Here is a 57671-nt window from a genome sequence, read left to right as displayed (position 1 = left end):
CTCGGTCGCCTGCGGCTGAGACGCACGATCATCCTCGCCTTTCCCCACCGCCATCAGCGATTGGTGGCGATCAGGATCATCAATTCGATCGAGGAAGTGCTGGGTTACTATTTCGCGACGGCGACGATGATCTATGCGGGGCTCGGCGTCTCGATGACCGTGATCGCCTATCTCGGCGGATTGGCAGCGCCGATCCTGTGGGGCGTCTTCGCCTTCGTGTCGAGTTTCGTGCCCTTCCTCGGCATCACGCTGATGACCCTATCGGTGGCCGTTGCCGGCATTATCACGCATGACAGCCTGCTTCTGGCACTGGCACCAGCGGCCGTGTTCTTTTCCGTTCACCTGGTTGTCGAAAACCTGGTCTTTCCCGCTGTGATGGGCCGACAGTGGGAGATCAACCCGTTTATCGTGTTTATCGCGATCCTGTTCTGGACCTGGCTGTGGGGGGCCGTCGGCGCCATGCTGGCACTGCCGCTGTCGCTCATCCTGATGACCGTGCTGTCGGAACTGTTTCCCGAACGCAAGACGGTGCCGCGGCTGCCCGACTGAGGGCAACACGCTACCTGATCAATCGTAAAGGTAGAGGCGATCCCAGTCGCTGCGCGGGATCTTGTCGCCGATCTTGTAGTCGAAGGACAGGACGCTGAGGCCGTGATCGCCCGTACGGCATCGATATTTCAGCTTGTACCAATCGCCCGCACTGCGGAACACGGCGCCCGGCGCACGCAGGTCATCGCCATTTTCCTCGATATCGGCGCGGCTATAGGCGATCACCTTGTCCGGCTCGAACCCCTCGCCGGCCTTGGCGATACGGGCCATGGCTTCGATGTCGCAGCGCTGCTCGCGCCGCTCCTGCGGATCAAGCGCATTCAGTTGGCGCACGATACGGCCGTCGATGGCGTGAGCGGGCGAAACGAGGGCGCTCACGGTGGCAAGCATTGCGACCACGAAAGTGATGACTGTTTTCAACGATAACCTCATGACTTTGACCGGTATGGCGCCGACACTAGAAGACGATTTCGGCGCTTGCCAGCGACCAGAAGGGGAAATCGACCCCGCCCGACGGCACGCACAAGCGGCTTCATTCCGCGATCGCTGCCAGAAAAGCGTCGCCATAACGCTTGAACTTCGTTTCCCCGACGCCTGCGATGTTCAGCATGTCGCGGGCATCCGACGGGCACTCTCGGGCAAAGGCCACAAGCGTCGTATCCGGGAAGACCATGTAGGGAGCGATCCCCGCATCCTTGGCAATTTCCAGACGCAATTTGCGCAGTCGCTCGAACAGTACGGCTTCGACGTCCGAAAGACCGGCCCTGCTGTTCGTCGAACCGTTCGATGATCGGGCAGCCTTGCGGTCGGCGCGGGTCTTGTCCTTGCGGAAGATCACCTGGCGACGTTTCTTGAAAACATCGGCGGCACTTTCACGCAGCACCACCGCGCCAAAGTTGGCATGGTCGATGCCGATATGATCGAAGGCGAGCAACTGCCGGAACACCGACTGCCAGGTCTGGACCGAGTGCTCGCGCCCGGCGCCGAAGACCGGAAATTCCGTATGACCGAATTTTTCCGTCTTCTCCGTGACCTTACCAGTCAGTACGTCAATGAGATGGCCGGTTCCGAACCGTTCGCCCGTTCGATAGACCGCCGCCAGCGCCTTGATGGCCGCGTCCGTGCCATCCCATTGTTCGACCGGTTGGCGGCAGGTATCGCAGTGCCCGCAAGGCTGGCCGTACCGCTCGCCGAAATGCGACAGAATGGCCGTACGCCGACAGCCGGCCGTCTCGCATATGGCAAGGAGCGCGTTCAGCTTGGCCCGCTCGATGCGCTTGGTTTCCTCGGAGGAGTCCGCATTTTCCTCGATCATCCTGTGGCGCTGGACGATATCCTGCATGCTGTAGGTCATGAAGGTGGAGGATGGCAGGCCGTCACGGCCGGCGCGCCCCGTTTCCTGGTAATAACCTTCGACCGAGGCGGGCAGATCGAGATGAGCGACATAGCGGACATTCGGCTTGTTGATGCCCATGCCGAAAGCCACGGTGGCGACGAGACACAGCCCTTCCTCCATGCGGAACGCTTCCTGCACCTCGGCTTTCAAGGCCGGGTCCATGCGGGCGTGATAGTAGCGCGCCCGCACGCCCTGATCGTTCAGCCAGTTGCAGGTTTCTTCCACCTTGTTTCGCGATAGGCAGTACACGATCCCGCTCTCGCCTGCGAACTTGCCGATGAAATCCAGAAGCTGCGCGCGTCCGTTCGAGCGTTCGACAATTTCGTAATAGATATTCGGGCGATCGAAACTGTCGACAAAGACCTCGGCGTCACCCAGATCGAGGAGACGAATGATGTCTTCGCGCGTATGCGGATCGGCCGTTGCCGTCAGCGCGATGCGCGGCACGCCGGGAAAGAGTGTCTTCAGATTCCCGAGCGCCAGATAGTCCTTGCGGAAATTATTGCCCCATGTGCTCACGCAATGGCATTCGTCCACGCAGATCAGTGCCACCCGCGCCCGCCCAAGCATGGCCTGGAACGACGGCAGCACGATGCGTTCGGGCGTAACATAAAGCAGCTTGAGCTCGCCCGCATGCAACTGGCGTCGTACCTCGCCGTTCTGCTCGTCGGTCTGGGCCGAGGACAGGCAGGCCGCGGCGACACCGAGCGCCTTCAGATCTTCCACCTGATCATGCATCAGCGCTACGAGCGGCGAGACCACGATTGTCAGCCCCTGAAGGCAAAGCGCTGGGATCTGGAAGCACAGCGATTTGCCCTTGCCCGTGGGAAACAGGACAAGCGCATCGCGCCCTTGAAGGACGGCGCGGATCACGTCCTCTTGCTGGCCGCGAAAGGACTTGTAGCCCCAGACGGCTTCAAGCGCTTGGGCAGGATCGGAAAAAGGGCGTTGCATGGAACTCTCGTTCATGAATGTCGACGGGGGTGCCCATCCATCGGAAAGCGGCCTTATAACGAGCCTGACTCGTCGCCGCATATGGAATGTCCCTGATCTAACCCGACCGGCGCCGCGTTGCAAATCGCGGGCCTGAGAAAATCACGAAAAAACCCAGGGTTGCGCACCGTCCGCCAGTCGATATTAAATGCAGGCATTGATCCGCGGGGAGGAATGGGGATTGGTCGACACGCGAACCGATGTTGTGGTTGTCGGAGCAGGCCTCGCCGGGCTTGTCGCCGTTTGTGAACTGGTCCGGCGCGGTCGCAAGGTCATCCTGCTCGATCAGGAGCCGGAAAGCAGTCTGGGCGGACAGGCCTTCTGGTCACTGGGCGGGCTTTTCATGGTGGACACGCCCGAGCAGCGACGTCTGGGCATCCGCGACAGCCTCGATCTTGCCCGGCAGGATTGGCACGGGTCCGCAGGCTTCGACCGGCCGCAGGACCACTGGCCGCGACAATGGGCCGAAGCCTATCTGCAGTTTGCGGCTGGCGACATGCGGACCTGGCTGCATGGGCTCGGTCTGCGCTGGTTTCCGGTCGTCGGCTGGGCCGAGCGCGGTGGGGCGCTCGCGAGTGATCATGGCAATTCGGTGCCGCGTTTCCATCTGACCTGGGGTACAGGGCCGGGCGTATTGAAGCCTTTCGTCGAACGGGTGATTGCCGCGCAGGCCGACGGTCTGGTCGATATCAGATACAGGCACCGGGCGGATGGCCTTGCGCGCGAAGGCGGCCATATTCGCGGCGTGACTGGCGAAATTCTGGCGCCCAGCGATGTCGCGCGCGGCAAACCGTCATCTCGGGATGTCGTAGGGCGTTTCGAAATTCACGCCGAGTCCGTCATCATCGCCAGCGGCGGGATTGGCGGCAATGAGGACATGATCCGCCGCAACTGGCCCGTGGACCGGCTGGGCCCGCCGCCGAAAAAGATGGTGTGCGGGGTGCCCCGACACGTCGACGGGTTGATGATCGAACATGCTGGGGTAGCCGGCGCGCGGATCATCAATGCCGATCGTATGTGGCATTACACCGAGGGTATTGAGAACTGGGATCCAATCTGGCCGAACCACGGCATCCGCATTCTGCCGGGCCCCTCTTCCATGTGGTTCGATGCCGCCGGCAATCGCCTGCCGCTGCCCGCCCTGCCGGGCTACGATTCGCTTGGCACACTGAAGGAGCTGTGCAGGCGTGGGTTTTCCCATTCGTGGTTCGTCACCACCCAGCAGATGGTCCGGAAGGAATTTGCGCTGTCGGGATCTGAACAGAACCCCGACCTGACGGGCAGGAACATTCCGCTCCTGCTGAAAAGCCGGCTCGGTCGCGCAGCCACTCCGCCTCTCGAAGCATTCAAGGCGCGGGGATCCGATTTCGTGGTTGCCGACACGCTGGCGGCGCTCGTCGACGGCATGAACAGGATTGGAGAAAGCGCGATCGCGCTTGACCACCTGCAGGCGCAGATTGAGGCGCGGGATCGGGAATTGCGCAACCCGTTCGCCAAGGACCTGCAGATCGTCGCCTTGCGGCAAGCGCGACGCTATATCGGCGACCGGATGATGCGCACCGCCAAACCACACGCCATTCTCGACCCCAAGGCCGGCCCGCTGATTGCCGTGCGCCTGCATATTCTGACGCGCAAGACGCTGGGCGGACTGGAAACCGACATGGATGGCCGGGTGTTCGGACAGGAAGGCGATGCGGTCTCCGGCCTCTACGCCTGCGGTGAGGCAGCTGGGTTTGGTGGCGGCGGCTACCATGGCTATCGGGCTCTGGAAGGAACGTTTCTCGGCGGCTGCCTCTTTTCCGGAAGAGCCGCCGGCCGTTCCGCCTGAATGCGAAAGTCGCAGCGACCCGATCCGAACCGACCCGTTTGAAGCCGGGGCTGGATGGACGGCCCGACAAACAGGCGCAGATCATCCGACAGGATCACGAGATCAGCCGCCGGTGCGCGGAGGGCTTTGGCCGCTCACGCCCGCCTGCGGGAAGCCGGTTGCTCATCCGCCATTGCGGTTGCGCTGGCGCGGGACTTGGCATCTAACTGGTGGCGCGGTTGCTGCAAGCACCGCCGTAAGTCCGGCGCGTCGCGTCCCAAACGCGATGGCGCGGGCGCAATGTCAACTGAGCCTGAACGGCAACCGGTCACCGCGTCTTCAGACAGTGACGTACACGGTTTGCCGCAGACAGCACTGAGGAATGCACAGCCATGGGAGGCGGGGCATGTCTAGAAAGGTAATGGAATGACCAACACGTTTTTACTTCACCCGGACCGGCTTTTCCCCGATGCACCGGCGACCCGGGAGATCGCCCGTCATCTTTATACACATGTCGCAAACCTACCGATTGTCAGCCCGCATGGTCATACCGAACCATCCTGGTTTGCCGACAACCAGCCTTTCGGCGATCCGGCCAGCCTCTTCATCATCCCGGACCATTACGTCCACCGCATGCTTTACAGCCAGGGCATCCCGCTCGAAAGCCTGGGCATTCCGACGATCGACGGGACGGCGGTAGAAACCGACAAGCGCAAGATCTGGAGGATTTTCGCGCAAAATTTTCATCTTTTCCGCGGCACGCCATCCTGGATTTGGCTCGCTCATGCCTTTACCGAGGTGTTCGGCATCGACGAGCGCCTGACCGCCGAAAGCGCCGACCGTTATTACGACCACATTGCCGAAGCACTGGAACGGCCGGAATTCCTTCCGCGTGCTCTTTATGAGCGCTTCAATATCGAAGTCATTGCCACGACAGAAAGCCCGCTCGACGATTTGCGCCATCACCGCAAGCTTTCGCAGAGCGGCTGGAAGGGTCGCGTCGTGTCCGCGTTTCGCCCGGACCCGGTTGTCGATCCGGAATTTCCCAATTTCATAAAAAACCTCGAGGAACTGGGACGCATCACCGGCGCCGACGTCTCGACCTTCAGCGGCTATCTGGCTGCCTTGCAGAACCGTCGTCAATATTTCCGCGAGGTGGCGGGCGCCACGTCGACCGACCATGGACACGCAACCGCACGCACAGAAAACCTGTCCGAAGAGGACGCTGCGGCGCTTTACGGGAAGGTCATGTCCGGTCCCGTCTCGGCTGCCGATGCCGAAACCTTCCGGGGTCAGATGCTGACCGAAATGGCCAGAATGAGCGTCGAGGATGGTCTCGTCATGCAGATACATCCCGGTGCGTGGCGCGACCATAACCAGCGGATCTTTGCCCGTTTCGGCAAGGACAAGGGCGCAGACATTCCCAAGGCCACCGATTACGTCGGCAGTCTCAAGCCGCTGCTCGACCGGTTCGGCAACAATCCGCGCCTGACCGTCATTCTGTTCACGCTGGACGAGACCAGCTACGCGCGGGAACTGGCGCCGCTCGCCGGCCACTATCCTGCCCTGAAGCTCGGCCCGGCCTGGTGGTTCCACGACAGCCCCGAAGGCATCCGCCGGTATCGTGAGCAGGTGACCGAGACGGCCGGCTTCTACAATACCGTCGGTTTCAACGACGACACCCGGGCCTTCCTGTCGATCCCGGCCCGCCACGATGTCGCCCGTCGCATTGATTGCGGTTTCCTGGCGCGGCTGGTGGCGGAACATCGGCTGGACATCGACGATGCCCACGAATTGGCGTGGGAACTTGCCTACAATCTCGCAAAGACCGCCTACAAATTGTAAACGGCTGCACCCAGTCGGCTCTTGCTGCATATCTGCGCCACTGCGCGCGGATATGCCATCAGGGACGCTGGAAGAGGGCGTTTTCATTGGGCAAAGCGGAGGCTCGGTCATCGGGCCTCACGCTCGAACGCCGTAGACCCGCTCCTGCAGTCCGCTGCGAGAATGCCGGTGTTGCCGAACGGCCGGATCGCGGCGTAACATGACCGGAGCGACAATGAAGACGGGAGGCTTTTTTGATCGACAAGCACGAGATGGCAGGCACGATCACCCGGTCCGCCGTGACGACCCCCTGCGAGACGGCAGCCTGTCGGGAATCGGGCGAGGCCCTGCGATGAAGGCGGTTGTCATTCACCAGCAACATGATCTGCGGATCGAAGAGCGACCGGTCGGTGAACCGGGGCCCGGCGAGGTGCGGATCCGTTTGCGCGCAGGCGGCATTTGCGGCTCGGATCTGCACTATTACCACCATGGCGGCTTTGGTACGGTGCGTATCCGTGAACCCATGATCCTCGGTCATGAAGCCTCGGGCGAGATCAGCGCGATCGGTGATGGCGTTCCCGGGCTTGCAGTCGGCCAGCGCATCGCCATCAATCCCAGCCGACCCCAGGGCGATTGCGAATTCGTCCGGGAGGGTCAAAGACAGCATGCGATGGACATGCGGTTCAACGGTTCCGCCATGCGCTTTCCACATGTGCAGGGCCTTTTCCGCGAGGAGATCGTCATCGCTGCCGAGCAGGCGGTTCCGGTTTCGGCGGATACGCCGTTCGCGGAAGCGGCCTGCTGCGAACCTCTGGCCGTCTGCCTGCACGCCGTCGAACAGGCTGGGGCGCTTGTCGGAAAGCGGGTGCTTGTGACGGGCGCAGGCACGATCGGCTGCCTGACCATTCTGGCCGCCCGCCTTGCCGGAGCCGACGAAATCATTGCCACCGATATTTCCGATGCCGCTCTGGCGATTGCGCGCGCGGTCGGCGCCGACAAGGTCTTCAACGTCGCCAACGATCCGCAGGCGCTTGCACCTTACGCGCACGCAAAGGGGCAGATCCACGTCGCCTTCGAATGCTCGGGTAGCGGTCCCGTTCTGGCGAGCCTCCTGCCCCTTGTTCGCCCCCGCGGAACGATCGTGGCCGTGGGCATTGGCAATGACGTGACGCTGCCGATCGGCACCATTGTCACGAAAGAACTGGTGGTGCGCGGCAGCTTCCGCTTCGATGCGGAATTCGCTCTGGCCGCGAGACTGATTTCCGACCGACGGATCGATGTACGACCGCTGCTGAGCGCGCAGATCCCGATGGAACGTGCGGTGGAGGCTTTCGAACTTGCCAGCGACCGGACGAGATCGACGAAAGTGCACCTCACCTTCGATGGCGTCTCGCCCTAGGCGACACGCGTCGGAAAACGCGCCGTTCACTGACCGGCTTTTGAAAGCTGGCAGCCGGCCCGGCCGGCTGTGATGCGGGACTGGCTTTATTCCGCGCCGCCGCTTCCGGCTCTGGTCAACAGCGCTTCCATGCGCGCCTTTGCGCGCCCCGGCAGGGAAACACTCTTGTAGCTTTCCGGCAGGGGTGCATTGCCGACCTTGATCATCATCACCATGCCCATCCCCAGATGCGGCGAGCACTTGATAGCGTAGAAGCCTTCCGTATCGAACGTGGTCTCGAAACGGTCGCTGATCCTGCTCTTGAACCCCTTAGCGCCTTCCGGGATCATGCCGTCAATGGTAGCCGCGTTATGGCTCTTGTGGGTGGGAACGAAAACGACACGGTCCCCCGGAGCAATCTCCAGGTAATCGGGCTCGAACACCATCGGACCCTTGTCGCCGCGGTTAAGCATCTGCACCTCGAACGTGGCAGCCAAAGCCGCGCCGGCCGACACCGTGACCGCAAACAGGGTGAGCAAGAGAGCAAGGGTCTTCGTCATCGGTAGTTTCCTTTCTGCAAGCGAAGGACCTGATTTTCGGCGCCGGTTATAACGGTGCTTGTCCTGTCGGCGACGGTTCCGGTACTCCTGGTACGGAACCGGACATGGCAGAGACCATCCTCGTCTGGCGCGACGGTGGCCTCCACGCCGAATACGGCGCGGATCATCCCCGATGTGAGCACTTCGGCAGGACGGCCGATCGCCTTCAGCCGGCCGTGATCCATGATCGCGATACGATCGCAGAACATGGCGGCGTGGTTGAGGTCGTGCAGAGCCGCCACCACAGTCAGGCCCTGCCGCCTGACCAGATCAAGCAGATCGATCTGGTGGCCGATGTCGAGATGATTGGTCGGCTCGTCGAGCAGCAGGACCTGCGGCTGTTGCGCAAGGGCCCGGCCGATATGCAGGCGCTGCCGCTCACCCCCGGACAGGTGGTGCCAGTAACGTCCGGCCTTGTCGATCATGTCGACGTTTTCGAGCGCTGCATTGACGATCACGTCATCCTGCCGCGACCAGCCCGACAATGGACCGAGATAGGGTGTGCGCCCAAGCTCGACCGCCTGTCTTGCCGTGATCCGCTCGGCCGTTTCGGCCTGCTGCTCGACGAAGGCGAGCTTGCGTGCAACTTCCCGGCTGCCGATCGCGCGCAGCGGCAGGTCGTCCAGCAGGACCTGGCCGGAGAGCGGCTTGCGGATGCCGGCAAGCATGGACAGAAGCGTGCTTTTGCCCGACCCGTTCGGGCCAATAATGCCGAAAAACTCGCCGGAGAGGACCTCGAAGGAGACATCCTGGACGACGGCCAGATCTGCCGCTGACCAGCAGAGATTATGCGCCGACAGTTTCATGGCCGCGCCCCTTTCTGACCGAGGATGAAGGCAAAGGCCGGCGCGCCGAACAAAGCGGTGATAACCCCAATCGGCAGGACCTGGCCGGCGATGATGGTCCGCGACAGGATGTCGGCGACGATCATGAACACCGCGCCCACCAGCGCCGTCACCGGCAGCAGCCTCCCATGCCGGACGCCGACGATAAGACGTGCGGCATGCGGAATGACCAGGCCGATGAAGCCGATGGAGCCGACCAAGGACACCATGGTCGCGGTCATGGCGGCGGCTGTGCATATGAGCACGACCTGCACCCGCCGCACGTGAATGCCGAGCGACGCGGCCGCATGGTTTCCGAAGGCGAAGGCATCGAGCGCGCGGCAGTGCCAGAGACATATGAGAAGGCCGGCGATCGTCACCGGCAGCGCCAGGCCGACATCGGGCCAGCGAACGCCGGACAGGTTTCCGAGCAACCAGAACATGATGCCGCGCGCCTGTTCGGCGGTAGCGGACTTGGTTACCATGAAAGAGGTGAGCGCGTTGAACATCTGCGACCCTGCGACACCGGCAAGAATGATGGCACTGCTGCCGCTGCCGGCGCGCACCGCCAGAAGGCTGACCAGAACGAAGGCGGCAAGCGCACCGGCGAGCGCTCCCATGGGCATGGTCAGCATGCCCGCCCCGAAGCCAAGAAGGGCAACTGCCACCGCTCCGGTCGATGCGCCTGCAGAGATGCCGAGAATATAGGGATCGGCGAGCGGATTGCGCAGCAGCGATTGCAGCACGGCGCCCGCAAGCGCCAGCGAAGCGCCGCAACAGGCCGCTACGACGGCTCTCGCAAGACGATAGCTCCACACGATGCCCTCATCGAGCGGTTCGAGCGGATAACCGGCACCGAACATGCGGTTGGCGACTGTCTTTACCACCACGTCGAAGGGAATGGAGGTTTCGCCGATCGCTGCTCCGGCGATCAGCGCGCCGACAATCAATGCGCCGGCGAGGAGAAGAAGCGCCGCCAGCGCGGCGCCCCTTCCCCCAAACTGTGTTGCGATCCGTTTCACCGCAGGCGACTTATCTGGCAAGGCCGGCCGCGGCAATCGCGTCGGCCAGCTTTTCCAGCCCCTCGATCGTGCGGATGGTCGGGTTCATCGCCTGGGCATCCATTTCAAAGACATGGTTTTGCTGGACGGCCGGCATCAGGCTGGCGACCGGATCGTCCTTCAGGAAGACCCGCTTGACAGCGACGTCGTCGGCAGGGAACCGGCGGCGATCCATTTTGCCGGCAACGATGATCGTCGGATTGGCCTTGGCGATCGTTTCCCAACCAACCGTCGGCCATTCCTCATCGCTTTCGATCACGTTCTTAATGCCAAGCGCCGACATGATGTAACCCGGGGCGCCATGACGGCCGGCCACATAGGGGTCGATATCGAGTTCGGCGCTCGAGAACCAGAAAACCGCCGAAAGCTTGCCATTGGCAGACGCAATCTTCTTGCGCGCTGCGTCCTCGCGCTTCTTAAGGTCGACGACGAGCTCTTCACCGCGATCCTGGACGTTGTAGATCGCTGCCAGATCGCGGATTTCCTGATAGATCAGCTCCATCGAAAAGACGCCGGTGCGCACGCCATCGCCGCCGCCGGAATTATCCTTCCCGACGCAATCGGCGGGCGACGTATAGACCGGCACGCCCAGTTCGGCGAACTGGGCGGGCGTTCCGACCACGCCTTGTGGACCGATCTGCCACTGGAACTGCGTCGTCACCAGGTCCGGCTTGCGGCCTATCACCGCCTCGAAACTCGGATCATTGTCGGCCAGACGCTCGATCTTGGCATTGGTATCCTCGAAACCTTCCAGCACCGGGCTGACCCAGAGTGCGGTGCCAACCACCTTGTCCGACAGACCAAGCAAATAGAGCACTTCGGTGACGCTCTGGCCGACAGAAACCGTGCGCGACGGCGCCTGCTTGAAGGTCAGATCAAGGCCGCAATTCTTGATCATCAGCGGATATCGGGTTTCGGCAGCCGAAGCCGCCGTCCCGAGCGGCAGAACAGCAAGCGCCGAAGCAAACAGGCCGGCGATGAGCACCGGTCGTGCGAAATGAAACATGGTCTCTCCTTGAGGGGTGTGATCGATGACGGGCGAAAAGGCGTATCAGTACGCCCGACCCACGACAGCCGACATCGACGAGCAAGGGATTAAGACCATGGAGTGCGCGAACGCGCGTGGAAGCGTCATAACGTGATCCTCTTCCGGGCATCCCCGCCCGTAACGATAGCTCTGTCCTGACGGCAGGTCTCCTGGCTCACGAACATGTCGTCCATCTGCCTTCCCATGCCGATCACGACACAGTGGCCGATACCGTTGAGGCATCGCGAGGATGGACGGTAATCCGCTTACAGTTGCGGGGGCAGCCACGGCATTGATCCCTCTCGGGGTCGCACCGTGTTCCCTATTAATTCCATTGCTTTTGGCGCCGGAAACCGTCGAGACTGATTTAGCGGGCAGATAGGCCTGCCGTCAATGCAAATCGTCTACGTTATGTAATATCATTACGTCAAGACTGCACAGGTTCTTTCTTCAGTCGACGTGAATGGACGCCAGCATGGTCGAACGCGCCGTGTGCAAATGCTGACGGCACGCTTCGCGCGCCTGTACAGGATCGCCGCTTCTCAAACCTTCGATATAAGCGAGGTGCTCGGTTAAGGCGCGGCGATTGCGATCTGCCTCGTCTTTCTTGTTCCACTGGTAGTGATAATGGAAAATCACCGACATGACGCCCTGGATATTGCCGAGGAACCGGTTGGGGACGGCGCTGTCGACCAGCTTGTGGAAACGATGGTCGAGATGAGAAAACGCGCGGTGGCTGCGATCAAAATCGGAGAGAAGGGCATGGTGTTCCGCTTCGATCAGCGACAACTGGCTCCACAGCGGATCATCCTTATCCAGCGCGACGAACCGGTCGACGGCACGGAACTCGATCAGTTCACGCATGTCGAACAGCTCGGCCACGAAATCGACGGTCAGTCCCAGCGTGCGCCAGCGGCCGTTGCTCTGGCGCTCCAGGAGGCCGAAATGGCTGAATGTGTTGAGGCAATCGCGGATGGCCGAGGTCGAGACCGCGAATTGCCGAGCGAGATCCAGCCCGTTGATAACTTGGCCAGGACTACAATCGGGCCCAACCAGCCATGCCATGAACTTGCGCTCGACCATATCGGCGAGCGGCTCGAGATCGGCATCGGCAAGATAATCGGCGTCGCTTGGCAACCGCAATTGCCTTTTTGTCCGACCGTCTATGGCGACAATGCCGCGCGCGGCCACGGCCGCGAGAACGCCACGCACCGTGGTTCGGCTGACGCCCAGACAGGCGGCCAGGGCCGGCTCCGAGGGCAGGCAGGAGCCCGGCTCTCGATCCGAGAGCATGTCGAGCAGATGGTTGTAACTGCGCTTGAAAAGAGCGTTGGTTTTCATGGACACGCGCGCTTTGGATGGACAGTATCGCTACTGTTTTTTATGCGTGATTTTTTTATATAAAAAACAGATTGCTTGCAAGCCGGTTGTCTTTTATCCCAAAAGAACAGTTCATCGCATGTCACGGGAGAGGGAACATGCCATTTGCATTACGGTGCCGCGGGACATGCCGAACCTGCTGCCGGATCGCTTCTTTCGTCAGATGGAGCGGAGAAAAGGGGCAATGACCGGCATCATCCTGCAATTCGGCACCAGCCGTTTCCTTCAGGCGCACGCGGATTTCTTCCTGCATGAGGCCAGACAGGCGGGCCAGACTGTTCTGCCTGTCATCATTGTGCAGACTTCGGGCGCGGCCGAACGCGCCGGACGGCTGGCAGCCTTTGCCGATCCGGCAGGTTTTCCTGTCGTTATCCGCGGGCTGGAAGACGGAGCCCCCATCGAGCGTACCGTGTCGGTGAAAAGCGTCGAGCGTGGCCTGTCTACGGCAGGAAACTGGGCTGAGGTCGTCGACCTGTTCTGCGAGCAGGCCGAATACGTGCTCTCCAATACCGGCGATTCCGGCTACGACATTGCGGCGGAAACAGCAGGGACGGATCTCGAGGTCCTGTCGCCGCGGCCGTCCTTCCCCGGCAAGCTTGCCCAGCTTCTGAAGGCACGGTTTGAGAGAACGGCCAAGCCGATCACGATTCTCCCTTGCGAACTCATCAACGGCAACGGCCCGGTGCTGAAAGGCATCGTTTGTGATCTCGCGCGAAAAAGCGGGGCGGATGCAGCTTTCCTGACATGGCTGGAAGAGAAGGTGATTTTCGCCAATACGCTGGTGGATCGAATCGTATCGGAACCGATCGAGCCGGTTGGCGCAGTGGCCGAACCCTACGCGCTGTGGGCTGTCGAACGTGCGCCCGGTCTCACCATGCCCTGCACACATCCGTCGATCGTGCTGACCGACAAGCTGGAGCCGTTCGAACGGTTGAAGCTGCATATCCTCAATCTCGGCCATACCACGCTTGCCGATATCTGGCTGAAGGAAGGCCGCCCGAAGGGCGAAACGGTCAAGGAAATCCTTGCCGACCCTGCCATCCGCGCGCGTCTGGATGCCGTCTACCGCGACGAAGTCGTACCTGGCTTTGCGGCGCATGGCATGGGCAAAGACGCCGAGGCCTATGTCGAAACGACGATGGGCCGTTTCCTCAATCCCTATATCGAACACCGCATCGCCGATATCGCCGGCAATCACCAACTGAAGATCGAACGACGGATCAAGGCCTTTCTCGACTGGGCGGGGACACCTGCACCAACCCTTGAATCCATCGTCCAAGCCAGCGACAGGAAATCCGCATGAAAGCACTCGTCTGCGATGAACCCGGCCGCCTCTCCGTCGTCTCTCGCCCCGAACCGGTGCGCGGAGAAAACGAGGTCAAGGTCCGCATCCGCCATATCGGCATTTGCGGCACGGATTTTCACATCTTTGCCGGCAAACATCCCTTCCTCGAATATCCTCGGGTCATGGGGCATGAATTGTCGGGCACGGTCGAAGAAGCGCCGGCGGATAGCAGGCTAAAAGCCGGCGATCCGGTCTATATCGTGCCCTACCTCTCCTGCGGCACCTGCAAGGCATGCCGCAAGGGCCTCACCAATGCCTGCTGCAACATTCAGGTTCTGGGTGTGCACAAGGATGGCGGCATGGCGGAATATCTCTGCGTGCCCGTGCAGAATGTGATCCCCACCGGCAATATTCCGCTGGCCGACGCGGCGATGATCGAGTTTCTGGCAATCGGCGCTCATGGCGTCAAACGCGGCATGGTCACCGGCGAGGACCGTGTGCTCGTGACCGGCTCCGGGCCGATCGGCATGTCGGCAATCATCTTTGCCAAGGCCCGCGGCGCACATGTGACCGTGATGGACACGCGCGAGGACCGGCTGCAATTCGCCGTCGATCAACTCGGCGCGGATGCCGTTATCTTTGCCGACGACAACGCCGAGGCGGAAGCCGAACGCCAGACCGGCGGCGAATGGTATGACGTCGTCATCGACGCCACCGGCAATGCCGTGCCGATGCAGCGCGGCTTTGGTTTTCTCGCGCACGGCGCACGTTACGTGCTGCTCTCCGTCGTGCGTCAGGACATCACCTTTTCCGATCCGGAATTCCACAAGCGCGAGGCGACCCTGATCGCCAGCCGCAATGCCCAGCCCGACGATTTTGCGGAAGTGGTGCGGCAGATCGAGGCAGGCAAAGTGCCGACCCGCGCACTCAACACCCATAGCGGACGCCTGGAAGACGGGATTTCGCTTTTCGCCGAGTGGTCAAAGCCGGAAGCCGGCGTGATCAAGGCGATCCTGGAGATCTGAGATGACATTGAACATGACCACGAAAAAGACGCTGCGCCTGAACCCGCAGGACAATGTGGTGGTCGCCACCGCCGACTTAGCCGCCGGCACGCCGATCGAAGGTGATGTCGTGGCCATTGCACGTGTGCCGCGCAGCCATAAGGTGGCGACCCGCCCGATCAGCAAGGGTGAACCGATCCGCAAATTCGGCCAGATCATCGGTTTTGCCTCAACCGACATCAATCCCGGCGAATGGGTGCACGAAAAGAACGTCACCATGGGCGAGGATTTTGAGCGCGATTATGCCTTCGCGGCCGAAGCCAAACCGAAGGAAACGCTGTTACCGGGCGAAACACCCGCCTTCTTCAACGGTTTTCGTCGCGCCGACGGCCGCGCGGGAACGCGCAACTTCATCGGCATTCTGTCCTCGGTAAACTGTTCCGCCACGGCGGTGGATTATATCGCCGAAGAGATCAACCGCTCCGGCATTCTGGCCGATTACCCGGATATCGATGGCATCGTGGCCCTACCCCACAGCCAGGGCTGCGGCATGGCCGGCAAAGGCGAGGCTTTTGACGTATTGTCGCGCACGCAATGGGGTTATGCCAGCCATCCGAATTTCGCGGCAACGCTACTGGTCGGCCTCGGTTGCGAAGTCTTTCAGATCCCGCGCATGAAGGAAACCTACCAGATTGCCGAGGGGGAGCATTTTCAGTCGCTGACCATTCAGGAGACAGGCGGCACACGCAAGGCGGTCGAGGCGGGTGTGGCAAAAATCAGGGAAATGCTTCCTTTCGTCGCCCGCTCGCGCCGCGAACCGATTTCAGCCTCCGAACTGTCGCTGGCGCTGCAATGCGGCGGCTCGGACGGTTATTCCGGCCTAACAGCCAATCCTGCTCTCGGTGTTGCCGCCGACATGCTGGTACGTCAGGGCGGCACGGCGATCCTGTCAGAAACACCTGAAATCTACGGCGCCGAACACCTGCTCACCCGTCGCGCCGAAAGTGTCGAGGTCGGCCAGAAGATCGTCGATCTGATCGCATGGTGGGACGAATACACGACCCGCAATGGCGGCGAGATGAACAACAACCCCTCACCCGGCAACAAGGCCGGCGGCCTCACCACCATTCTGGAAAAATCGCTCGGCGCCGTTGCCAAGGGCGGCAATTCCACCCTGCGCGGCGTTTACCGTTACGCCGAACGTATCGATCGCAAGGGTTTCGTCTATATGGACACGCCCGGTTACGACCCGGTGGCGGCCACCGGCCAGGTCGCCGGCGGTGCCAACATCCTCTGTTTCACCACCGGCCGTGGCTCCGCTTACGGCGGCAAGCCGGTGCCGTCGATCAAGCTCGCCACCAATAACGAGCTTTACGCCCGCATGACCGAGGACATGGACATCAATTGCGGCGATGTCATCGATGGCGTCAGCCTCGAAGACAAAGGCCGCGAGATTTTCGAGGTCATCCTTGACGTCGCTTCGGGCAAGAAGTCGAAGTCGGAACTGCTGGGTTATGGCCGCCACGAATTCGTACCGTGGCAGATCGGCGCGGTGATGTGATTGCAAGCTTCTCTGAGGGTGACCTCAGAGAAGCCCCCGCCTTGCCAGATTGCGCATCAGCGCACCAACACCAAACGTCCAGGGCGGGCAATCGGCGCAGCGGGCCATGCGGTTGACCAGACGGCCCAGTTCCGGCGCGCTGATTTCCACCCGGTCGCCCACTTCATGGGTAAAGCCCTGGCCGGGACCGCGACGGTCTTTTACCGGCGCGAACATCGTGCCGAGGAACAGCACCGCGCCATCGGGATATTGGTGATTGGGGTTGAGCAACTGCCCGGCCAGATCGGCGGGGTCGCGGCTGATGGCGTTCATGCGGCTGACGCCATCCATGACAAAACCATCCTCGCCAGTCACTTTCAGCGAGACTTCGAGATTGCGCACTGTATCGAGCGTAAATGTCTCATCGAACAGGCGGATGAACGGGCCGATCGAGCAGGAGGCGTTGTTGTCCTTGGCCTTGCCGAGCAGCAGAGCCGAACGGCCTTCGATGTCGCGCAGGTTGACGTCATTGCCTAAAGTCGCCCCGACGATCTTGCCGTCTGAGCGGATGGCCAGAACCACTTCCGGCTCCGGGTTGTTCCATTCCGATTTTGGATGCAGACCAGCCAGAGCACCGCTGCCGACCGAGGACATCGGCTGCGCCTTGGTAAAGATCTCCGCATCCGGGCCGATGCCGACCTCGAGATATTGCGACCACAGTTTCATCTCGGTCAGCAGCGCCTTCACCTCGGCTGCCTTCTCCGACCCCGGCACAAGACCTGTGAGCTTTTCCCCGAGAACCGGCGCAAGGCGCTCGCGCACATTGGCGGCTTCTGCCGGATTGCCGCGCGTAAACTCCTCGATCACCCGTTCCAGCATCGAACCGGCAAAGGTGACGCCCGCCGCCTTGACCGCCTGCAGGTCCACCGGCGCCAGAAGCGCGCCAAGACTGGCGTCGAGAAAACCGCTGAGAGGTCCAATGGCCGGGCCCGCTTCGGTGGCGAGGCGGGAAGCGATGCCGTCAATCTCCAGAAGCGCGCTGGAGGTCGAGGCAATGGCGGAAATATCGTGCAACTGGCCCTCGCGATACAGCACCGGCAACGGCCCACCCGCGGCGTTCGACCAGACACGACCGATCAGGATCGCCTTGTCGGCATCACTGGGCAAAATGGTTTCGGGGGAAAGTTTCAGAGCCAGAACATCCTTCGTCATCCCAAAATCCTCACGCAGCCTTCGGGCGGCCAAATGTGTAATCGGCAATCGATTGCGGTTTCATCTCGATCGAAAAACCAGGCGTCGACGGCGGCATGTAGGCCGCATCCTTGATGACGCAGGGATCGACGAAATGCTCGTGCAGATGGTCGACATATTCGATCACCCTACCCTCCTTGGTGCCCGACACCGCAATGTAATCGATCATCGAGAGATGCTGCACATATTCGCACAGGCCCACACCACCGGCATGCGGCCACACCGCCTTGCCGAATTTGGCGGCGATCAAGAGTACGGCCAGAACTTCGTTGAGGCCACCCATGCGGCAGGCATCGATCTGCACGATATCGATCGCGCCTTCGGCGATGAACTGCTTGAACATGATGCGGTTCTGGCACATTTCGCCGGTTGCCACCTTCACCGGCGCGATCGCCTCGCGGATCTTCTTGTGGCCGGCAACATCGTCCGGGCTGGTCGGCTCCTCGATGAAGAAGGGTTCTGCGAAGGAGAGTGCCTTCACCCAGTCGATCGCCTGATCGACATCCCAGACCTGGTTGGCGTCGATCATCATGTAACGGTCGGGACCGATCACCTCGCGGCAAATGGTCAGCCGCCGGATATCGTCCTCGAGGTCGCGGCCCACCTTCATCTTCACATGGTTGAAACCGGCATCGACCGCTTCCTGCGCCAAGCGTCGCAGCTTGTCGTCAGGATAACCCAGCCAGCCGGCCGAGGTCGTGTAGCAGGCGTAACCTTCCTGCTCCAGCGTCGCGATCCGCTCCGCCTTGCCGCTTTCGGCCTTGCGCAAAATCTCGACCGCCTCGTCGCGGGTCAGCGCGTCGGTCAGGTAACGGTAATCGACGATATCGGCGATTTCCTCCGGCGACATGGTGGAGACGAATTTCCACACCGGCATGCCCGCTTCCTTGGCAAGCGCATCCCAGAGCGCGTTAACCACGGCGCCGGTCGCAAGATGCATCGCGCCCTTGTCCGGGCCGATCCAGCGCAATTGGCTGTCACCCGTCAGGTGCCGCCAGAATTTGCCAGGGGCGGCCCGCATTTCCGACAGATCCTTGCCGACAACGAGGTGCCGCATGGCTTCGATCGCCATGCAGCAGATGTCGTTGCCGCGACCGATGGTGAAGGTCAGGCCGTGGCCGGAAATGCCTTCCCGATCGGTTTCAAGAATGACATAGGCCGCCGAATAATCCGGATCCGGGTTCATGGCGTCCGAACCATCCAGACTTTGGGAAGTCGGGAAACGCAGGTCGAAAACGCGGAGATTGGTGATACGGGTCATGAGGCGGCCTCGTCTGTCAGAATGATAGGTTTGGTGCTGGCTTAGCGGTCGGCAACAAAAGTCTGCTTTTGCGTGCCGAGCCCTTCGATGCCGAGTTCGACGACGTCGCCATCCTTCAGGTAACGCGGCGGCTTCAGGCCCATGCCGACGCCCGGAGGCGTGCCGGTGGAGATGACATCGCCCGGATGCAGCGACATGAACTGTGACAGGTAGGAAACGAGGAATGCGACACCATAAACCATGGTTTTCGACGATCCGTCCTGCTGCTGCTCGCCATTCACCTTTAGCCACATGGCAAGGTTCTGCGGATCCGGCACTTCATCCTTGGTCACCAGCCACGGGCCCATCGGACCAAACGTGTCGCAGGATTTGCCCTTGGTCCACTGGCCGGAGCGCTCCGTCTGGAAGGCGCGTTCCGACACGTCATTGGTGACGCAATAACCGGCCACGTAATCCAGCGCTTCGGCTTCCGTTACATATTTCGCCGTCTTGCCGATGACGACGGCGAGTTCGACTTCCCAGTCCGTCTTCTCAGACCCGCGCGGGATCAGAACATTGTCGTTCGGGCCGACGATAGCGGACGAGGCCTTCATGAAGATGATCGGCTCCGGCGGCACGGTTGCGCCGGTCTCAGCGGCGTGGTCGGAATAGTTGAGGCCGATGCAGATGAATTTGCCGGTGCCGGCAACGCAGGGGCCGAGACGCGGATCGCCGTCCACCACGGGAAGGCTGTTCAGGTCAATCGCACCGAGCTTTGCCAGCGCATCGGGTGCAAGGGCCGCGCCGGAGAGATCGGAAACATGGGTGGAAAGATCGCGGATCTTGCCATCGGCATCGAGAATGGCGGGCTTTTCGGCACCGGGTGCGCCGTAACGGAGAAACTTCATGTCATCAGTCCTTTCAGTACAAAATCGGCATTCGTTAGAAAATCAGATCCCCCAGCCGCCGTCGATACCGACGGCCTGACCGGTCGTGTAGGTCGCACCGGCCAGATAAACGGCAAGGTCGGCAATCTCTTCCGGTGTGCCGAGGCGGCCCATCGGCTGGCGGGCGATGAAGGCGGCGCGGGCTTCTTCGTAATTGCCCTGCGCGCGCATACGCCCTTCCAGAGACGGGCTTTCGACAGTGCCGGGGCAAATGGCGTTGCAACGGATGCCCTGCGCCACATAATCGGCAGCGACGGATTTGGTGAGCCCGATCACGGCTGCCTTGGTGATGCCATAAGCCGCGCGGTTCGGCACCCCCTTGGAGCTGGAAGCAATCGAGGCCATGTTGATGATCGTCCCGTCGCCGCGCTCCAGCATGCCGGGCAGCACCGCCTTGATGGTGCGCACCATGGCGCGGACATTGAGATCGAAGGCGAAATCGAGATCGCTGTCCGGCATGTCCAGAACCGAACCGGCATGAACAAAACCGGCGCAATTGAACAGAACGTCGACCGCGCCAATTTTTTCGAAGAATGCCGCCACGGCGCCAGCGTCGAGCACGTCCAGATGTGCAGTCTGGATATTGGCGTCGCCGTCGAGCGTGGAAAGTGCTGCATCGTTGATGTCCGTCGCCCAGACCTTTGCACCCGCGGCGGCAAAGGCAAGCGCGCTGGCGCGGCCGATGCCCTGGCCGGCAGCGGTCACCACAACGGTCTTGCCCTGAATATTCCCGGTCATTTCGTCATCCTTATCAATCGAGGTGAAATACGTTTTCCATCATGGCCCACCATTCACCCTCCTTGCGGGTTTCAAATGGTTTCTGGCAAGGGATGCAGAACGACCACCATTCCTGGTTCTTTTCGCTCGCCGCCATTTTCGCCATGTCGGCCTCAAAATCCGTGCCGTGATATTCCCAGTAACCGAACAGCAGATTTTCCGGCTCTTTCAGAAAAATCGTGTAGTTCCTGATGTTGCAGCTCGAAATCAGCGCCAGAATTTCCGGCCAGACGGCGGCATGCAATTCCTTGTAGGTCTCGACCTTGCCCGGCTGCACGCCGATGACCATTCCCATTCTTTGCATTCAAACAGTCCTCACAACCGGTAGAAACGGCGGGCATTGCCGCCAAAGACGGCATCATGATCCGTGGCCGGTACGATCTCGCGGCACTGCTTGATCCATGCGGCATAGGTTCCGGCGAGATTGACCACCGGCCAGTCGCTGCCCCAGATCACCCGATCCGCGCCGAACAGGTCGAGAATGGTCTCGATATAGGGCCGCAGCGCCCGCGGATCCTGATCGCCCCCTTCGGTCAGCAGGCCGGAAAGCTTGCAACTTACATTGTCCATTTCGGCAAGACGCAACATCGCATGGCGCCAATCGCTGAAATGTCCGCTGGCGATGCGCGGCTTGGCGCCGTGATCGATGACCACAGGCAGGCTCGGATGGCGGCGGGCAAAGGCGTGGAGCGCCGACAAGTGCGGCTCCAGCACCAGCGCATCGAACACAAGATGGTTGGCGATCATCGCTTCCACAGCCGGCTCGAGCGTCGGATCATCGATCCAGTTCTCGTCAGCAATATCCTGCAGCATCGGCCGCAGGCCTTTCAACTTTTTGGCCTTGGCAAGATCGGCAATCACCGCAGGCGCGTCGGCCGCCTTCATGTCCACCCAGCCGACCACGCCGAGAATGAAATCGTTTTCCTCCGCCAGCCCCAGCATGAAACGCGTGTCTTCCACGCTCGGCAGCGATTGTACCAGAACCGTGCCGGTAACGCCCGCGGCCTTGATCTCCGGCATGAGATCGGCAGGCAGGAAATCGCGGTGGATCGCTTCCAGATCCGGCGGCGGCCAGCCGCCTTCGCGATCCTTCAAGAACCAGAAATGCTGGTGCGCATCGATGACCATGGCGTCACGCTCCCCCGATCGGTGCATCGGCGGAAATCACGCCCTTTTCCTTCAGGCGCGTCCAGAAGGAGGCCGGAATATCCTGCTCGAACCAACCGACATTGGCTTTCATCTGCTCGCCATTGCGGGCGCCGGAAACGACGGTGACGACAGCCGGATGCAGTGTCGGAAACGCCAGCGCCGCCGCCTGCATGGACACGCCTTCGGCCTCGCAGGCCGCTTCGATCTCGTTCACACGGGCAAGAATGTCGGCAGGCGCCTCGGCATAATTGAATTTTTTGTTGCCCGCGAGCAGGCCGGAGTTGAAGGCACCGGCGACGACGATGCCGACACCTTCGCGCTGGCAACGGTCGAGCAGGCCGAGGCTTTCATGCTCCAGCAGCGTGTAACGCCCGGCAAGCATGGAGACATCGATGTTGAATTCGTCCATGGCCTCGGACACCGCCTGCCACTCGTTGACGCCAAGACCGACAGCCTTGACCAGACCGCTGGAGCGCAATTCACCCAACGCCTTGAACCCGCCGCCCCTGGTCAACTGGTCCCAATAATGCTGATGACGGTCGGCATGCGTGGCGCGACCGATATCGTGGACATAAAGGATATCCGGCGCGAACACGCCGAGCCGCTGACGGCTCGCGTCGAAAGAGCGCATGATGGCGTCATAGCTGTAATCATAGGTCGGGCGGAAAGGCAGCGGCGCCACATAGGCATCCTCCTCCGGCCCCACCGTCTCATCCGGCACCATGATACGACCGACCTTGGTGCTGAGAAGGTAGTCCTCGCGCGCATGATCCGTCAGCATCGTGCCGAGCCGCCGTTCCGAACGCGTGTAGCCGTAAAACGGCGCCGTATCGAAATACCGGATGCCCGCCTCCCAGGCGGCATCGAAGGCGCTCAGCGATTCCGCATAACTGGTGAGCCGGTAAAGATTGCCCATCTGGGCGCATCCCAGTCCCATCAGCGTGAAAGAGACATCGCGGTTGCGCAGCTTGCGCCTGTCGGAAACTTTCATCTTCTCAAATCCTGATCGTCATTTGGGCGACGCGCGGACAAAGCCCGCGCGTCAAAAGAATTGGCTCAGTAGAGAACGTTCTTGGCTTCCGGCTTGTCGATATTGTCCTTGGTGACGACAACGACGCCGGTATCGATGGTCTTTTCGATCTTCTGCTTGTCGAGCAGCTTCAGCAGGGCTTCGACGCCCTTGTCACCCATCTGGTAGGAACCCTGCACAACGGTGGCATGCAGGGTGCCGTCCTTGACGAATTCCTGCAGATCCTGATTGCCGTCGAAACCGATCGCGACGAGTTTGCCCGCCTTGCCGGCCTGCTTGATGGCGCGGCCCATGCCGATCGCGGTCGGCTCGTTGGCGCCAAAGATGCCCTTGAGATCGCTGTTGGCTGCCAGAACGTCGGTGGTCTGGTTCAGCGCCGTCGCCATCTGCGACTGCGAATAATAGGGGCCGACGATCTCCAGCTTGGAGTTTTTCTTGATGTAATCGGTAAAGCCGCCGACGCGACCGATTTCAGAACCGGCCCCGGCCACATAGGACATGACGGCGATCTTGCCGGTCGTGCCGACCTTTTCGATCATCGCCTGAGCCGCCAGTTCGCCGGCCTTGCGGTTATCGGTGGCAAGGAATGACTGGTAATATTTGTCGGCACCGTCAGCGAGCTGGCTGTCGATGATGACGACTGGAATGCGGGCCTCCCACGCCTTCTTCACGGCAGGCACCAGGGCATCCGGATCGGACGGCGCAAGCAGGATGGCACCGACCTTACGGTTGACGGCGTTTTCGACCATGTTGACCTCATCCGCGATGGCGGATTCGGCCGCCGGGCCCTGGAAGGTCATGGTGTGTTTTCCCTCCGCCTTGGCAATCGCCGCATCCGCACCCTTCTGGACATTCTGCCAGAAGGTGGAATTGACGGTTTTGACGATGACGGCGATTTCGGCCGCCGAAGCGCCCGTTGCACCGGCAAGGGCGATGGCCGAAGCCATCAGGGCGATAGTCAGTTTACGCATGTCTTTTCCTCCTCGATTAACCGACCCTGCCGGGGCCGTTGCGGGGGAAGGCTCCCTCCTTCCCATGCGGCATTTCCTGAAGCGGCAAACCGCTCCGTCTTCTTCAACGGCGGTTGCGCAACTGGTCGATCCAAACGGTGACCAGAATGACGAGGCCGATGATGATTTGCTGGGTGAAGGCTGAGACGCCGTTCATATTGAGGCCGTTGCGCAGGATGCCGATCACGAAGGCACCGATGACCGTGCCGGAAATCGTGCCGACCCCGCCGATCAGCGACGTGCCGCCGATGACGGCGCTGGCAATGGCATCCAGTTCGTACGCTACGCCTTCATTCGGCTGAGCAGTAACGAGACGCGACATCAGCACGCAGCCGGTGAGGCCTGCCAGCGTGCCGGACACCACATAGGTGAACACGGTCACGCGGGACACGTTGACACCGGAAAGACGTGCCGCATCGGCGTTCGAGCCGACCGCATAAATGTAACGGCCAAGTACGGAGCGGTTCAGCAGGAAGGCGGCGGCAAGGCCAATGACGATCATCAGCACGACCGGATAGGGAATGCCCGGAAAGCTCACCACCGGAAAGCCCATCTCATCGATGCTTTCGATACGGAACAGCGAGCCGTTGCCGAGTTCGCCAAAGCTCTCGCCAAGACCGGACACCGCCCGTGCGCCGGTAATCTGCAAGGCCACGCCACGGGCGATCAACATCATGCCGAGCGTTGCGATGAATGGCGGTAGCCTCAACTGCGTAATGATCAGCCCATTGATCAATCCGCACGCCGAACCTGTCAGAATGCCGAGCAGCATGCCGATCCAGATCGGCATGTTCAGTTCCTTCACTGCAAGGGCTGCCACGACACCGGCCAGCGCCAGAACCGAACCCACCGACAGATCAATGCCGCCGGTGATGATGACATAGGTCGCGCCAATGCCCAGAAGCGCGATGGATGTGACCTGCAAGGCGATGGTCATTCCGTTTCCGACGGTCATGAAGGCGCTGCTGGTCGCCGAAAAGATCGCCGCCAGCACGACGAGACTGCCGAGTGCGGCGAATTTCTGGATGATATCCTTCTGGCGCTCGCTCAGGCGGCGGCCTTTCGGCTGGATATGGGCAGGCTGCTGCGCCGGCTTTTCACTGGTGATATCGGCCAAAACGCACCTCCCTATTCCGCACGCCGGCCGCTGCCGGACGCGTAATGCATGATTTCTTCCTGATTGGTGTCGCGCGTGGTGAGCGTCGCGGTAATACGGCCGCCATGGAACACGGCAACACGATCCGACATGCCGAGCACTTCCGGCAGTTCCGAGCTGATCAGCACGATGCCGATGCCGTTAGCGGCCAGCTCGTCCATGATCTGGTAGATCGCGAATTTCGCGCCGACATCGATGCCACGCGTCGGTTCATCGAAAAACATGATGCGCGGCTCGCGAAACAGCCATTTGCCGATGATGATTTTTTGCTGGTTTCCACCCGAAAGCAGCCGTACCGGCTGGCTGAGGCTGGGTGTGCGGATATTCAGCAGATCGACGTAACGCTGGCTCGCCTCGCGATGTTTTCTGCGATCGATGACGCCGGCCGAATTGCTCACCGCCTGCATGCGCGCCATCACCAGATTGGCATCCACGGGCATTTTCACCGCCAGCCCCTGCGCCTTGCGGTCTTCCGAAAGATAGGCGATGCCGGCTTCTATGGCACTGCGCGGGTCGGCGATCTTGAGCGTGTCGCCGTCCAGCGTGATCGTGCCGGCGTCGAGCGGATCGGCACCAAAAATGGCGCGTGCCACTTCCGTGCGCCCTGCCCCCATCAACCCGGCAAAGCCGAGAATTTCACCGCGACGGATGTCGAAACTCACATCGGAAAATACGCCGGCTTTGGTCAGGCCGGAAACGGAAAATATAACATCTGCGCCTGGAACCCGGGTCGGTTCGGGAAACTTGTCTTCGAGCGAACGCCCAACCATGCGGGCAACGATATCGTCGAGGGTCAGATCGGCAAAATCGTCAGTGGAGATGTAACGCCCGTCGCGCAGCACAGTGACGCGATCGACAATCTCCGCCATCTCGTCCAGCCGATGCGAGATATAGATGATCCCTGTGCCCTGGGCTCTCAGGTCACGAATGACCTTGAAAAGAAGTTGCGCTTCCTGCTCGGTCAGCGAGGATGTCGGTTCGTCCATGATCAGCACGGTCGCGTTGAGCGACAGCGCCTTGGCGATCTCGACCATCTGGCACTGCGCGACAGAAAGCGTGCGCACCTGCACATTCGGGTCGATATCGACGCCGAGCCGATCGAGGCACCGTTTTGCATCGGCAATCAGCTTCTTGCGATCGACCAGAAAGCCGCGACGTGGCTCGCGCGCCAGATAGATGTTTTCCGCCACCGTCAGGTGCGGCACGAGATTGAGTTCCTGATGGATGATGGCAATGCCGGCGGCTTCCGACTGAAGCGTCGAGGCAAACTGCACCGGCTCACCCTTATAGGTGACCGTGCCGCCGTTCGGTTGGTAGACGCCGCTGATGATCTTCATCAACGTCGATTTGCCGGCGCCGTTTTCGCCGCAGACTGCATGCACCTCGCCGGCGCGCAGGTCGAAACTGACGCCGGACAGCGCCTTTACGCCCGGAAATTCTTTCGAGACATTATCAAGCGTCAGCACGACTGGTCGCGCGCCGCCGCTCTCTGCCGTTACCGGCACTCCTCCCATCGCGATCTCCTCCTCGCGCAAAAGCCTCTCCGTGGCCTTTCATGGCAAGCTAGGCTGTCGATGTGATATTGGTCAAGCCAATTTTCGCATGCCGGCTTGCAAAGCTGCAAAATTTCGCGTCTGGTATACTCCGAGTTCTATATTGAAACGATTGGCCTGACCGCATGACGGATGCCCGACGCCTCTACCAGCAGATTGCCGATCAGGTCCGTCAGTTGATGCTGAACGGTCGTTACCCGCCTGGCGCACGCCTGCCGGCGGAACGGGATCTCGCGCAGCAACTCGGCGTGTCTCGCCCTTCCCTGCGCGAAGCACTGATTGCGCTGGAAATCGATGGCACGATTGAAATTCGCATGGGCTCGGGCATTTACGTGCTGAACACGTCCCGCGTCACGGCGACCGACCGATCTCTAGGCGAAAGCCCAACCGAGTTGATGCAGGCACGCGCCGTCATCGAAAGCGCGGTGATATTGCAGGCAGCGGCGCTCATCTCCAAACCCGCTTTGGCGGGGCTGCGGGATATTCTGGCCGCGATGCGGACGGAAATTGCCGAGGGGCGCAAGCCGCTGGAGCAGGATCGCCAGTTTCACCTGGCCATTGCCGAAAGCGCCGGCAATGCCGTCCTTTCGCAAATTGTCGCGCGCCTGTTTGACGAGCGCCACAGCCCGATGTCGGATCACATGCGCGGCCGTTTCGAGACGCCGGAGACATGGCAATTCGCCCTGCGCGAACACGAGGCCATTGTTGTGGCGCTTGAGGCGAAAAATTCGCTTGCGGCACAGGTCGCCATGCATGCCCATCTGACGGCCTCGGGTCACCGATGGGTCGATACTTGAGCGGTTACGCCTCGCACCCTTGAGACCGTGCCAGCGCACCGGTCAGATAGGTTTCGAGCGCACCCACTGCATCGTCGAGCCTGCCGGAATTGTCGATGGTCACGATACGGCCGGGAAGGTTCGGGACCGAGATCGGCATTTCGCGGGCAATGCGGCTGCGGATATCCTCCACCGTTTCCCGACCCCGCGACAACAGGCGCTGGATGCGGATGTCCGGACTGGCGGTGATTTCCAGGACGTCCACGCGAGCAAACCGCGATGCGGCTTCGACCAGCACGGCGCGCGACAGATTGGCGACGAGAACACCTCCCCTCTCCACATGCTCGGCTGCCTCGCGGCGCAGCGAATAGCAGAGGCCGTGTGCTTCCCAATCCAGGCAGAATTCGCCCTCGTGACGCGCGTCGGCAAAGGCGCTGCGCGACAGAACCTCGTGGTCTTCGTTGTCGGGATCGGCATCGCGGGTAATAACGCGCTGGGCGAAACGGATATCCGGCCGGTCCTGAAGCCGGGCTGCGACTGCCCGCATCAGCGTGTCCTTGCCGGCGCCGCTCGGGCCGACGACGGCAATAAACAGGCCCTGTCGGTCAGCAGACACGATTGCCCTCCCGCCACACGCCGGCGACGACCGGCGGCAGGTCGCGCTCGGCGCGCACCCGCACCAGATCGGCGCGCCGACCCACTTCGATGCGGCCGCGATCGGCAAGTCCTGCCGCACGGGCCGGATTGTCCGAAATCAGCCGCACCGCGTGAGGCAGATCGGCAAGACCGCGATCGGCGAGCACGAAGGCCGCCTGCATCATCGAAAACGGAATATAGTCCGACGACAGGATGTCGAGGGCGCCTTTTTCGAGGAGATCAAGGGCCGAGACATTGCCGGAATGCGAACCGCCGCGCACGACATTCGGCGCGCCCATCAGCACCTGCAAACCGGCTTCGCGCGACAGGACGGCGGCATCGATCGTGGTCGGAAATTCGGCAAGAGCGATACCGAGTTCCACGCCTTCCGCGACATGCGCGGCCGTTGCGTCGTCATGCGAGGCAATCGCAATGCCGGCGGCATGGCAGAGTTCGGCGATGCGCTTGCGGTTACGGGCGGAATTGGCTTCGGATTCGGCGATCCGGCGCGCGCAAAACGCGTCAAACTCCGCGTTCGAAAGCTTCTTCTTGCCCTGATAATAGATCCGGTAGGCGTCGAGGCTGACGAACTGGCGCTGACCTGGGGCGTGGTCCATAAGTGAGGCAAGACGCACGCGGTCATTGCCTTCCATCATTTCGAAATGGTCGGCGACATCGGCAACCGAGACTTCGCAACGCAAGTGAATGAAGTGTTCCGCGCGCAGACGTCCGGCCGCGTTCGCGTGCGAAATCTTGGTCGCCATCGCCGCCATGTCGGCCGGGCCCAGATCGGTATCGTCGTCGATGCCGACGCGCAGCGCATCGAAGACCGTGGTGATGCCGGAGCTTGCGACCTGACCGTCATGCGCCTGCAAGGCCGCATCCATGTTCCACCGCACTTTTGGGCGCGGCTGGAAATGCGTCTCGAGGTGATCGGTATGCAGTTCCACGCAGCCGGGCAGAAGATAATCGCCGTTTAGGTTGATGCCGCCCGCGGAGTCGCCGGTAGAAATGTCGGCAATTTTTCCGTCGCGCACCAACACGCTGCCGCTGACGATTTCGTCGGCGAGCACGATCGCGCAATTGGTGAAGATGGTTTCTTGGTTCGTGTCTGGGGTCATGATGTGTTCACAGCTTACGAAGCGTTTCTAAAACGCTCAAGGGATCGGATGCGGAAAAGTCAGATCACCAGCCTGCGCAATTGCTGGGACAGAAGGTCCATCAGGCTAACGGTGAGAATGATGATGATGAGCATGGCAGAAGCCTGCGGATAATAGAAGCCGCGAATGCTTTCAAACAGAACCTGTCCGATGCCGCCGGCGCCGATGACGCCGAGCACGGTGGCGGAGCGGATATTCGATTCCAACCGGTAGAGCGACAGCGAGATCCACAGGGGCAGGACCTGCGGAATGACGCCGAACAGAACCTGCTGCACCCTTGAGGCGCCGGTAGTGCGGATCGCCTCGACCGGGCGCGGATCGATCGCCTCGACAGCCTCCGAAAACAGCTTGGCCAAGATCCCGGTCGTGTGAATGAACAGCGCCATGACGCCGGCGAAGGGCCCAAGTCCGACGGCAACGACGAACAGCACCGCGAACACGACTTCATGGATGGCACGGAACATGTCCATCAGGCGCCGGACCGGCTGGTTCACCCACCAGGGCGCCATGTTATGGGCAGACAGGATGCCGAAGGGAATGGAGAAGAGGACGGCAAGGAAGGTGCCCCACAGCGCAATCTGTACGGTGACCACCATTTCCTCAAGATAATAGCGCCATTCGCTGAAGTCCGGCTTCAGGAAGCCGCTGGCGTAGTCAGCCATGTTGCCGGCATCGGTGAAGAGATAGGTGAAACGGCCCATCTCGGCCGGACCCCAGCTATAGGCCAGCGCGGCAATCACGGCCAGAAGAATGAGACCGTTGCGCGAGCCGCCGGGTTGTTTCGGCAAAGGCTTGGTCGTGGCGGAGGTCATCGTCGCGTCACTCATTGTGTTGTTTCCGTATTGGAAGAGACAGGCCTGCCCGTTGAATGTCGTCATCCTCGGCCTTGTGCCGAGGATCTAACCACGCCCGTATCAGGCCGCAGCAGATCCTCGGGACATCCTCGGGTTAAACTCGAGGACTAGGATGACGACGGAGAGGTTTTCCGGCTTCCGACATCAGCCGAGGACAGGCCCGAAAGCCTGCCCCATAATCATTCGGATCAGTTGGTGCTGACCTTGGCAAGCTCAGCTTCGTACTTGCTCTTCTGCGCGGTCAGATCCTTGATCTTGGCTTCCTTGGCGGCCGCGTCGAGTTTGGCATCGCCCTGCGTCTGGGCAATCGACTTGGTCAGTTCCATGACGCGGATCGGCAGAAGCTGCGCATCGCTGGAGGCACGGAACGGAGCCCATTTCAGGCCGGCGAGGATCTTCTTCTCTTCCTCGACATTCCCCTTGGACTTGTCCGTGCCGTAGGTCAGGAAGAATTCGCGGATCTTGCCCTTGTTGTCTTCCGACAGGTCCTTGCGCCAGACAATCGGATCGGCCGGGATCAGCGGCGAGCGCCAGATTTCGCGGATGTTCTCGTAGGCCTTCGGGTTGTTCTGCTTGATCAGCGCCATGCTCTCGGTGTTGTTGGCAGCAGCATCGACCTGTTTGTTGGCAACGGCCATGGCATTGGTTTCGTGGTTGGCGTTGGTGACGTTCTTGAAGCACTTCTTCGGGTCGATGTTCTTATTGGAGAACACGAAGGTCATTGGAACGAGGTAACCGGAGGTCGAGTTCGGGTCGCCGAGACCGAAATTCATCGACTGGTCGCATTTCAGGACCTGGTCGATTGTCTGGATCGGGCTGTCCTTGGGAACGATGACAACCGACCAGTAGCCCGGCTCACCGGTGACAGCGACGCTCTGGACGAACACTTCGCCATCGGCACGATCGACGGCTTCCATGGCCGACTTGTTGCCGTACCAGGCCATCTGCACCTTGTTGAAGCGCATGCCTTCGATGATACCGGCATAGTCGGACGCGAAGAACGGCTTGACGTCGAGGCCGGTCTTTTCCTTCATCGCGTCGAGCAGCGGCTGCCAGCTGGTTTTCAGGTTCTGCTGGGATTCGGTCGAGATGATGCCGAAGTTGATCGTGTCCGCCGCAAGGGCTGCGGAACTCATGGTGAAGACGACGGACATCGCCGCCATGCTTTTCAGAATCGCGTTCATCGTGGTTCTCCGAGTTTTCAAAGAGTGATCAGGCGAGCTCCAGCTCGGCCCGGGAACGTTCTCGCTCCGCAGCAGCAGCGGCGGTAGGAGCAGCTTGACCGGCCGGCGCATCCGGCAGGACCAGTTCTTCCGAAGCCGCACCGTAAAGTTCGGCCAGGAATTCGTTGGAAAGAGCGGTGGACGGACCGTCATAAACGATCGCGCCATCGCGCATGGCGATGGTGCGCGGGCAATAGCGGCGCGCATATTCCACCTGATGCAGGGATACGACGACGGTGATGCCATCCTGCGAATTGATGTTGGACAAAACGTCCATGACGCGGCGTGCCGAAGATGGGTCGAGCGCCGAAATCGGCTCGTCGGCGATCAGGATTTCGGCTTCCTGCACCAGCGTGCGGGCAATCGCTGCGCGCTGCTGCTGACCGCCCGAAAGCGTCGACGAGCGTTGGGCAAACACCTGCGGGATGCCGACGCGTTCTAGCGCCGCATGCGCCTTCTGCTTTTCGTCGCGAGTGAAGACGCCAAGTGTGCCGCGCCAGCGTGGCGTGCGGCCCAGATGGCCGATCAGCACATTGGTCATCACCGACAGGCGGCTAACTAAATTGAACTGTTGAAAGATCACCGAGATGCGACCGCGCTTTAGCCGTGGATTGAGGCGACCCCCGTCCTGACACAGGTCGCCCAGCACATCGATACGACCACCCTTGCTGTCGGCAGTATCGAGGCCGGCAATATGGCGGATGAGCGTGCTCTTGCCGGAGCCGGAGGCGCCGATCAGGGCAACCATCTCGCCGCGTTCGACGGTGAGGCTCACTCCGTCGAGGGCGCGGTTTTTGCCAAACGTTTTCGACAGGTTGGAAACGGTAATCGCGGACATTCTTCTTCCCCTGAAATGGACAGGTTTCAAGAAACTCTGACGATGCTTCGATGATATCTGGGCGACACTTGCATGAAACTTCTGTGTCAACGTTCGTATTTGCTCAGAAAATCTTCGGCTGACAGATCGCGAAAATCCTGTAGTGCTTCGAACAGGTGCTCGTGATCCCAATCCCACCAGGCAAGCGCATCCATGCGCGCGCCAATACCAGCGGCAAAACGCTCGCGGATCAGCTTTGCCGGCACGCCGCCGACGATGGTGTAGGGCGCCACATCACGGCTGACGACCGCCCCTGCTCCGATGACGGCGCCATTGCCGACCTTCACGCCCGGCAATACGGTGACGCCGTGGCCAATCCAGACGTCATGGCCGATGACCACACGCTTGGCGCGGCGAGCAGCGAAGAAGTCCACCTCGTTTTCGGCGCCGTCGAAATAATCGCCGGCGCGATAAGTGAAATGGTGCAGCGTCGCCCGCTCAGTGGGATGATTGGTGGCATTGAGACGCACGGCAGCGGCAATATTGACGAACTTGCCGATCTCCACACACCACAGCATGCAATTTTCCATCACATAGGAATAATCGCCCATCGTGGTTTCGGTGACGGTCGAGCCGGCTGCCACTTCGGTGTAGCGGCCAAGCTGGCTGTCGGTCACGACGGCGGTCGGATCGATGAAGGGGACGGTGGCGGAAAGCTGCTTTTGCATCACGCGGCCTTTCGTGCGGAGAAGGCGGAAACATCGATCGTGCGAGTGGCCACCGCATCGCGCACCGGCTGATCGTGAAAGATGCCGAGTATGGCGGTGCCGGCATCCAGCTTTTCGCGGATCATCGCAATGACCACATCGCGATTGGCGGCATCGAGCGAAGCGGTTGGCTCGTCGAGAAGCAGGATCGGGTGATCGGTGATGAAACCGCGGGCGATGTTGACACGCTGCTTTTCGCCACCGGAGAAGGTGGCGGGCGGCAGGTCGAACAGGGCTTCCGGCAGATGCAGGCGGTTGAGCAGGTTTTTGGCCTTTTGCGCAGCCACGGCACGATCGACACCACGCGAAACCAGCGGTTCGGCGACAATATCAAGCGCCGAGACACGGGGCACGGCGCGCAGGAATTGGCTGACATAACCGATAGAGTCACGCCGCAGATCAAGCACGAGGCGCGGATCACCAGCACCGAGATCATGCGCCTCACCCGTGCCCTTGTCGCGGACAAAAATTTCGCCGCTGTCGATGGAATAGTTTCCGTAGACCATACGCAGGATCGATGACTTACCGACACCCGACGGTCCGCCGAGCACGACACATTCGCCGGCGAACAGCTCGAAATTCACATCGTTGACGACCGGCAAAATGACGCCGTCGCGCAGATGCATGGTGAAGGACTTTGCCACGTCGCGAACCGAAAGCAGCGCGTTGCCTGTCTCGTTAGATGAAACGGTCATGATCACGACTCCAGGATCGAGGCGACGAGAAGCTGGGTATAGGGATGATGCGGATCATCGAGCACGCGGTCGGTGAGACCGGTTTCGACGATACGGCCACTCTTCATGACGATCATCCGCTGCGACAACAGGCGGGCGACGGCCAGATCGTGGGTGACGATCACCACGGCAAGACCAAGGTCGCTGACCAGACCACGCAGGAGATCGAGCACACGCGCCTGAACGGACACATCGAGACCACCGGTCGGCTCGTCCATGAAAATCAGCCGCGGGCGGGTGACGAGATTGCGGGCGATCTGCAGGCGCTGGCGCATGCCGCCGGAAAAGGCGACCGGCTTGTCATCTATACGGTCACCGGCAATTTCCACACGGCTGAGCCATTCGGTGGCGGTGTTGCGGATCTCGCCGTAATGGCGATCGCCGATCGCCATCAGGCGCTCACCGACATTGGCACCCGCGGATACCCGCATGCGAAGACCATCAGCCGGGTTCTGGTGCACAAAACCCCAGTCGGTGCGCATCAGGAAACGCCGCTCTGCTTCCGACAGGTCGGCCAAGTCAGGAAACCGGCCATCCCGCATATTGTATCGGATGCTGCCGCTGGAACGCTGCAGACGGCCTGAAATGCAGTTGAGCAGCGTCGTCTTGCCGGAGCCGGATTCACCGACAATGGCGACCACTTCACCGGGCCAGACATCGAAGGAAATGTCTGTGCAGCCGATGAAATCGCCGTAACGGCGCTCAAGGTCGCGGACGGAAAGAATGGGGGCGCTCATGCCGCGTCCTCCTTGACGGTTTCTTGACCTGCAATCGGCAGGCCCGGTCCGTGATGGCCATCGGCGCGGCGCGTTTCGCAATGGTCGGTATCGGAGCAGACATACATGCGGCCGCCGCGATCATCGGTCACCACTTCATCGAGATAGACGCCGGTGGCATTGCAAAGCGCGCAAGGCTGGTTGAATTTCTGTACTTCGAACGGGTGATCCTCGAAATCGAGGCTGACGACATTGGTGAAGGGCGGCAGCGCGTAAATGCGCTTTTCGCGACCGGCGCCGAACAGTTGCAAGGCGGGCGATCCGTTCATTTTAGGATTGTCGAACTTCGGGATCGGCGACGGGTCCATGACATACCGATCCTCGACCTTGACCGGATAGGCATAGGTCGTGGCGATATGGCCGTGCTGGGCGATATCCTCGTAAAGTTTTACGTGGATGAGGCCGTATTCTTCAAGCCCGTGCATGACACGGGTTTCGGTCTCGCGCGGCTCAAGGAAACGCAATGGCTCGGGGATCGGCACCTGATAGACGATGACCTGGCCGTCCGAGAGCGGCACTTCCGGGATGCGGTGGCGCGTCTGGATGACGGTGGCATCCGCCGTTTTCGTCGTTGTCGCCACATTTGCAGTCTTGGCAAAAAAGGCGCGGATGGAAACGGCATTGGTGGTATCGTCGGCGCCCTGGTCAATGACCTTCAGCACGTCGTCAGGCCCGAGGATCGCGGCCGTCACCTGCACACCGCCGGTGCCCCAGCCATAAGGCATCGGCATTTCGCGCGAGGCGAAAGGCACCTGATAACCGGGAATGGCGATGCCTTTAAGGATCGCGCGGCGGATCATCCGCTTGGTCTGTTCGTCCAGATAGGCGAAATTATACTCTGGAAGGGTCATTCTGCGGCCTCCCTCATCTCATCGTTGGTGGCCTTCGCCTTGTTCAGCGTGCGCAACAGGTCGAGTTCGGCCTGGAAATCGACGTAATGCGGCAGTTTCAGATGCTCGACGAAACCGGTCGCCTGAACATTGTCGCAATGGGCAAGCACGAATTCCTCGTCCTGCGCCGGCGCCAGCCGCTGTTCATCGAATTCGTCGGCGCGAAGGGCGCGATCCACGAGGCTCATCGCCATCGCCTTGCGTTCGGACTGGCCGAAAACCAGGCCATAACCGCGCGTGAACCGGGCCCCCTCCTCACCGCCGCCGGTGAACTGCGACACCATCTGGCATTCGGTGACGCGGACTTTTCCGAGCGAAACGGCAAAACCGAGTTCCGGCACATCGATCTCGACATCGACCAGACCGATGCGAATTTCGCCGACAAACGGGTGCGTGCGGCCATAACCGCGCTGCGTCGAATAACCGAGCGACAGGAGAAAACCCTCGTCGCCACGCGCCAGCGCCTGCAGGCGCACATCACGATCGGCCGGAAAGGCGGTCGGATCACGGGTCAGGTCACCCGGCTCTTCATCGGACAAGACGTCGCGTTCGATCAGGCCTTCATCGTTGAGAATGTCTGTCACCCGAGGTGCGGGGCGTTCATCCTCACGGGCACGGCGCAGCGGCTCATCGACCGGTTCATCACCGGCCATGGCCGGATCGATCAGGCGGTGCGTGTAATCGAAGGTCGGGCCGAGCAGCTGGCCGCCCGGAATATCCTTGTAGGTGGCCGACACGCGACGTTCGATGCGCATCTTGGCGGTATCGATCGGCCGCGAATTGCCGAAACGGGCAAGCGTGGTGCGATAGGCGCGCAACAGGAATATCGCCTCGATCATGTCGCCACGCGACTGGCGCACGGCCATGGCGGCAAGATCGGGATCGTACAGCGAACCCTCGGCCATGACGCGGTCGACGGCGAGCGCCAGCTGACCGGTGATCTGTTCCAGCGTCAGCGCCGGCACATCACGATCGCCGCGACGGCGGTCTGCGAGCAGACGGTGGGCATTGGCAATGGCGGCTTCCCCGCCCTTGACGGCAACATACATGGCTCAAACCTCCTCGATACGCGTGGTGCGCGGCAGGCCCATGGCCTCGCCGCCGCAAACGAGAAGCACATCCAGCCCCAGCGGATAGGCCGCGCGGTTTTCTGCCATGGCAGCCACAAACCCCTCCGGCAGGCCGACCGGCGCGATCACCGCCTGCGTTTCAATGCCGGGACCGGTGAGCGTGAGGGGCGAACCGCCGACAAGGCTTTCGACCGGCAGAAGCAGGGTGGCGGAACGATCCGGGTAATCGCTGGTGCCGATCGGGAATGATGCCCAGGTCTCCACCGGACTCGCCTTTTCCAGCACAGCAAATGCAGCGCGGGCAGCGTCCGCCGTGCGCGGTGCACCGGTGTGAAACGACATCCAGCCGATGGCATCATCATTGTTTTCCGGCTTTTCGAACCAGACCGGCGTATCGTAATCGGCCAAGGTCAGCAGGATCGCGGCGGCGGCCTGCGAGAGCGGCGAAGGTGGCGTGACGAAACCGGAAAGGTCAGCGACAGTGCCGGGCTGCGCCAGTGCATTCATGACGCGGCGGAAGACGGCCTGACTATCCATCACCGGATTGGCAAAGCCACCCTCGAAGACACGACCTTCCGAACGCGTATTGATCGAAACACCCATCAGTCTTCTCCCCGCACCATGGTGAAGAAGTCGACACGTGTCGCTTCCGTCTCTTCCGCCTGAAGTTTTGCCTCTTCGCGGGCATGCTCCAGAGCCGGCTCGACAATCGACTTTTCGACGCGGCCGATCCAGTCCGGCAGCTGACGCAGCGCATCGAGATGAGCAATCATGCGGGCTTTGTCAGCATCGCGGCCGAGCACGATCGAATGACCGAGTTCGCCGCTCTCGAGCCGCACCGTGGCACGCGTCACACTCGCCTCGCCGAGATTGAACGGCGCACCGCCGCCGCCGATCCGGCCACGCAGCATGATGGCGCCGATCTCCGGCCCACGCACCGCGATGGCGCCGGGGGCACCCGCTGTATTTTCACTGTAAAGCTGATGGAGCAAACTCGGCGGCATGGACGCCATCGCATCCAGTGCCCGCTTTCTCCGCGCATTCGCTGTTTCTGCCGTCACGTCGCACCTGTTTGTCTATTTGTGTAGACAACTAATCTAATCGAGGTTATAGGACCTGACCAGTGACAGCTTGATGACATTACGCATTTTAATCGGAGTACGTTGATGCATGCCCTCGATGACGGCATTTCCCGGTGGCGCCGTGTCGCCGACGCCATTCGTGCCGATATCGCTTCCGGCGTGATTACTCAGCAGCTTCCGCCCGAGGTCGAGCTTGCCGAACGTCACGGCGTCAATCGCCACACGGTGCGTCGCGCCATCGCGGCTCTCTCGACCGAGGGATTGCTGCGCGCCGAGCGCGGGCGCGGCACGTTCGTCAACGCCCAGCCGCCGCGCGTGATCTATCCGATCGGCGAGCGGGTGCGTTTTCGCGAAAACATGATGAAACAGTCGATCGAACCGTCGGGCCAGTTGATCGGCGCGGAACGCGTGGCTGCCGATGCGCGACAGGCGGCGCAGTTGAATGTCTCGGTCGGCGCGCCGCTGCATCGGTTGGAACGACTGGCCGTCGTGGATGGCATGCCGATGTCGCGCTCCACCTCGCTGTTTTCGGTGGAGCGTTTTCCAGGCATAATTTCGGCCTACGCGGAAACCGGATCAATCACGCAGGCGCTGCAGAAATCAGGCGTCAGCGATTACCGCCGCCGCGAGACCCGCATCACGGCGGAACGCGTGTCTCCCAATGATGTCAACCTCCTACAATGTGCCAGCGACGCCATCGTGCTGATCAGCAATGCCGTCGATGTCGATATGGAGGGCAAACCGGTCCAGAGCGTGCGCACACGTTTTCTCGCGGACCGGTTCGAATTGTCGTTCAAAATGGATGGCGACTGACTGGTTTCCGGTCGCCGCCATACCAGCTGCGGCATTGGGCAAGGCGTCGCCGGTCGATGCCGTTAAGGGCATGATTGCCGGCCTCGCCACCAGCACGCCCGCCACCGGTCGTGCCGATGCATATCCTCAACGTCGGGCGCGGTCGCTTACCCTGTGCTCGAACGCAGGAAGTCCGAAATTGCAACTGCCAGCGCCTGGGGATTTTCCTCCGCCACATGATGTCCGCTGTCTATGCTGAAACCCGCAACGTTCTCGGCCCAGGCACGCCAGATGGCCACGGGATCACCGTGTATTTGCTCAAGATCGTCTTTCGCTGACCAGAGACACAGGGTCGGGCAGATAAGCTTGCGGCCAGCCAGCCGATCCGCATGGTCATGATGGTGATCGATCCGCAAGCTGGCGCGATAATCCTCCACCATTCCATGAATGATCGCCGGGTCTTTCAGGGCGCGTACAAGATCGTCATAGGCCTCCTGCCCCATCCGGTCAGGACTGACATTGCCGTACCAGAGCGAGGGATCCGCCAGGATGGCGCGTTCGGGCTTTTCCGGCTGGGCAAAGAAAAACCAGTGGTACCAGTCGCGCGCAAAACGCCAATCGACGCGTTCCAGATGTTCGAGAATGGGGATGCAGTCGATGACGACCAGCCGTTCGACGGTTGTTGGATGGTCCATTGCCATGCGAAACGCCGTATAGCTTCCCCGATCGTGACCTGCCACCGAGAAGGCCTCGTGCCCGAGCGTCTGCATCATCGCCAAGAGCGCCCGCGCCTTTTCACGTTTTGACGACAAACGGCTGTCCGACGTATCGGCCGGGAGATAGGAGCCGCCAAAGCCCGGCAGATCGGCACAGATGATCTGAAATTCCGGCACCAGCCGGTCTGCCACCTGGCCCCATGTCATATGCGTGCGCGGGTGACCATGCAGGAGAAGGAGAGGCTTGCCCTCTCCACCGATGCGAATGCGGATCGGACCTTGCGGCGTATCGACGACGCGAAGCTGAAAGTCTTCAAACATCCGGGCCCGTTCTCAAGAGCTGTACAGCGACCTGTTGCCCTGCGGCAATGGCTGATCAAACGCGCGAATGCAGCAAAAGTTACAGGATCGCTGCGCGGTTTCCGCGGAACAGGGCAGCATCCTCGACACCCCGCAAGCAGAGGGCGGCGGCCGTGTAGATGCTACGAGAGCGCTGACAGCAAACCATTCGGTACCTGCAACGGTGACGGGCCATTCCCGCAAGCAAGCGCCCCACTTTGGGAACCTCGATGGCGCGGGCGTGTTTCCCTGCGCACCCACCTCTTCAGGAGAGCAGAAATGGCAAAGAAATCCCCCGCAGTGGAAGCACTGGAACAGGAACAGGCCATGCAGCGCGAAAGAAAGGCCGAGTTGGACGAAGGGTTGGAAAACACATTTCCGGCTTCCGATCCAATCTCGGCGACAGGAACGGCGACCGCCAAGGCGGACCAGCCTTTGGCCGAACGGACATTGGCGGGCGGATCCGGTGCTTCTGATGCGCCGCGTGTCGATGAAGCGTTGGAGACCATTCTCGAGCATCGCAACGACCCCTACAGGGCCCCGCAGCAACAGGTGGCAGCCGTCAGGGATGAGATGGACAGCCTGCGTTACCGCGCGACCGGTAGCCTGCGCCAGAGCATACGCGCCAATCCCTGGCAGGCGGTCGGTCTCGCCGCATTCCTGGGGTTCGTCTTCGGCATGACGCGCTGACGGCTGACCGGATGTCGGTGGCACGCCCCAATCGGTCTTAAGCACGCGGGCTTGGCGAATGCGCCAAGGGTGTCGGCCCGGGTGACGCTCGGTGCCGGAATTTGGGCGGGCCGCTAGCGGCGGCCGGTCCGGTTTGATTGGCAGACAGTCTGACCCTTTGGCGGTTGGCAGCAAGGCCGATTTTTGGCTTCAGGCGGAGGATGGCACCGCCTGCCGCTGTCGGGCCAGAAACAGCGCGACAGGAACGAGTATCCCCATCGCCAGCACCCCCACCATCGAAAACAGCCAGGTATTGTCGCTGACCGACCGGTCGACAAGCATGAGGCCGAAAACCAGGGGTGCTCCTGCGGTCATTCCGCGAAATGCCAGCGTGACCCGCGCCGCCCACAGAGCGGAATCGCTTTTGCTGGTAAGCCGCTCAAAAATGGCCTGCCGGATATGGATGCGTGACGTATTGAAACCGAAGCCGATGCCGAAGGCGAAAATCAGCGTCGGAATGAAGGCCGTCAGCTGCGTCACCATGATGTCGCCTAAGACGACTGCCGCACAGGCAACATAGCCGAAATAGCTGCGCGCCGTCGAGCGGACGAATGTCGCCACCAGCGCCCCGACGCCGGCCGCCGCGCTGATAATGCCGTAAACCGCAGCGGAATGGCCCGGCCGTCCTTCATAGATCAGCGGCACGAAGAAATTGAAACCACTCAGCTGGATGGCGAGGAAACCCATGCCGCCCAGCAGGATCCACAGGCTCGGATCGAAGCTCTTGTGCGCGCTGACCTCGAGAGCGGCAAGCGACGGTTTGGCCTGGGCTACCGCCGGTCTCGTCCACGTCGGTGCGACGAACAGTAGAAGAATGCTGCTCGCGAAGCTGACGGCGATGCCATAGAAGACGTAGCCGGTGCCGAGCCCCGCAATAATCAGGCCGGCAAGCGCATTTCCGACGAAGACACCGGTCTGCAACGCGGTCTGCGAAAGTCTGGCCGATGTCTGGGCGTCGAGAACGCCGGCGACGGTCAGTTGTCCCATCAGCGTTTCGATACATTGCTGGCTGATGAAGGTGATGAAGGTCAGGCAGGAGGCCACCAGGATGAGAGAGATAAGCCCGGTGGAATCGAATGTCGCTCCGGCGAAAGCGGCAACGGCGACGCCGAGAATGCGCGGAACGACGATCATGTGAACGGGATTGTCCTCGATCGCCCGGCGCAACGGCTCGAACAGATATTGCGCCAGGAATGGGACGATGTTCATGATGAACAGGACCAGCCCGATGAACATCGGTGACTGGCCGATGCTGGCGCTTGTCCATAAAAGCGTGACCGTGATCATCCCTTCTCCCACCATGGTCAAGGACAGGAGGATGATGAAGGCCGTCAGGGTCATGTGTCGTGTTGCGATCATCACATGATCTCCAGCATGGAATTGGAGGCCTCGATTTCGCGAATTTTCGCAATATCGGCCTCGATGACTTCGGCGCGCGCATGCACAAGCTCGATCAGCGCCGGGCAGGTGGCGAGATCGACCGTCTTGGCAATTCTTTCGCCGGGCGCGACGAACCATTTCATGCGCACGAATGAGGGCAGCGCCTGAATGGCCACGAGCCCCGGCGCGGAAACCAGCCGGCCTTCACGGCCGGAAATCAGGAAGGCGATCGAGGCCGAGCGTCTCTGCGTCACCGTGGCCGGCTGCTCCTGCGCGGGACCGTCGAGATAGGCGTCAATGATTGCATCGATGAACGAAGGCGCAAAATTGGCATCGATGACTGACGTCCCGATCCCACCATGGGCGCGGGCGGCGATTTCCACCAGCAGCGGGCCACCCGCCGTCATCATGATCTCCACATGAACGGGACCAACGCGCACGCCGACGGCTTCGGCCACCTCATCGCAATAGGTCAGGATGCGGCTGTCGACGTCTGGGTGGTCGGGGGCCAGAAAATCGATCTTGTCGTAGATAATCGCGCCATCCCGGTTAATCTTACGGTATCGACCCACCGAAAAAATCGTCAATCTGCCATCCTGGGCGACGCCATCAACCGTGTATTCGTCGCCGACCATGTATTCCTGCAGAAGGACACCTTCCGTGTTCTGGCCATATTTATCGACGCCTCTGAGGATCGCCGCCGCATGCTGAAGCAATTCGCGAGGACTCTGGCAGACACGCACGAGATCGCTGCCGGAGCTTGCTTCCGGCTTGACCACGACCGGAAAACCGATCGAATCCGCCCAGGCGACGCAATCGTCCAGCGTCCTGCAGCGCGCCTGGCGGCAAAGCGCGATACCGGCATCGCGCGCCGCTTTGGCCATGGCCGTCTTGTTGCGGCGCCAGTCCGTGGTAGCGGGATCATTGCCCGGCAGCCCCATCCGATCAGCAAGATCCTCCGACAGACGCACGCCACTTTCGGCGCCCGGAATGATCGCATCATAGGCGTAACGCGCCATGTCGAGATCGAAATCCTCGCTGGTGGCCTCAAGGACGGAGGTGAAATCCAGATCACTTTTCACCGGGCCGGCAGAGCAGATCGCCACGCAGCTAAAACCGCGCTCCAGCACACGGCGGGCGATGAAATAGCCACCCGACGTCGGATCGACGACGCCGATGGTGATGCGTATATCTCTGGCGGCAACGTCCGGGAAACTTGGCGATGCTGTATGGATGGTCATCGAACAACTCTTTCTGTCTCTGCCCGAAAGCGGGCGATAGTCCTTGCAAACACAGCCTAGCGGAGAGGTGAAAGCAGCGATGCCCGCAATTCCTGCCAATTTGGACACGAAATCAGACCCTGCAAAAGTGCTGGTGTTTCTCGCCTATGACGACGTGACGCTGCTCGACATTGCCGGTCCGATGCAGGTTTTCGAGGCCGCCAATAGTCTGCGCCGGAAAGGCGGAAACCCTACCCCCTATGATATCCGGCTGGCCACGCGTACCGGGGGTCGGGTGCGCAGCGATGTCGGCGTTCCCATGGAAGCCTGCGCCTGGGCCGACATCCGGCTGCCGTCCGATGGCATGGTCGTGGTGCCCGGCGGGCCAGGGATATGGGACGCGGAAACGCAGGCCTCCATCAGCACCTACCTGCGGTCGCAGCCGGCAACGATGGAGATCGCCTCGGTCTGCATCGGGGCGTTTCTTTTGGGGCATGCCGGCCTGCTTTCCGGCCGACATGCTGTGACGCACTGGAAATACTGCAAGCGCCTGCAGGCGGATTTTCCCGATACGCATGTGAAGGCCGATTCGGTCTTCATCAACGACGGTCGGATCTGGACCTCTGCGGGCGTGACGGCCGGGATCGACCTTGCGCTTGCCATTGTCGAGCGGGATTTCGGCCATTCGCTGGCGGTGGATGTGGCCAGAGGCCTGGTCGTCTTTCTGAAGAGAACCGGCGGGCAATCGCAATATAGCAAGATCCTCGAGATCCAGGCGGCCATTCCCGATGGCCGGCTTTCCGACCTGCATGCCTGGATCACCGACAACCTGCACAAGCCGCTGCCGATCGACAGGCTTGCCGAACGGCTTGGCATGTCGCCGCGCAGTTTCGCGCGCTATTACGTGGAAAGAACGGGTACGACGCCGAGAAAGGCGATCGAGGACCTGCGGATAGACACGGCACAGCGCATGCTGCTCGATTATCCCAAACTCAGCATCAAGCGGATCGCCGACCGATGCGGGTTCATGGACGAAGAGCGTATGCGCCGCGCCTTCCTGCGCCAGTTCAATGTGACGCCCTCCGAATTCAGGGATCGGTTTGCGTCGACGCAGGAGCCGTGACCCCCAACGCGGGCAGCGCAAGCGGGCGGAGGGGGATCGCGGCACGAGGTCAATGACGCAGAGAGCTCCGCTCCGCCGCCAGGAGAAGCCGTGTGGGAAAGGTCAGGCTTCTGCCGCTTCGAGGTCCAGGCCTCGGAACGCGATCAGGTAGACGGCGCCCTGCGGACCGGCGGTGGACTTGTGCAGGTCATTGGCGGTCAGCTTGAGTGCGTCTCCCGGGCGGCAAAGATCGTCCGACCCTTCGAGCGAAAAGGTCATCTCGCCTTCGATGACGATCAGCGTTTCCTCGTTCGCATGACGATGCCAGTCGTGGACCTTGCCCGGACCGTCGCGCTGGACCTCGATGCAGCCCTGCTGCGGCAGGATGGCGATTATATCCGAGAGCGCGGAAAAATCGGCGGTTATATTTCGGATCACCTTGGTCATCGTGCAATCTCCATCTCTCTTGCCGGTTCCGTCTGCTCGCCTTTCAGCGTGTGATAGGGGCAGGCGGAAACGCCGTTTGCCTCATCGAGAAAATACTGCTGATGCTCGAAAATGCCGGGATCGCCGTATTTGCCCAGCGCCGGAGAAACCGGGAGGAAATCATAGTTCACCAGCCGTTCGCGCACCGACGCGAACGCGTTCTTGGCAGCCTTCTCGGTGCCGAGGATCTTCTCGAATACCCATCTCGGCTGGAAGGTCAGCATGAAGGAACTGGCGCGGCGGCTTTGACGCAGAAGATGCGCCGGCGTGTTGCACACCACGAAGATCGGCTCGCCGGCAAAGCAGAATTCCCATTGCGGCGAAGTCGTCGCGGTGGGGATATGGTCCGGCCAGGAATGTTCGTCGCGCTCGGCAAGATTTTTCAAGACTGCCCAGAAGCGTTCCTGATAGACCTCGATCGTTTCCATTGTCTCCGGCTTGGTGAAGACCACAAGCGACGTGTTCGGACCGAACTGACGCGAGCGCCTTACGAATTCAGCCAGCGCGGAAGCCAGTTCGTCGATATCGAGTGTCTCTTGAAAAACGTAACGTAGCTGATCGGCGCGATAACCCTGAACGCCGAAGATGCACGGAAAGGGGCGGCTCGCGCTTTCCAGGCTCGTGGCAAATTCGGAGAAAACGATTTGCTGCCAGGACCCCAGACGAAATCTTGCGGCGATATCCTGCTTGAGCAGTAAAGCTGACTCTGTCATTCAACTCTCCCCAGAATGGATGCGGGGGGACCCTAGGCGAGCGATGCGGCAGGCCACTGCCATTTTGCACGCATTTCGTGCCTTGTAATTTTAATTCACAATATTTAGTTGTAGCTTGATAAGCACTTTCTGTATTGCCGGACGGCGCGCGGCATGACGGATTGGCTGCCTCTGGTAAGAATACCGTGTACCGACCCGACCGCTCAGCGCGGATGGTCGGGATATGCCTAGCGTGACCTTCCGAGCAGGCCACGGGCCATGTCGTATCGGAACGGTGCCAGGTGGTTGCCCAAACCGGATCGGGACGTCGGAGACCTACGCGCCATAGGGAGCGGTAATCGCCAGCGAACGCCATCGAGGTTCGGACCGGGCAAGGAATGCCGGAAATTGCCAGGCGGGCTTGCGGGTGGGCAGGTAACGTTCGAAGGCAGCGAGAGCGGTGGCGAGCAACATGGTCGCGAAATGGAACATGGGTAGAGACATGGCAAAAAGCATGGCAGGCCCGCAGACGGCACAGCAAAGCATGCCGGCGCGCCATCCGAACAGGGCCACGTCGCGCCACATGCCGCGTCCCACGACCCGCAGCGCCGGCATTCGGTGGCAGCGATTGAGGCAACGCTGCCGCCAAGGAGCAGCATGCCAGAGCGCCACCAGAAGCAATGACGGCAGAATGATAACCGAACCCGGCGGAGTGGCGAACGACAGGTTTGCGGCAGAAACCGTCACCCATGCCAGGCCGAGGGCCAGCCAGGGCATTCCATAAAACAGAAAAAAAATCGCGATTGCCGGCCAGCGTCGGCGCGGCAGGTTGTATCTCCACAAAAAGCCGATCTCGCTCAGCAGGACGAGCGGCGCCATGGCCGCCAGCATGGCGATCCACAGACCCAATGCCGGCCATGGTCCGATATGCGCGTGAACCGCCTCCCCATCGCCGTGGATAAGATGAACCGCATGCGCCGTCCCTTCCAGCTGGTCGGCAACCGCTCTTGTGCTTGGCCGTTCGCGCGGCGCACCATCGTATTGGCTTAGCGTGCCGAGATGAGGCGTGCTGTGCGCACCCTGCCCCAGCTCGGAATTGTTGGGTCCATTCGTGCTCGATCCACGATCGACCGCTCCCGGATCGCCTGGAGCGACAGCGCTCGCCTCAGAATTGCTGGCCCTGGGACTGGCCACCCCCGATTTACTTGCTGCAGCATTGCCGGGTTCAGGGGCGCTGGAAACGTGACGCTTGGACGGGAGGCCGTTGGAGCCTACAGCATTGGGCCCAGAATCGCCGACGATACGATCGCCTGCCGCCGGCTCGATCGAACGGCGGCCGCCTGACCACAGGTCGTTCCACCACCGACCGACAGCCGACGGATCCTCTACCCCGCGGGCGGCGCTCCGCAGCTCCTGGGTATCGACGCCATGATGCTCGTGACCGTTATGCTGAGGACCAGGACGCGCATGCGCGGCGGCACGGAAATGATCAACTGCGGAGCCGTTTTCCCCTGCGCCCGGCAGGACGGGCGCAATATCCCCAATCACCTTGTCCAGGTTCGCTGACCACGCAATGCCGGGGGCGGCGGTATTCCCATCCTGCAGCGCGATCCCGCGCCCGCCGGCAGCCGCCCTATCGGTATGAGGCATCGCCGCTCCGCCATCGTGGACGCCGACCCGTTGGATGCCCGGAAGCTCGAGGCCGGGCAGTTGAAGGCCAGGAGGCTGGCGTTCAGGGCGCTGGCCATCGGGCTGCCATACGCCAGGTCGGTGAACGTCGGGCGAGAGGCCGCCCGGCACTGCGGCATCGGGCCGTGTCGCCTCTTGCACCGCAGGGCCTGCGATGCCGCCGACCGTCGACGGATTGCCGTGCAGCCCGGCAGGACCAAGCGCGTGCACGCTAAGAACCAGCCATCCCGCAAGGCTCGCCAGAAGCAGCCACGGTCCGGGCGATTGTCGAAACAGCCGCAAGACGATCAGGACGCGCATCCTATTCGCCCATTTTGAAGACGCTCAAGCGGCCGACTTCGATTCTGGCGGCCTCCGTCGCGGCATTGGACGGCACGAAACGAACGTCGAGCGTTTGTAGCTCGTCTCCCGACAGGTGAAGGGCATCGACGATGGGCGTGATCTCGAAGACCTGATTGATCCCGCTGCCAGCACTGGGACCGTCCGGCGATGAAGAGGCCGATACGCCGAACAGCGAGACAATCCCGGCACGGCGTTCGGGATGGTCCTTGGGATCCTTGTCGGCCGGCAGGTTCACATAGACGTGGTAGACCGCGGCATCCGCAGTTCCGCGGATCCCTTCCAGTTTGAGAAAGACGCGCGGCGGCTCCTGCGTCGTCGCGGTATCGGCTGCGGCCGTCGCTGCACGGGCGAGGCTCTTTCGAAGCGGCGCGATGCCGCCGGCATCGAGGCTCACCCGGACCTGCGTCTGGCCCGCAATAGCGACATCGGGCTCGCTTGCGCCGATCATTTCAGGCTGCTTCGTATCAGACACGGCTGCCTCCTCCACCGAACCACCTGTGAGAGACACCGTCTGCCGGCTCAGCGTCGTCAATCGCTCAGCCATGCGGGAGGACACGACCGGCGGCGTCTGGTCGTCATATTCATAATCGAGTGGTTGCGCCCGCGTGTCGAGAACATCCTTGGCCGAAAACGACCATTCGCGTCCACCGCTGAGCGGCATCACGAACCGGCGATCAGCCGGCCCATCCAGCCAGTCGCGATTGCCGGGTTTGGTCGGATCCACCGGATTGGCATGACCCGACATCGAGCTCCACAACGTCCAAAGCCGGTCGATATTGGCGTGATGCAACCAGAAGATCGGATCCAGCCCGGCGGTGATGGGGATCGACATCAGGCCCGCATTCCACCACTGGTTGGGATCCGTCCCCGGCTTTGCGCCGCCGACAAGGCTGTGAACGATGTTATGCGGCAGAGATTCAAGGCCGCCATTGGTCGTTCGGTTTTCCGGCCCGTGGTGGAAGGTCGTGACCGGTCCACCGAAGCCCGGGGGAATATCGCTCGTGCCCCCGGTGAAGATCGTGTCGTTAAGGGCCGTGAGCGCCACTGCCGCCGGGTCGATCGTGATCGGCAGGCTGCCATCGCCGTAGCGCTGTTCCACGAAAAGCGGGTTGTTGGACCCATCCGGCAGGTTGGGTTCGGCGAATTCCTCGGGCAAGACCCGGGCATCGGGCCCATCGCCCGAATAGTTCCAGTATGGCAGGGCCCAGTCGTCAGGCCCGCCAAGATCGACGATGGCCGTGCGAAGGATCTCCTCGACGGCATAAAGATAACCGCGATGCCAGGGCAGGAAATACCAGGTCTGATGCTGGCACTGTTCCCAGAATTTCACCTGGACGGCATCTGCCGGCAGGGGCGTGCTGTCGGTAATGATGCCGAACTGTGTCCAGACCACCGGATGAAATCCGTGCATCGCGCCCAGAAACCACCAACTGTCCGGCGCTGTCAGCGGTTTCTGCTTGAGCGCTCCCACGCCTTTCGCATACCACGAAAGCGTGTCGTTCCATCTGCCGCCCAGTGTGCGGACTTCCCTGCGGACGAAAGGCATTTGCACTCCCCCTGCTCGCTTGCCTTGCTATGGTTTGCCCCGGCATGGTGCCGTCAACTGTCCTGCCGCACGGTGATCGTGGATGCCGTCGCTCCCTTGCGCGCCGCGCCATGGTCGGCGGCACGCACCACCGACCCTACCAGGGCCTGACGCTGACCGATGCCGGCCGCCCATGCGGGCACTTCGAAAAACAGATAATCGTAGCGATAGTCCGAGATCGGCGAACCGGCGCGGCCGGCACCGGCCGCGTGCGCCGATGTAACGCCGCCTTCATCCGTCGCCATGTCGCCGGCGAGATCCATCACCGCATTGCCGCCGAACGAAAGCGTCGCATTGAAGCCGGATGCCGTATCAGCGGTGACAATTGTCAGCAGGCCTTCACCGAAAATGAGCGCCAGTGCTTCTTCGGCGGAATTGACCGGTGCCGGATTGTTGACGAAGCTGCGATAGGTCCAAGTGCCAAGCCACGATGCCATGATTTTCCCCTGTCGTAAGACAACGACGTTCGGGTTGCAGCAAGCTCGTCAATCTTGCGCAACAAGAACTCAGTCATTCAGAATAAAACGCTGAAGAAAGGCAGTGTCTGGATGTCCGCCGCATTATATACGCGGGCCTCCAAATGTAAATACGACTGTATATCTGATTTCTTGCATGACGATGCAGAGTGCATTCAAGCGCTCCTCTAAAAGGCGGCAATACCGCCTGAACCCAGCGATCCTGCCCTCGCTAACGACCAATTCGCGAATTTTTCGGGACAGGAAACCAACAAGCGCGTGACGGGTTATGGGTGTCATTCGCTGGAGGCCAACACCATGATCCCCTCGCCTGCCGCATCGCCAGCCCGCCCCGGTCTGCCGCATGCTGATGAATTGGACAGGATTGCGCGCCGGCACGGCATTGCCCTGCACCGGCCAAGCCCGGACGGCAGGGAAGTGGCGCTTTCAGACCAAAGCAAACGGAAACTGCTGGCCGCGATCGGTATCGACCTCGATGCAACCACCGCTCAGAACGATGCCCGACCGAGCGATCGGACGACCACGAGCGAACCTTGTTTCGTGCCGGAAATGCTCAGCCGCGAACGGGTTTGGGGCCTTAGTCTGCAGCTTTACGAATTGCGCTCCGGGCGCAACTGGGGCATCGGCGATTTCGAAGATCTCCGCTCGGTCATCGATCTGGTCGCCACGCTGAAGGGCGATTTCATCGGCCTCAATCCGCTGCATGCGCCCTTTTTGGCCGACCCGGATCGGTGCAGTCCCTATCAACCGTCCAACCGGCTTTTTCTCAATCCGCTCTATATCGCGGTCGATCGCCTTGAAGCCTTCGAGACCGCGCCGGAGGAGAGCGCGGTGGCTGCCAGCCTTCGCGAGACCGACCTTGTCGATTATCGCGCGGTAGCCACGCTGAAGTTGAAGGCTCTGCGGAAGGCGTGGCATCGCTGGTCGGAAGGCAACACGACCGACGGGCGACCACGGCAAGACCTCGCCGCCTTCGTCGCCGAGGCCGGTATCCCGCTTTATCGACATGCGCTGTTTGAAACGCTTTCGGCAGATATGGTCGCGCGAGGCTTCGGCGCCGGTTGGCAGGATTGGCCAGAGGAATTTCGCACGCCGCAGTCGTCCTCGGTCACCGAATTTGCGCAAACGCATGCGTCCGAGATCGAGTTCCATCAATGGCTGCAGTGGATTGCGCATCGGCAGCTGAGCGATATCCGTCAGCACGCAGATGCCAATGGTCTGCGTATCGGTCTCTATCTCGATCTTGCCGTCGGCGAGGCGATCGATGGCTCGGCCACCTGGTCGGGGCAGGACATCTATCTCGACGATGCGACGATCGGCAGCCCGCCGGATCCGTTCGCGCCGGATGGCCAGGATTGGCATTTGGCCGGGTTCAAGCCGCGGGCCATCGCCGCAGGGGACGATCCGCCGTTTCGACGTATGGTCGAGGCGGCCATGCGTTATGCAGGCGCGATCCGCATCGACCATGTGGCCGCGCTTCGCCGCCTGTTCCTGGTTCCCCTCGATGGCGGACCGGCCGATGGCGGCTACGTGGATTATCCTCAGGCCGCGCTGTTGAAAATCCTGGCCGAAAGCTCGCACCGCTATCGCTGCCTGGTGATCGGTGAGGATCTCGGTCTATTGCCCGAAGGGCTTCAGGCAGACCTAGAGGCGGCGCGGATCCTGTCCTATCGTATTCTCTCCTATGAACATGACGAGGCCGGCTTCCGTCCGGCCGGCGCGTATCCGGCGCTGGCGCTCGCCTGCATCTCGACGCACGACCACCAGACGCTGGCGGGCTGGTGGCGCGGGGCCGACATCGCCATGCGCGCCGACCATGGCATCGTATCGCCGGAACTGACGAAGAAGCATGAGGCGGACCGGGATCTGGAACGCCGGGACCTCGCCAATCTGCTGAGCGAGGACGGCACTCTGCCGCCGGCGACGGCCCGAGACGCCGACCTTGGCGAGCTGACGGTCCTCGCACACCAGTTCCTTGCGCGCACAGCCAGCATGGTCGCAGCCGTGCGGCTGGCGGATCTTACCGACGAAAAGCGGCCGACCAACGTGCCCGGCACGCAGGAGACCTATCCGAACTGGCGCCCGAAACTGTCCGTAAGTCTTGAGGAATTGGCGTCGCTTCCGCTGGTCGGGCGCATCGCCGAATTGATGCGGGAGGAGCGCGGTCCGACGGCCGCTGGCGATCCGGACAGAAGGGACCGGGCGATCCTTGCGGATATCGCTGCGCTACGGCGGCAGGTCGCGTCATTGATCGCCGACGCAACGCGGGTCTCTTGGGAGCAAAGAGCAGCGGCCTGACCGTGGATGTTAAACGCATATCTTGCGCGCCGCGAAAACCGTGCCGAATGCCGCTGCGCCGCTTTTGCCCATTCTGCGCGCCAACCCTCTCGCAGGAGAGCTGAAGCCGGTTTCGCGTCAGCCGACGTGGATCCCGCTACGGCGCTAAAAGCGCAAGCGTCGCAGCCTACCAGGCATTGCCATAGCAGCTCGGAAAGGCGCTACTCACTCCCGCCAAGCTGCCAGAGCTCGGGCGAGATCGGATGCGGCATCTTCGCCCATCGTCAACTGATAATGTAATTCATCGGAAAACAGGCTGGGGGCCAGCATGGCCTCCCGGTCGCTTTCATGCGTCACGATCGCCCCGGTCGTCAGGTCGATGCGCACGTCGTCGGCTACCGGCTCTCCCTCAGGCGAAAGGCCGCTGAACCTGAGATCGATAAAGGTCAGGCCGGCCGGCGGATGGCCGATGACGACGCCCTGCCGGGTGGTGCGCAACCAGTCCGGCAGCGGTGAACCATCTGCCAGTGTGACCGTGAAGGAGGCGTTTCCGCCATAGCCAGGCGACGGCATGATGTAGAGCTGGCCGGCATAGATCATCGTATCGACGCTGAACCACGTGAGTGAATCGCGGCCCTCGAACAGCCGTGTGTTCGACCCACCCTTGTAGAAGCCCACCGTGAATTCATCGATACGGCGACCCGACTGGGTCCACTCACCGATCTCCTGTGCGGCATATAGAACAGCACCTTCGTCGGGCAGGGAACCGATGCCATTGAGCGAGCGAACGGCATCGGCGACACTGCCGATCGGGCCGTCTTCGCCGATATCGCCGGCTATGCCGTTCAGGCTTTCCATCACGGCCCCGTTGGCGGGGCTGCGCGCGCTTGTGCTGCTCTCGCCCTCGTCCGGCCGCCACGTAACGCCTGAAATGCCGCCGCCAAGATTGGGTGCCGGCGGCAGATATTCGTTGATGCCGGGTGGCGGTTCGGGAGGCTGCGGTTCGCCCGGCGATAGAACGTTGACGACAACCGTGAAGGACGACACAGCATCACCGTCGCCAACCGTATAGACGAAACTGTCGGGGCCAAAATAGCCCGGCAGCGGCTGGTAACGATAGGTCCCGTCGGCATTGACCACCAGGGTCCCATTCGCCGGCGGCTGCCCGACGCCATAGGTCAGCGGTGCGCCTTCCGGATCGATCGCGGGCGGCAGGAGGCCGCTTGCGATGCCATCCTGCGGCACGGCAATCGTCGCACCGGAACCCAGTGGCGCATCGTTGACCGGCGTAACATCGATCACGACCCGGTAGGTCGAGGTCGTGATGCCATCGCTGACGGCGTATGTGAAGACATCCGTACCGTTGTAATTGCGGTCGGGCGTATAGAAGTAGAAACCGTTGGGGTCGATGGTCACGCGGCCATGCGCGGGTCCGGCCTCGGCAAAGTACCGCACCGGCCGCCCTTCGGGATCGATGGCGACGGGCAGCGGACCGGAAACCGCGGTGTCCTCGACCGTGACAACCGACAGATCGCTGCCGACCGGCGGCAAATCAGGCGCGCCGACCGAAATGCTTACAGTATAGGTCGTGCTGACCGTGCCATCACTGACCGTATAGGTAAAGCTGTCGGGACCTCCATAGCCGGGAGTGGGCGTATAGACATAGACCCCCTGCGCCGAAATCGTGGCCGTTCCGTGGATCGGCCCGCCCGCAAGGGCATAGGTGACGGTGGCTCCTTCGACATCGACCGCAGCGGGCAGCGAGCCCTGCGTCGTAACATTGGCGCTGACAGAGATCGAAAGGTCGGCAGCTTCCGGCGCATCGTTGGCCGCCGCGACATAGACGGTTGCCGTATAGGTCGCGGTCGAGGTTCCGTCGCTGATCGTGTAGGTAAAGCTGTCGGTGCCATTGAAATTGCGTGGCGGTGTGTAAGTGAAACTACCATCGGCATTGACGAGAACGCGGCCAAAGGCCGGACCCGCTGCCAGACCGTAAGTCACGTTCGGGCTGTCGACGTCGGTTGCCGGCGGAAGCTGGCCGCTGGTCGGCACGTCTTCCTGCGTGGCAACCGTCGCATCGCTGCCCTGCGGTGCATCGTCGACGGGGACGACGGTGATCTCGATTGAATATTGGCGCACGAACTGGCCGTCGGTGACGCTGTAGACAAAGCGGTCGAGACCAAAATAATTCGTCGACGGAACGTATCGATAGGTGCCGTCCGGCAGGATCGTCACCGTACCATGGTCGGCCTGACCGACCAGAGCATAGGCAAGCGCATCGCCATCGGCATCCGTTGCCGCCGGAAGCGTGCCGTCGAAGGGCACATCCTCGACGACGTTGATAGTGCCGTTCGCGCCCACCGGCGGATCCGGCGAGGCGGTGATCGCGACGGTAACGGTATAGGTCGATATCAACCCACCGTCGCTGACGGTATAGGTGAAGCTGTCCGGGCCGCTATAGTCCGGATCGGGCACATAGGTATAGGTACCATCCCGGCCGATCGCCACCGTCCCATGCGCGGGGGCAAAGCCGAGCGCGTAAACGACTGGCAACCCTTCCGGATCGACGGCTGCGGGCAGTATGCCGGTCGCCGTCGTATCTTCCCCGACCGTGAATGCGTAGTCCGCGCCGACCGGCCCGTCGTCCACCGGCCGAATGGTAACAGCAATCGTACGCACGACGGTATTGACGCCGTCGGTCACGCTATAGGCAAAGCTGTCGCTGCCGAAGTAATTCGCGGCAGGCACATAGCGGTAGCTGCCATCGGCCAGAACGGCGACGGTGCCGTTGGTCGCCTGTTGCGCCAGCCCATAGACAAGCGGCTGGCCTTCCGGATCGCTCGCCTGCGGCAGGCGCCCCTCATAGACAACGTCCTCAGTGACGTCGATCACGCCGTCATAGGCGAGCGGCGGATCGTTTTGCGCCGTCACGTCGATGATGACGGTATAGGTCGAAATCGACGTTCCGTCCGTGACCGTGTAGGTGAAGCTGTCCGGGCCCTGATAGTCGGGCGACGGAATGTAGGTGTAATTGCCATCCGCATCGACCGTGGCCGTGCCGTGCAGCGGCGCAACGGCAAGACCATAGAGGAGGTCAGCGCTGTCGGGGTCGAAAGCCACCGGCAACCGGCCGCTGGCCGCCCCGTCCTCCTCCACAACGATGGCAAGATCGGCGCCGCGCGGTGCGTCGTCAACGGCCGTCACGCTCACCGAAATGACATAGGTCTCGCTCGCCGTGCCGTCACTGACCGTGTAGGAGAAATTGTCGGGACCGGCATAATCTGCAAAGGGCGTGTAGACGAAATCGCCGTTGGCGGAAATCGTGACAGTCCCGTGCAGCGGCTGCTGCGGACCGACGGCATAGACGACCGGCTGGCCTTCGGGGTCGATCGCGGGCGGCAGAGTGCCGAAATAGGGATTGTCCTCCACGGCGACGATGGCTGCATCGCTGCCGCGCGGAGCATCGTTGACCTCCTGGACATCGACGATGACGCTATAGGTCGCCGTCGCCTGGCCATCGCTGACGGTATAGGTGAACCGGTCGGGACCGGCATAATCGGGATAGGGCGTGTAGGTGAAGTTGCGACCCGGTCCGACCGTGACGGTGCCGTTCACTGGTTGGGCGCCGATATCATAGACAAGCGCATCGCCATCGGCATCGAATGCTTCCGGGAACGCGGCGCTATAGGCCTCATCCTCGACGGGGGCGATGGTCATCGCTCCGCCCACGGGCGCATCGTTGAGCGGGCCGACCGTGACCTCGACCCTGTAAGTCTGGCTCGCCGTGCCGTCGCTGACCGTGTATTCGAAGCTGTCGGTGCCATTATAGTTTTCGGCGGGCGTGTAAACGAACTCGCCACTGGCGGCAATGGTGACGCTGCCATGCGCAGGCCGGAGCAAGCCGGCACCATAGGTGTAGGGCTGCCCCTCGGGATCGACCGCCACTGGCAGGCGACCGCGATAGATTTCGTCCTCGACAACCGTGATTTCTGCGTCATTGGCGCGCGGCGCGTCGTTGACGCCGGTGACCGTGACGGTGACGGTATAACTCGCTGTGGCAAAGCCGTCGCTGACGGTATAGGTGAAACTGTCCGGACCGACATAATCGGCAAACGGCGTGTAGACGTAAGCCCCCTCGGCTTCAAGGGTCACGATCCCGTGCAGCGGATCCACACCGATCGTGTAAGTGACCGCTCCACCTTCCGGATCGCTCGCCACCGGCAATTGTCCCGAATAGGGCTGGTCTTCCGTGACCGTGATGGCGTCGTCGCGTCCGCGCGGGGCATCGTTGACGGCGACGACATCGACGAAGACCGTGTAGATGCTGGTGGCCGCGCCGTCGCTGACGGTGAAATCGAACCGGTCCGGGCCGTTGTAATCGGGAGCGGCCAGATAGGTGAAGTTGCCATTGGGGTCGATGATGGCGATGCCATGGGCAGGCTGCGAGCCCAGGCCATAGGTTACTGCCTGGTTTTCGATATCGATGGCCGGCGGCAGCGTGCCGCTATAGACCTGATCCTCGGATGCGCTGATCGCTATGCTGTTGGAGCGTGGCGCATTGTTGACCGCCTCAACATTGACCGTAACCGTGTAGGACACGGTGTTGGCGCCGTCGCTGACCGTATAGGTAAAGCTGTCCGGACCGGCATAATCGGCGAACGGCGTGTAGACGAATTCGCCGTTCGGCTGAATGAGGACGGTGCCGTGCCGCGGTGGCAGGGTGCCGGCGGCATATTGCACCAGCTGGCCTTCCGGATCGACGGCGACCGGAAGACGGCCGCTATAGGCTTGATCCTCTATGACGGCGATGGTCGCATCGCTGCCACGCGGCGGGTCGTTCTCGCCCTGTACGGTAATGGTCACGGTATATGTCGCTAGAGCGTCGCCATCCGTCACCGTATAGGTGAAACTGTCGGGGCCATCGTAATCCGCATTCGGCGTGTAGGTGAAGGTCCCGTCTGCCGCGACGGTGGCGACGCCATGCGCGGGGCCAGAACCGAGACCATAGCTGAAAGGCTGGCTTTCCGGATCGACGGCCAGCGGCAGCCGACCGGCATAGGTCTGGTCTTCCGTCGCCACGATCGTCAGATCAGCGGCACGCGGGGCGTCGTTGACCGGCAGGACCGTGACAGTGACGGTATAGGTTGTCGAAAGGGTCCCATCGCTGACCGTATAGGTAAACTGATCCTCGCCATTGTAATCGGCGTTCGGCCGATAGGTGTAGTTCCCCTGCGCATCGACGGTGGCCGTGCCGTGGGCGGCGACGCCGGCGAGCGCATAGGTGACGCTTGCGCCTTCTGGGTCGGTGGCAACAGGCAGACGGCCGCTGGACAGGCCGTCCTCGCTCACGGTTACGGCCAGATTGGCGCCACGCGGCGCATCGTTGACCGGCGTGACGGTAATGTCGATCCGGTAGATGCGTGTGTCGATGCCATCGGTGACGCTGTAGGTAAAGAAGGCCGCAGAGGTGGAATCGGCGGCCGGGACATAGCTGTAGCGTCCGTTGGCCAATACCGTGACCGTGCCGCTGGATGCCGGCGTGACGAGTGCATAGGTAAGAGCGTTACCATCCACGTCGGCGGCGATGGGTAGTATCCCGTTATAGGGCGTGTCCTCGATCACCACGATCGCGCCATCGGCTCCGGCCGGCGCATCATTGACCGGCGCCATATCGACTGTAATCGTATAGGTCGCCGTCGCCGTACCGTCGCTTACCGTGTAGGTAAACGTGTCCCGACCATAGAAATTGGCGGCCGGCGTGTAGATGAAGTCGCGCCCCGACACGATGCTGACAGTGCCGTTCGCCGGCCCCTGCGTGCCGAGAGCGTAGGTGACGGTCGCATTTTCCGGGTCGACCGCCAGCGGGAACTGGCCGAAGACAGGTTGGTCTTCCGTCCCCACCAACGACAGGTCACTGCCGCGCGGCGCGTCGTTGACCGGTGTGACGGTGATGAAGACCGAATAGGTTCGCGAAGAGACCCCATCGCTGACCGTGTAGGCGAAGCTGTCCTGCCCGTAAAAATCCTGGCGTGGAACATAGGTATAGGTGCCATCGATGCCGATGGTCACCGTTCCTCCAGCGGGTCCGCTCGCCAGACCGTAGGAGACGGGCGAGCCTTCCGGATCGATCGCGGCCGGCAGCCGGCCGTCATAGGGCGTGTCCTCGGCAGTCGTGATCGACGTATCGGAGCCGACCGGTGCATCGTTGACCGGCGTCACGGTGATCGTCACCGCATAGGTATTGCTCGCCTGCCCGTCGCTCACCGTATAGGTGAAGCTGT

The 57671-nt window shown here is 61.6% G+C and carries 50 protein-coding genes and 1 riboswitch (2 of these 51 cut by a window edge); of the genes, 12 read left to right on the top strand and 38 right to left on the bottom strand.

Going from position 1 to position 57671, the window contains the following annotated elements; translation table 11 throughout:
* Positions 1 to 549, top strand: partial view of an AI-2E family transporter gene (locus ACQKKX_RS06635; RefSeq protein WP_427569704.1) — the end only. Its footprint begins 603 nt before the window's first position; 549 of the gene's 1152 nt are visible here — the last part of the coding sequence; its start codon lies off the left edge, out of view; the stop codon is at positions 547 to 549.
* Positions 550 to 567: 18 nt separating this feature from the next.
* Here ACQKKX_RS06635 and ACQKKX_RS06630 read toward each other — a convergent pair whose 3' ends face one another.
* Both ACQKKX_RS06630 and recQ read right to left on the bottom strand, forming a co-directional pair.
* Positions 568 to 939, bottom strand: a complete 372-nt coding sequence (locus ACQKKX_RS06630) for a DUF930 domain-containing protein (RefSeq protein ID WP_427570108.1) — start codon at positions 937 to 939, stop codon at positions 568 to 570.
* 142 nt (positions 940 to 1081) lie between these two features.
* Positions 1082 to 2899 (bottom strand): DNA helicase RecQ, encoded by a 1818-nt coding sequence (gene recQ, locus ACQKKX_RS06625; RefSeq protein WP_427569703.1) that lies wholly within the window; start codon positions 2897 to 2899, stop codon positions 1082 to 1084.
* A 220-nt stretch (positions 2900 to 3119) separates the two neighbouring features.
* Here recQ and ACQKKX_RS06620 point away from each other — a divergent pair, with 220 nt between their 5' ends.
* From ACQKKX_RS06620 to ACQKKX_RS06610, 3 genes are all read left to right on the top strand, one after another.
* Positions 3120 to 4766 carry an FAD-binding dehydrogenase gene (locus tag ACQKKX_RS06620; protein WP_427569702.1) on the top strand — a complete coding sequence of 549 codons (1647 nt, stop codon included), beginning with the start codon at positions 3120 to 3122 and terminating at the stop codon, positions 4764 to 4766.
* Positions 4767 to 5171: 405 nt separating this feature from the next.
* A complete protein-coding gene (gene uxaC, locus ACQKKX_RS06615) occupies positions 5172 to 6590 on the top strand; it encodes a glucuronate isomerase (RefSeq protein ID WP_427569701.1) in 1419 nt (472 codons plus the stop codon).
* A 331-nt stretch (positions 6591 to 6921) separates the two neighbouring features.
* On the top strand, positions 6922 to 7968 hold the full coding sequence (locus ACQKKX_RS06610) for an L-idonate 5-dehydrogenase (RefSeq protein ID WP_427569700.1): 1047 nt from the start codon (positions 6922 to 6924) through the stop codon (positions 7966 to 7968).
* A gap of 86 nt (positions 7969 to 8054) precedes the next feature.
* Here ACQKKX_RS06610 and ACQKKX_RS06605 read toward each other — a convergent pair whose 3' ends face one another.
* The 5 genes from ACQKKX_RS06605 to ACQKKX_RS06585 all read right to left on the bottom strand — a co-directional run bounded on the left by ACQKKX_RS06605 (position 8055) and on the right by ACQKKX_RS06585 (position 12799).
* Positions 8055 to 8507, bottom strand: coding sequence for a pseudoazurin (locus tag ACQKKX_RS06605; protein ID WP_427569699.1), 453 nt, complete (start codon positions 8505 to 8507; stop codon positions 8055 to 8057).
* Complete coding sequence (locus ACQKKX_RS06600) at positions 8504 to 9352, bottom strand: ABC transporter ATP-binding protein (RefSeq protein WP_427569698.1); 849 nt, start codon at positions 9350 to 9352, stop codon at positions 8504 to 8506. The genes ACQKKX_RS06605 and ACQKKX_RS06600 overlap by 4 nt, the downstream gene beginning before the upstream one ends.
* On the bottom strand, positions 9349 to 10392 hold the full coding sequence (locus ACQKKX_RS06595) for a FecCD family ABC transporter permease (protein ID WP_427569697.1): 1044 nt from the start codon (positions 10390 to 10392) through the stop codon (positions 9349 to 9351). Before ACQKKX_RS06595 ends, ACQKKX_RS06600 begins: the two co-directional genes overlap by 4 nt.
* A 10-nt stretch (positions 10393 to 10402) precedes the next feature.
* Complete coding sequence (locus ACQKKX_RS06590; protein ID WP_427569696.1) at positions 10403 to 11437, bottom strand: ABC transporter substrate-binding protein; 1035 nt, start codon at positions 11435 to 11437, stop codon at positions 10403 to 10405.
* A 164-nt stretch (positions 11438 to 11601) separates the two neighbouring features.
* Positions 11602 to 11831: riboswitch (cobalamin riboswitch) on the bottom strand.
* Positions 11832 to 11908: 77 nt separating this feature from the next.
* Entirely contained in the window at positions 11909 to 12799 is an 891-nt protein-coding gene (locus ACQKKX_RS06585) for an FCD domain-containing protein (RefSeq protein WP_427569695.1), read from the bottom strand.
* A gap of 223 nt (positions 12800 to 13022) precedes the next feature.
* Between ACQKKX_RS06585 and ACQKKX_RS06580 the strand changes: the two genes are divergently transcribed.
* From ACQKKX_RS06580 to ACQKKX_RS06570, 3 genes are read left to right on the top strand one after another with little or no spacing between them, the layout of a single operon-like run.
* Positions 13023 to 14141 carry a mannitol dehydrogenase family protein gene (locus ACQKKX_RS06580; RefSeq protein ID WP_427569694.1) on the top strand — a complete coding sequence of 373 codons (1119 nt, stop codon included), beginning with the start codon at positions 13023 to 13025 and terminating at the stop codon, positions 14139 to 14141.
* Positions 14138 to 15148 carry a zinc-binding alcohol dehydrogenase family protein gene (locus tag ACQKKX_RS06575; protein WP_427569693.1) on the top strand — a complete coding sequence of 337 codons (1011 nt, stop codon included), beginning with the start codon at positions 14138 to 14140 and terminating at the stop codon, positions 15146 to 15148. The genes ACQKKX_RS06580 and ACQKKX_RS06575 overlap by 4 nt, the downstream gene beginning before the upstream one ends.
* Positions 15149 to 15161: 13 nt before the next feature.
* The gene (locus ACQKKX_RS06570) at positions 15162 to 16688 is read left to right on the top strand and encodes a UxaA family hydrolase (protein ID WP_427570107.1); all 1527 of its coding nucleotides are present in this window, start codon (positions 15162 to 15164) and stop codon (positions 16686 to 16688) included.
* A gap of 24 nt (positions 16689 to 16712) precedes the next feature.
* On the opposite strand, the gene ACQKKX_RS06565 is transcribed toward ACQKKX_RS06570, so the two are convergent.
* The 10 genes from ACQKKX_RS06565 to ACQKKX_RS06520 all read right to left on the bottom strand — a co-directional run bounded on the left by ACQKKX_RS06565 (position 16713) and on the right by ACQKKX_RS06520 (position 26741).
* Entirely contained in the window at positions 16713 to 17879 is a 1167-nt protein-coding gene (locus ACQKKX_RS06565; protein WP_427569692.1) for a fumarylacetoacetate hydrolase family protein, read from the bottom strand.
* A gap of 10 nt (positions 17880 to 17889) precedes the next feature.
* Complete coding sequence (locus ACQKKX_RS06560; RefSeq protein WP_427569691.1) at positions 17890 to 19179, bottom strand: L-fuconate dehydratase; 1290 nt, start codon at positions 19177 to 19179, stop codon at positions 17890 to 17892.
* 41 nt (positions 19180 to 19220) lie between these two features.
* On the bottom strand, positions 19221 to 20066 hold the full coding sequence (locus ACQKKX_RS06555) for a fumarylacetoacetate hydrolase family protein (RefSeq protein WP_427569690.1): 846 nt from the start codon (positions 20064 to 20066) through the stop codon (positions 19221 to 19223).
* 42 nt (positions 20067 to 20108) lie between these two features.
* Entirely contained in the window at positions 20109 to 20843 is a 735-nt protein-coding gene (locus ACQKKX_RS06550; protein WP_427569689.1) for an SDR family oxidoreductase, read from the bottom strand.
* Positions 20844 to 20856: 13 nt separating this feature from the next.
* Positions 20857 to 21186: an L-rhamnose mutarotase gene (locus ACQKKX_RS06545; RefSeq protein ID WP_153353783.1), complete on the bottom strand. Its 330-nt coding sequence runs from the start codon at positions 21184 to 21186 to the stop codon at positions 20857 to 20859.
* 11 nt (positions 21187 to 21197) lie between these two features.
* A complete protein-coding gene (locus ACQKKX_RS06540) occupies positions 21198 to 22010 on the bottom strand; it encodes an amidohydrolase family protein (protein WP_427569688.1) in 813 nt (270 codons plus the stop codon).
* A 4-nt stretch (positions 22011 to 22014) separates the two neighbouring features.
* Positions 22015 to 23022 (bottom strand): aldo/keto reductase, encoded by a 1008-nt coding sequence (locus tag ACQKKX_RS06535; RefSeq protein WP_427569687.1) that lies wholly within the window; start codon positions 23020 to 23022, stop codon positions 22015 to 22017.
* Positions 23023 to 23087: 65 nt separating this feature from the next.
* Positions 23088 to 24032: an ABC transporter substrate-binding protein gene (locus tag ACQKKX_RS06530; protein ID WP_427569686.1), complete on the bottom strand. Its 945-nt coding sequence runs from the start codon at positions 24030 to 24032 to the stop codon at positions 23088 to 23090.
* A gap of 103 nt (positions 24033 to 24135) precedes the next feature.
* Positions 24136 to 25179: an ABC transporter permease gene (locus tag ACQKKX_RS06525; RefSeq protein ID WP_427570106.1), complete on the bottom strand. Its 1044-nt coding sequence runs from the start codon at positions 25177 to 25179 to the stop codon at positions 24136 to 24138.
* Positions 25180 to 25199: 20 nt separating this feature from the next.
* Complete coding sequence (locus ACQKKX_RS06520) at positions 25200 to 26741, bottom strand: sugar ABC transporter ATP-binding protein (protein ID WP_427569685.1); 1542 nt, start codon at positions 26739 to 26741, stop codon at positions 25200 to 25202.
* Positions 26742 to 26905: 164 nt separating this feature from the next.
* Between ACQKKX_RS06520 and ACQKKX_RS06515 the strand changes: the two genes are divergently transcribed.
* Positions 26906 to 27577: a FadR/GntR family transcriptional regulator gene (locus ACQKKX_RS06515; protein ID WP_427569684.1), complete on the top strand. Its 672-nt coding sequence runs from the start codon at positions 26906 to 26908 to the stop codon at positions 27575 to 27577.
* Positions 27578 to 27581: 4 nt separating this feature from the next.
* Here the strand turns inward: ACQKKX_RS06515 and phnN are convergent, their stop codons facing one another.
* The 12 genes from phnN to phnG all read right to left on the bottom strand — a co-directional run bounded on the left by phnN (position 27582) and on the right by phnG (position 37487).
* A complete protein-coding gene (gene phnN / locus ACQKKX_RS06510) occupies positions 27582 to 28172 on the bottom strand; it encodes a phosphonate metabolism protein/1,5-bisphosphokinase (PRPP-forming) PhnN (RefSeq protein ID WP_427569683.1) in 591 nt (196 codons plus the stop codon).
* Positions 28162 to 29313, bottom strand: a complete 1152-nt coding sequence (locus ACQKKX_RS06505; protein WP_427569682.1) for an alpha-D-ribose 1-methylphosphonate 5-triphosphate diphosphatase — start codon at positions 29311 to 29313, stop codon at positions 28162 to 28164. The genes phnN and ACQKKX_RS06505 overlap by 11 nt, the downstream gene beginning before the upstream one ends.
* Before the next feature lie 59 nt (positions 29314 to 29372).
* Positions 29373 to 30179: a phosphonate ABC transporter, permease protein PhnE gene (phnE, locus tag ACQKKX_RS06500; RefSeq protein ID WP_427569680.1), complete on the bottom strand. Its 807-nt coding sequence runs from the start codon at positions 30177 to 30179 to the stop codon at positions 29373 to 29375.
* Between the two features lie 215 nt (positions 30180 to 30394).
* Positions 30395 to 31390 (bottom strand): phosphonate ABC transporter substrate-binding protein, encoded by a 996-nt coding sequence (phnD, locus tag ACQKKX_RS06495; RefSeq protein WP_427569679.1) that lies wholly within the window; start codon positions 31388 to 31390, stop codon positions 30395 to 30397.
* A 28-nt stretch (positions 31391 to 31418) separates the two neighbouring features.
* Positions 31419 to 32267: a phosphonate ABC transporter ATP-binding protein gene (gene phnC, locus ACQKKX_RS06490; RefSeq protein ID WP_427569678.1), complete on the bottom strand. Its 849-nt coding sequence runs from the start codon at positions 32265 to 32267 to the stop codon at positions 31419 to 31421.
* A gap of 86 nt (positions 32268 to 32353) precedes the next feature.
* Entirely contained in the window at positions 32354 to 32974 is a 621-nt protein-coding gene (locus ACQKKX_RS06485) for a DapH/DapD/GlmU-related protein (protein ID WP_427569677.1), read from the bottom strand.
* Positions 32974 to 33708: a phosphonate C-P lyase system protein PhnL gene (phnL, locus tag ACQKKX_RS06480; protein WP_427569675.1), complete on the bottom strand. Its 735-nt coding sequence runs from the start codon at positions 33706 to 33708 to the stop codon at positions 32974 to 32976. The genes ACQKKX_RS06485 and phnL overlap by 1 nt, the downstream gene beginning before the upstream one ends.
* Positions 33709 to 33710: 2 nt before the next feature.
* On the bottom strand, positions 33711 to 34484 hold the full coding sequence (gene phnK / locus ACQKKX_RS06475) for a phosphonate C-P lyase system protein PhnK (RefSeq protein ID WP_427569674.1): 774 nt from the start codon (positions 34482 to 34484) through the stop codon (positions 33711 to 33713).
* On the bottom strand, positions 34481 to 35374 hold the full coding sequence (locus ACQKKX_RS06470) for an alpha-D-ribose 1-methylphosphonate 5-phosphate C-P-lyase PhnJ (RefSeq protein WP_427569673.1): 894 nt from the start codon (positions 35372 to 35374) through the stop codon (positions 34481 to 34483). The genes phnK and ACQKKX_RS06470 overlap by 4 nt, the downstream gene beginning before the upstream one ends.
* The gene (locus tag ACQKKX_RS06465) at positions 35371 to 36462 is read right to left on the bottom strand and encodes a carbon-phosphorus lyase complex subunit PhnI (protein ID WP_427569671.1); all 1092 of its coding nucleotides are present in this window, start codon (positions 36460 to 36462) and stop codon (positions 35371 to 35373) included. Before ACQKKX_RS06465 ends, ACQKKX_RS06470 begins: the two co-directional genes overlap by 4 nt.
* 3 nt (positions 36463 to 36465) lie before the next feature.
* The gene (gene phnH / locus ACQKKX_RS06460) at positions 36466 to 37086 is read right to left on the bottom strand and encodes a phosphonate C-P lyase system protein PhnH (RefSeq protein WP_427569670.1); all 621 of its coding nucleotides are present in this window, start codon (positions 37084 to 37086) and stop codon (positions 36466 to 36468) included.
* Complete coding sequence (gene phnG, locus ACQKKX_RS06455; RefSeq protein WP_427569669.1) at positions 37086 to 37487, bottom strand: phosphonate C-P lyase system protein PhnG; 402 nt, start codon at positions 37485 to 37487, stop codon at positions 37086 to 37088. The genes phnH and phnG overlap by 1 nt, the downstream gene beginning before the upstream one ends.
* Before the next feature lie 162 nt (positions 37488 to 37649).
* Here phnG and phnF point away from each other — a divergent pair, with 162 nt between their 5' ends.
* Complete coding sequence (phnF, locus tag ACQKKX_RS06450) at positions 37650 to 38378, top strand: phosphonate metabolism transcriptional regulator PhnF (protein ID WP_427569668.1); 729 nt, start codon at positions 37650 to 37652, stop codon at positions 38376 to 38378.
* A gap of 146 nt (positions 38379 to 38524) precedes the next feature.
* Here phnF and ACQKKX_RS06445 read toward each other — a convergent pair whose 3' ends face one another.
* The gene (locus ACQKKX_RS06445; RefSeq protein ID WP_427569667.1) at positions 38525 to 39394 is read right to left on the bottom strand and encodes an alpha/beta fold hydrolase; all 870 of its coding nucleotides are present in this window, start codon (positions 39392 to 39394) and stop codon (positions 38525 to 38527) included.
* 297 nt (positions 39395 to 39691) lie between these two features.
* On the opposite strand from ACQKKX_RS06445, the gene ACQKKX_RS06440 reads away from it, so the two are divergent.
* Positions 39692 to 40102, top strand: coding sequence for a hypothetical protein (locus ACQKKX_RS06440; RefSeq protein ID WP_427569666.1), 411 nt, complete (start codon positions 39692 to 39694; stop codon positions 40100 to 40102).
* Positions 40103 to 40291: 189 nt separating this feature from the next.
* Here the strand turns inward: ACQKKX_RS06440 and ACQKKX_RS06435 are convergent, their stop codons facing one another.
* Both ACQKKX_RS06435 and ACQKKX_RS06430 read right to left on the bottom strand, forming a co-directional pair.
* Entirely contained in the window at positions 40292 to 41500 is a 1209-nt protein-coding gene (locus ACQKKX_RS06435) for a hypothetical protein (protein ID WP_427569665.1), read from the bottom strand.
* The gene (locus ACQKKX_RS06430) at positions 41500 to 42762 is read right to left on the bottom strand and encodes an ATP-grasp domain-containing protein (RefSeq protein ID WP_427569664.1); all 1263 of its coding nucleotides are present in this window, start codon (positions 42760 to 42762) and stop codon (positions 41500 to 41502) included. Before ACQKKX_RS06430 ends, ACQKKX_RS06435 begins: the two co-directional genes overlap by 1 nt.
* A 79-nt stretch (positions 42763 to 42841) precedes the next feature.
* On the opposite strand from ACQKKX_RS06430, the gene ACQKKX_RS06425 reads away from it, so the two are divergent.
* Positions 42842 to 43864 (top strand): GlxA family transcriptional regulator, encoded by a 1023-nt coding sequence (locus ACQKKX_RS06425; protein ID WP_427569663.1) that lies wholly within the window; start codon positions 42842 to 42844, stop codon positions 43862 to 43864.
* 102 nt (positions 43865 to 43966) lie between these two features.
* Here ACQKKX_RS06425 and ACQKKX_RS06420 read toward each other — a convergent pair whose 3' ends face one another.
* The 5 genes from ACQKKX_RS06420 to ACQKKX_RS06400 all read right to left on the bottom strand — a co-directional run bounded on the left by ACQKKX_RS06420 (position 43967) and on the right by ACQKKX_RS06400 (position 49074).
* A complete protein-coding gene (locus tag ACQKKX_RS06420) occupies positions 43967 to 44290 on the bottom strand; it encodes a cupin domain-containing protein (RefSeq protein WP_427569662.1) in 324 nt (107 codons plus the stop codon).
* On the bottom strand, positions 44287 to 45042 hold the full coding sequence (locus ACQKKX_RS06415) for a YqcI/YcgG family protein (RefSeq protein ID WP_427569661.1): 756 nt from the start codon (positions 45040 to 45042) through the stop codon (positions 44287 to 44289). Before ACQKKX_RS06415 ends, ACQKKX_RS06420 begins: the two co-directional genes overlap by 4 nt.
* A gap of 315 nt (positions 45043 to 45357) precedes the next feature.
* Positions 45358 to 47010, bottom strand: a complete 1653-nt coding sequence (locus tag ACQKKX_RS06410) for a DUF2182 domain-containing protein (RefSeq protein WP_427569660.1) — start codon at positions 47008 to 47010, stop codon at positions 45358 to 45360.
* 1 nt (position 47011) lies between these two features.
* Positions 47012 to 48598, bottom strand: a complete 1587-nt coding sequence (locus ACQKKX_RS06405) for a tyrosinase family protein (RefSeq protein WP_427569659.1) — start codon at positions 48596 to 48598, stop codon at positions 47012 to 47014.
* Positions 48599 to 48651: 53 nt separating this feature from the next.
* The gene (locus ACQKKX_RS06400; protein WP_427569658.1) at positions 48652 to 49074 is read right to left on the bottom strand and encodes a hypothetical protein; all 423 of its coding nucleotides are present in this window, start codon (positions 49072 to 49074) and stop codon (positions 48652 to 48654) included.
* 336 nt (positions 49075 to 49410) lie between these two features.
* Between ACQKKX_RS06400 and malQ the strand changes: the two genes are divergently transcribed.
* Positions 49411 to 51411 carry a 4-alpha-glucanotransferase gene (gene malQ, locus ACQKKX_RS06395; protein WP_427569657.1) on the top strand — a complete coding sequence of 667 codons (2001 nt, stop codon included), beginning with the start codon at positions 49411 to 49413 and terminating at the stop codon, positions 51409 to 51411.
* Positions 51412 to 51615: 204 nt separating this feature from the next.
* Here the strand turns inward: malQ and ACQKKX_RS06390 are convergent, their stop codons facing one another.
* Positions 51616 to 57671, bottom strand: the final stretch of a protein-coding gene (locus tag ACQKKX_RS06390; RefSeq protein WP_427569655.1) for an Ig-like domain-containing protein. The gene runs 22177 nt beyond the window's last position; only the last 6056 of its 28233 coding nucleotides appear in the window; its start codon lies off the right edge, out of view; the stop codon is at positions 51616 to 51618.

This window comes from Neorhizobium sp. NPDC001467 (assembly GCF_050275975.1).
Lineage (GTDB): Bacteria > Pseudomonadota > Alphaproteobacteria > Rhizobiales > Rhizobiaceae > Neorhizobium.
This window is presented reverse-complemented; position numbering and strand designations above follow the sequence as displayed.

Bases quoted from the DNA above. Each gene is read 5' to 3' on its own strand.
- ACQKKX_RS06445 (WP_427569667.1), bottom strand. From the start codon at position 39,394: ATGTTTGAAGACTTTCAGCTTCGCGTCGTCGATACGCCGCAAGGTCCG.
- ACQKKX_RS06585 (WP_427569695.1), bottom strand. From the start codon at position 12,799: ATGAAAACCAACGCTCTTTTCAAGCGCAGTTACAACCATCTGCTCGAC.
- ACQKKX_RS06465 (WP_427569671.1), bottom strand. From the start codon at position 36,462: ATGTATGTTGCCGTCAAGGGCGGGGAAGCCGCCATTGCCAATGCCCAC.
- ACQKKX_RS06590 (WP_427569696.1), bottom strand. From the start codon at position 11,437: ATGTTTCATTTCGCACGACCGGTGCTCATCGCCGGCCTGTTTGCTTCG.
- ACQKKX_RS06400 (WP_427569658.1), bottom strand. From the start codon at position 49,074: ATGGCATCGTGGCTTGGCACTTGGACCTATCGCAGCTTCGTCAACAAT.
- ACQKKX_RS06405 (WP_427569659.1), bottom strand. From the start codon at position 48,598: ATGCCTTTCGTCCGCAGGGAAGTCCGCACACTGGGCGGCAGATGGAAC.
- ACQKKX_RS06420 (WP_427569662.1), bottom strand. From the start codon at position 44,290: ATGACCAAGGTGATCCGAAATATAACCGCCGATTTTTCCGCGCTCTCG.
- ACQKKX_RS06530 (WP_427569686.1), bottom strand. From the start codon at position 24,032: ATGCGTAAACTGACTATCGCCCTGATGGCTTCGGCCATCGCCCTTGCC.
- ACQKKX_RS06560 (WP_427569691.1), bottom strand. From the start codon at position 19,179: ATGACCCGTATCACCAATCTCCGCGTTTTCGACCTGCGTTTCCCGACT.
- ACQKKX_RS06430 (WP_427569664.1), bottom strand. From the start codon at position 42,762: ATGACCATCCATACAGCATCGCCAAGTTTCCCGGACGTTGCCGCCAGA.
- ACQKKX_RS06575 (WP_427569693.1), top strand. From the start codon at position 14,138: ATGAAAGCACTCGTCTGCGATGAACCCGGCCGCCTCTCCGTCGTCTCT.
- ACQKKX_RS06600 (WP_427569698.1), bottom strand. From the start codon at position 9,352: ATGAAACTGTCGGCGCATAATCTCTGCTGGTCAGCGGCAGATCTGGCC.
- ACQKKX_RS06630 (WP_427570108.1), bottom strand. From the start codon at position 939: ATGCTTGCCACCGTGAGCGCCCTCGTTTCGCCCGCTCACGCCATCGAC.
- ACQKKX_RS06505 (WP_427569682.1), bottom strand. From the start codon at position 29,313: ATGACCCCAGACACGAACCAAGAAACCATCTTCACCAATTGCGCGATC.
- ACQKKX_RS06550 (WP_427569689.1), bottom strand. From the start codon at position 20,843: ATGACCGGGAATATTCAGGGCAAGACCGTTGTGGTGACCGCTGCCGGC.
- recQ (WP_427569703.1), bottom strand. From the start codon at position 2,899: ATGCAACGCCCTTTTTCCGATCCTGCCCAAGCGCTTGAAGCCGTCTGG.
- phnC (WP_427569678.1), bottom strand. From the start codon at position 32,267: ATGTCCGCGATTACCGTTTCCAACCTGTCGAAAACGTTTGGCAAAAAC.
- ACQKKX_RS06570 (WP_427570107.1), top strand. From the start codon at position 15,162: ATGACCACGAAAAAGACGCTGCGCCTGAACCCGCAGGACAATGTGGTG.
- ACQKKX_RS06605 (WP_427569699.1), bottom strand. From the start codon at position 8,507: ATGACGAAGACCCTTGCTCTCTTGCTCACCCTGTTTGCGGTCACGGTG.
- ACQKKX_RS06470 (WP_427569673.1), bottom strand. From the start codon at position 35,374: ATGACCCTTCCAGAGTATAATTTCGCCTATCTGGACGAACAGACCAAG.
- phnG (WP_427569669.1), bottom strand. From the start codon at position 37,487: ATGCCGCCGAGTTTGCTCCATCAGCTTTACAGTGAAAATACAGCGGGT.
- ACQKKX_RS06535 (WP_427569687.1), bottom strand. From the start codon at position 23,022: ATGAAAGTTTCCGACAGGCGCAAGCTGCGCAACCGCGATGTCTCTTTC.
- phnL (WP_427569675.1), bottom strand. From the start codon at position 33,708: ATGACCGTTTCATCTAACGAGACAGGCAACGCGCTGCTTTCGGTTCGC.
- ACQKKX_RS06425 (WP_427569663.1), top strand. From the start codon at position 42,842: ATGCCCGCAATTCCTGCCAATTTGGACACGAAATCAGACCCTGCAAAA.
- ACQKKX_RS06415 (WP_427569661.1), bottom strand. From the start codon at position 45,042: ATGACAGAGTCAGCTTTACTGCTCAAGCAGGATATCGCCGCAAGATTT.
- phnH (WP_427569670.1), bottom strand. From the start codon at position 37,086: ATGGGTGTTTCGATCAATACGCGTTCGGAAGGTCGTGTCTTCGAGGGT.
- ACQKKX_RS06515 (WP_427569684.1), top strand. From the start codon at position 26,906: ATGACGGATGCCCGACGCCTCTACCAGCAGATTGCCGATCAGGTCCGT.
- phnE (WP_427569680.1), bottom strand. From the start codon at position 30,179: ATGAGTGACGCGACGATGACCTCCGCCACGACCAAGCCTTTGCCGAAA.
- phnD (WP_427569679.1), bottom strand. From the start codon at position 31,390: ATGAACGCGATTCTGAAAAGCATGGCGGCGATGTCCGTCGTCTTCACC.
- ACQKKX_RS06555 (WP_427569690.1), bottom strand. From the start codon at position 20,066: ATGAAGTTTCTCCGTTACGGCGCACCCGGTGCCGAAAAGCCCGCCATT.
- ACQKKX_RS06610 (WP_427569700.1), top strand. From the start codon at position 6,922: ATGAAGGCGGTTGTCATTCACCAGCAACATGATCTGCGGATCGAAGAG.
- uxaC (WP_427569701.1), top strand. From the start codon at position 5,172: ATGACCAACACGTTTTTACTTCACCCGGACCGGCTTTTCCCCGATGCA.
- phnK (WP_427569674.1), bottom strand. From the start codon at position 34,484: ATGAGCGCCCCCATTCTTTCCGTCCGCGACCTTGAGCGCCGTTACGGC.
- ACQKKX_RS06520 (WP_427569685.1), bottom strand. From the start codon at position 26,741: ATGGGAGGAGTGCCGGTAACGGCAGAGAGCGGCGGCGCGCGACCAGTC.
- ACQKKX_RS06540 (WP_427569688.1), bottom strand. From the start codon at position 22,010: ATGGTCATCGATGCGCACCAGCATTTCTGGTTCTTGAAGGATCGCGAA.
- ACQKKX_RS06440 (WP_427569666.1), top strand. From the start codon at position 39,692: ATGGCAAAGAAATCCCCCGCAGTGGAAGCACTGGAACAGGAACAGGCC.
- ACQKKX_RS06565 (WP_427569692.1), bottom strand. From the start codon at position 17,879: ATGACGAAGGATGTTCTGGCTCTGAAACTTTCCCCCGAAACCATTTTG.
- ACQKKX_RS06580 (WP_427569694.1), top strand. From the start codon at position 13,023: ATGACCGGCATCATCCTGCAATTCGGCACCAGCCGTTTCCTTCAGGCG.
- ACQKKX_RS06545 (WP_153353783.1), bottom strand. From the start codon at position 21,186: ATGCAAAGAATGGGAATGGTCATCGGCGTGCAGCCGGGCAAGGTCGAG.
- ACQKKX_RS06435 (WP_427569665.1), bottom strand. From the start codon at position 41,500: ATGATCGCAACACGACACATGACCCTGACGGCCTTCATCATCCTCCTG.
- ACQKKX_RS06485 (WP_427569677.1), bottom strand. From the start codon at position 32,974: ATGCAAAAGCAGCTTTCCGCCACCGTCCCCTTCATCGATCCGACCGCC.
- malQ (WP_427569657.1), top strand. From the start codon at position 49,411: ATGATCCCCTCGCCTGCCGCATCGCCAGCCCGCCCCGGTCTGCCGCAT.
- phnF (WP_427569668.1), top strand. From the start codon at position 37,650: ATGCATGCCCTCGATGACGGCATTTCCCGGTGGCGCCGTGTCGCCGAC.
- ACQKKX_RS06410 (WP_427569660.1), bottom strand. From the start codon at position 47,010: ATGCGCGTCCTGATCGTCTTGCGGCTGTTTCGACAATCGCCCGGACCG.